The 57,671-nt window shown below is 64.0% G+C and carries 50 protein-coding genes, 1 pseudogene and 1 riboswitch (1 of these 52 running past the window's edge); of the genes and pseudogenes, 42 read left to right on the forward strand and 9 right to left on the reverse strand.

The genetic code is table 11. The features are described 5' to 3' along the window. Positions 1-113: 113 nt before the first annotated feature. Positions 114-368, forward strand: a complete 255-nt coding sequence (locus AC1AYR_RS03845; RefSeq protein ID WP_476511604.1) for a hypothetical protein — start codon at positions 114-116, stop codon at positions 366-368. 136 nt (positions 369-504) lie between these two features. Here AC1AYR_RS03845 and glnA read toward each other — a convergent pair whose 3' ends face one another. The 4 genes from glnA to AC1AYR_RS03865 all read right to left on the reverse strand — a co-directional run bounded on the left by glnA (position 505) and on the right by AC1AYR_RS03865 (position 5,450). Continuing rightward, positions 505-1,953, reverse strand: a complete 1,449-nt coding sequence (glnA, locus tag AC1AYR_RS03850; RefSeq protein ID WP_051922743.1) for a type I glutamate--ammonia ligase — start codon at positions 1,951-1,953, stop codon at positions 505-507. A gap of 303 nt (positions 1,954-2,256) precedes the next feature. Beyond that, positions 2,257-3,045, reverse strand: a complete 789-nt coding sequence (locus AC1AYR_RS03855) for a DUF4191 domain-containing protein (RefSeq protein ID WP_034526249.1) — start codon at positions 3,043-3,045, stop codon at positions 2,257-2,259. A 126-nt stretch (positions 3,046-3,171) separates the two neighbouring features. Further along, a complete protein-coding gene (locus AC1AYR_RS03860) occupies positions 3,172-4,674 on the reverse strand; it encodes a dihydrolipoyl dehydrogenase family protein (protein ID WP_476511603.1) in 1,503 nt (500 codons plus the stop codon). A 146-nt stretch (positions 4,675-4,820) separates the two neighbouring features. After that, a complete protein-coding gene (locus tag AC1AYR_RS03865; RefSeq protein ID WP_476511602.1) occupies positions 4,821-5,450 on the reverse strand; it encodes a DUF3043 domain-containing protein in 630 nt (209 codons plus the stop codon). Positions 5,451-5,518: 68 nt separating this feature from the next. Between AC1AYR_RS03865 and AC1AYR_RS03870 the strand changes: the two genes are divergently transcribed. The 5 genes and pseudogenes from AC1AYR_RS03870 to rhuM form a co-directional block, all read left to right on the forward strand. Further along, a complete protein-coding gene (locus AC1AYR_RS03870) occupies positions 5,519-6,886 on the forward strand; it encodes a M20/M25/M40 family metallo-hydrolase (protein ID WP_476555137.1) in 1,368 nt (455 codons plus the stop codon). Between the two features lie 247 nt (positions 6,887-7,133). Beyond that, positions 7,134-7,733: an ECF transporter S component gene (locus AC1AYR_RS03875; RefSeq protein WP_476511600.1), complete on the forward strand. Its 600-nt coding sequence runs from the start codon at positions 7,134-7,136 to the stop codon at positions 7,731-7,733. After that, positions 7,733-9,283, forward strand: coding sequence for an ABC transporter ATP-binding protein (locus AC1AYR_RS03880; RefSeq protein WP_476511599.1), 1,551 nt, complete (start codon positions 7,733-7,735; stop codon positions 9,281-9,283). Before AC1AYR_RS03875 ends, AC1AYR_RS03880 begins: the two co-directional genes overlap by 1 nt. 7 nt (positions 9,284-9,290) lie before the next feature. Continuing rightward, on the forward strand, positions 9,291-10,118 hold the full coding sequence (locus AC1AYR_RS03885) for an energy-coupling factor transporter transmembrane component T family protein (protein ID WP_476511598.1): 828 nt from the start codon (positions 9,291-9,293) through the stop codon (positions 10,116-10,118). Positions 10,119-10,406: 288 nt separating this feature from the next. Beyond that, positions 10,407-10,688 (forward strand): annotated as a pseudogene (gene rhuM / locus AC1AYR_RS03890) (RhuM family protein); the annotation flags it as partial. A 248-nt stretch (positions 10,689-10,936) separates the two neighbouring features. Here rhuM and AC1AYR_RS03895 read toward each other — a convergent pair. Together AC1AYR_RS03895 and AC1AYR_RS03900 are read right to left on the reverse strand one after the other, a co-directional pair. Next, a complete protein-coding gene (locus tag AC1AYR_RS03895; protein ID WP_476511597.1) occupies positions 10,937-11,737 on the reverse strand; it encodes a DUF4417 domain-containing protein in 801 nt (266 codons plus the stop codon). Continuing rightward, positions 11,734-12,279 carry a hypothetical protein gene (locus AC1AYR_RS03900; RefSeq protein ID WP_476511596.1) on the reverse strand — a complete coding sequence of 182 codons (546 nt, stop codon included), beginning with the start codon at positions 12,277-12,279 and terminating at the stop codon, positions 11,734-11,736. Before AC1AYR_RS03900 ends, AC1AYR_RS03895 begins: the two co-directional genes overlap by 4 nt. A gap of 141 nt (positions 12,280-12,420) precedes the next feature. Between AC1AYR_RS03900 and AC1AYR_RS03905 the strand changes: the two genes are divergently transcribed. The 12 genes from AC1AYR_RS03905 to AC1AYR_RS03960 all read left to right on the forward strand — a co-directional run bounded on the left by AC1AYR_RS03905 (position 12,421) and on the right by AC1AYR_RS03960 (position 26,269). Then, positions 12,421-12,834, forward strand: a complete 414-nt coding sequence (locus AC1AYR_RS03905) for a DUF2326 domain-containing protein (RefSeq protein ID WP_476511595.1) — start codon at positions 12,421-12,423, stop codon at positions 12,832-12,834. 54 nt (positions 12,835-12,888) lie between these two features. Continuing rightward, positions 12,889-13,776: a TrmH family RNA methyltransferase gene (locus AC1AYR_RS03910; protein ID WP_476511594.1), complete on the forward strand. Its 888-nt coding sequence runs from the start codon at positions 12,889-12,891 to the stop codon at positions 13,774-13,776. A gap of 194 nt (positions 13,777-13,970) precedes the next feature. Continuing rightward, on the forward strand, positions 13,971-15,074 hold the full coding sequence (pheS, locus tag AC1AYR_RS03915) for a phenylalanine--tRNA ligase subunit alpha (protein ID WP_101621642.1): 1,104 nt from the start codon (positions 13,971-13,973) through the stop codon (positions 15,072-15,074). 6 nt (positions 15,075-15,080) lie between these two features. Beyond that, a complete protein-coding gene (gene pheT / locus AC1AYR_RS03920) occupies positions 15,081-17,690 on the forward strand; it encodes a phenylalanine--tRNA ligase subunit beta (RefSeq protein ID WP_476511593.1) in 2,610 nt (869 codons plus the stop codon). A 105-nt stretch (positions 17,691-17,795) separates the two neighbouring features. Beyond that, entirely contained in the window at positions 17,796-18,590 is a 795-nt protein-coding gene (locus tag AC1AYR_RS03925) for a hypothetical protein (RefSeq protein ID WP_476511592.1), read from the forward strand. A gap of 140 nt (positions 18,591-18,730) precedes the next feature. Beyond that, entirely contained in the window at positions 18,731-19,825 is a 1,095-nt protein-coding gene (gene argC / locus AC1AYR_RS03930; protein ID WP_034526269.1) for an N-acetyl-gamma-glutamyl-phosphate reductase, read from the forward strand. Then, the gene (gene argJ, locus AC1AYR_RS03935; protein WP_034526271.1) at positions 19,822-20,994 is read left to right on the forward strand and encodes a bifunctional glutamate N-acetyltransferase/amino-acid acetyltransferase ArgJ; all 1,173 of its coding nucleotides are present in this window, start codon (positions 19,822-19,824) and stop codon (positions 20,992-20,994) included. The genes argC and argJ overlap by 4 nt, the downstream gene beginning before the upstream one ends. A 145-nt stretch (positions 20,995-21,139) precedes the next feature. Then, positions 21,140-22,096, forward strand: coding sequence for an acetylglutamate kinase (gene argB, locus AC1AYR_RS03940; protein ID WP_034526273.1), 957 nt, complete (start codon positions 21,140-21,142; stop codon positions 22,094-22,096). After that, entirely contained in the window at positions 22,086-23,405 is a 1,320-nt protein-coding gene (locus tag AC1AYR_RS03945) for an acetylornithine transaminase (protein ID WP_476511591.1), read from the forward strand. The genes argB and AC1AYR_RS03945 overlap by 11 nt, the downstream gene beginning before the upstream one ends. A 67-nt stretch (positions 23,406-23,472) precedes the next feature. After that, positions 23,473-24,438 (forward strand): ornithine carbamoyltransferase, encoded by a 966-nt coding sequence (gene argF, locus AC1AYR_RS03950; protein WP_034526277.1) that lies wholly within the window; start codon positions 23,473-23,475, stop codon positions 24,436-24,438. Further along, positions 24,435-24,944, forward strand: coding sequence for an arginine repressor (locus AC1AYR_RS03955; protein WP_476511590.1), 510 nt, complete (start codon positions 24,435-24,437; stop codon positions 24,942-24,944). The genes argF and AC1AYR_RS03955 overlap by 4 nt, the downstream gene beginning before the upstream one ends. An 86-nt stretch (positions 24,945-25,030) precedes the next feature. Continuing rightward, on the forward strand, positions 25,031-26,269 hold the full coding sequence (locus AC1AYR_RS03960) for an argininosuccinate synthase (protein ID WP_476511589.1): 1,239 nt from the start codon (positions 25,031-25,033) through the stop codon (positions 26,267-26,269). A 410-nt stretch (positions 26,270-26,679) separates the two neighbouring features. Here AC1AYR_RS03960 and AC1AYR_RS03965 read toward each other — a convergent pair whose 3' ends face one another. Then, positions 26,680-27,405: a response regulator gene (locus tag AC1AYR_RS03965; protein ID WP_476511588.1), complete on the reverse strand. Its 726-nt coding sequence runs from the start codon at positions 27,403-27,405 to the stop codon at positions 26,680-26,682. Then, positions 27,405-28,745, reverse strand: a complete 1,341-nt coding sequence (locus AC1AYR_RS03970) for a sensor histidine kinase (RefSeq protein ID WP_476511587.1) — start codon at positions 28,743-28,745, stop codon at positions 27,405-27,407. Before AC1AYR_RS03970 ends, AC1AYR_RS03965 begins: the two co-directional genes overlap by 1 nt. Before the next feature lie 341 nt (positions 28,746-29,086). Here AC1AYR_RS03970 and AC1AYR_RS03975 point away from each other — a divergent pair, with 341 nt between their 5' ends. Genes AC1AYR_RS03975 through AC1AYR_RS03985 form a run of 3 tightly spaced genes read left to right on the forward strand, consistent with a single transcriptional unit; the run spans position 29,087 to position 32,790 of the window. Then, complete coding sequence (locus AC1AYR_RS03975; protein WP_476511616.1) at positions 29,087-30,058, forward strand: ABC transporter ATP-binding protein; 972 nt, start codon at positions 29,087-29,089, stop codon at positions 30,056-30,058. A gap of 58 nt (positions 30,059-30,116) precedes the next feature. Then, the gene (locus AC1AYR_RS03980) at positions 30,117-31,418 is read left to right on the forward strand and encodes an ABC transporter permease (protein ID WP_476511586.1); all 1,302 of its coding nucleotides are present in this window, start codon (positions 30,117-30,119) and stop codon (positions 31,416-31,418) included. Further along, positions 31,405-32,790, forward strand: coding sequence for an ABC transporter permease (locus AC1AYR_RS03985; protein WP_476511585.1), 1,386 nt, complete (start codon positions 31,405-31,407; stop codon positions 32,788-32,790). Before AC1AYR_RS03980 ends, AC1AYR_RS03985 begins: the two co-directional genes overlap by 14 nt. A 44-nt stretch (positions 32,791-32,834) precedes the next feature. Here the strand turns inward: AC1AYR_RS03985 and AC1AYR_RS03990 are convergent, their stop codons facing one another. Next, the gene (locus tag AC1AYR_RS03990) at positions 32,835-34,208 is read right to left on the reverse strand and encodes an RNA-binding domain-containing protein (RefSeq protein WP_476511584.1); all 1,374 of its coding nucleotides are present in this window, start codon (positions 34,206-34,208) and stop codon (positions 32,835-32,837) included. Between the two features lie 242 nt (positions 34,209-34,450). Between AC1AYR_RS03990 and AC1AYR_RS03995 the strand changes: the two genes are divergently transcribed. The 21 genes from AC1AYR_RS03995 to AC1AYR_RS04095 form a co-directional block, all read left to right on the forward strand. Then, positions 34,451-35,302 (forward strand): HAD family hydrolase, encoded by an 852-nt coding sequence (locus tag AC1AYR_RS03995; RefSeq protein WP_476511583.1) that lies wholly within the window; start codon positions 34,451-34,453, stop codon positions 35,300-35,302. Between the two features lie 233 nt (positions 35,303-35,535). Further along, the gene (locus tag AC1AYR_RS04000; RefSeq protein ID WP_476511582.1) at positions 35,536-36,465 is read left to right on the forward strand and encodes a site-specific integrase; all 930 of its coding nucleotides are present in this window, start codon (positions 35,536-35,538) and stop codon (positions 36,463-36,465) included. Positions 36,466-36,650: 185 nt separating this feature from the next. Next, complete coding sequence (locus AC1AYR_RS04005) at positions 36,651-36,974, forward strand: hypothetical protein (protein ID WP_476555138.1); 324 nt, start codon at positions 36,651-36,653, stop codon at positions 36,972-36,974. Between the two features lie 134 nt (positions 36,975-37,108). Further along, positions 37,109-38,047 carry a restriction endonuclease gene (locus AC1AYR_RS04010; protein ID WP_476511615.1) on the forward strand — a complete coding sequence of 313 codons (939 nt, stop codon included), beginning with the start codon at positions 37,109-37,111 and terminating at the stop codon, positions 38,045-38,047. Positions 38,048-38,081: 34 nt separating this feature from the next. Continuing rightward, complete coding sequence (locus AC1AYR_RS04015; protein WP_476511581.1) at positions 38,082-40,643, forward strand: type I restriction-modification system subunit M; 2,562 nt, start codon at positions 38,082-38,084, stop codon at positions 40,641-40,643. Beyond that, a complete protein-coding gene (locus tag AC1AYR_RS04020; protein ID WP_476555139.1) occupies positions 40,643-41,890 on the forward strand; it encodes a restriction endonuclease subunit S in 1,248 nt (415 codons plus the stop codon). Before AC1AYR_RS04015 ends, AC1AYR_RS04020 begins: the two co-directional genes overlap by 1 nt. 14 nt (positions 41,891-41,904) lie before the next feature. Next, positions 41,905-42,093, forward strand: a complete 189-nt coding sequence (locus AC1AYR_RS04025; protein WP_476511579.1) for an antitoxin VbhA family protein — start codon at positions 41,905-41,907, stop codon at positions 42,091-42,093. Next, on the forward strand, positions 42,086-42,748 hold the full coding sequence (locus AC1AYR_RS04030) for a Fic/DOC family protein (protein ID WP_476511578.1): 663 nt from the start codon (positions 42,086-42,088) through the stop codon (positions 42,746-42,748). The genes AC1AYR_RS04025 and AC1AYR_RS04030 overlap by 8 nt, the downstream gene beginning before the upstream one ends. A gap of 23 nt (positions 42,749-42,771) precedes the next feature. After that, positions 42,772-45,996, forward strand: coding sequence for a type I restriction endonuclease subunit R (locus tag AC1AYR_RS04035; RefSeq protein WP_476511577.1), 3,225 nt, complete (start codon positions 42,772-42,774; stop codon positions 45,994-45,996). 118 nt (positions 45,997-46,114) lie between these two features. After that, entirely contained in the window at positions 46,115-47,587 is a 1,473-nt protein-coding gene (gene argH / locus AC1AYR_RS04040; RefSeq protein WP_476511576.1) for an argininosuccinate lyase, read from the forward strand. A 181-nt stretch (positions 47,588-47,768) separates the two neighbouring features. Continuing rightward, positions 47,769-47,871, forward strand: a riboswitch (TPP riboswitch). Positions 47,872-48,059: 188 nt separating this feature from the next. After that, positions 48,060-48,254, forward strand: a complete 195-nt coding sequence (gene thiS / locus AC1AYR_RS04045) for a sulfur carrier protein ThiS (protein WP_476511575.1) — start codon at positions 48,060-48,062, stop codon at positions 48,252-48,254. A 162-nt stretch (positions 48,255-48,416) separates the two neighbouring features. Further along, positions 48,417-49,286, forward strand: coding sequence for a thiazole synthase (locus tag AC1AYR_RS04050; RefSeq protein WP_101621613.1), 870 nt, complete (start codon positions 48,417-48,419; stop codon positions 49,284-49,286). A 78-nt stretch (positions 49,287-49,364) separates the two neighbouring features. Then, entirely contained in the window at positions 49,365-50,174 is an 810-nt protein-coding gene (gene thiF / locus AC1AYR_RS04055) for a thiazole biosynthesis adenylyltransferase ThiF (RefSeq protein WP_476511574.1), read from the forward strand. A 98-nt stretch (positions 50,175-50,272) separates the two neighbouring features. After that, positions 50,273-50,716, forward strand: a complete 444-nt coding sequence (locus AC1AYR_RS04060; RefSeq protein ID WP_476511573.1) for a rhodanese-like domain-containing protein — start codon at positions 50,273-50,275, stop codon at positions 50,714-50,716. 119 nt (positions 50,717-50,835) lie between these two features. Further along, entirely contained in the window at positions 50,836-51,396 is a 561-nt protein-coding gene (locus AC1AYR_RS04065; RefSeq protein WP_476511572.1) for an HD domain-containing protein, read from the forward strand. A 2-nt stretch (positions 51,397-51,398) separates the two neighbouring features. Further along, on the forward strand, positions 51,399-52,283 hold the full coding sequence (locus AC1AYR_RS04070; protein WP_476511614.1) for a putative ABC transporter permease: 885 nt from the start codon (positions 51,399-51,401) through the stop codon (positions 52,281-52,283). A gap of 123 nt (positions 52,284-52,406) precedes the next feature. After that, on the forward strand, positions 52,407-53,729 hold the full coding sequence (gene tyrS / locus AC1AYR_RS04075) for a tyrosine--tRNA ligase (RefSeq protein WP_476511571.1): 1,323 nt from the start codon (positions 52,407-52,409) through the stop codon (positions 53,727-53,729). 151 nt (positions 53,730-53,880) lie between these two features. After that, positions 53,881-55,917: a tetratricopeptide repeat protein gene (locus tag AC1AYR_RS04080; protein WP_476511570.1), complete on the forward strand. Its 2,037-nt coding sequence runs from the start codon at positions 53,881-53,883 to the stop codon at positions 55,915-55,917. Positions 55,918-55,925: 8 nt separating this feature from the next. Beyond that, complete coding sequence (locus AC1AYR_RS04085) at positions 55,926-56,966, forward strand: HAD-IIA family hydrolase (protein ID WP_034526312.1); 1,041 nt, start codon at positions 55,926-55,928, stop codon at positions 56,964-56,966. Next, positions 56,963-57,151 carry a hypothetical protein gene (locus AC1AYR_RS04090; RefSeq protein ID WP_034526313.1) on the forward strand — a complete coding sequence of 63 codons (189 nt, stop codon included), beginning with the start codon at positions 56,963-56,965 and terminating at the stop codon, positions 57,149-57,151. Before AC1AYR_RS04085 ends, AC1AYR_RS04090 begins: the two co-directional genes overlap by 4 nt. A 43-nt stretch (positions 57,152-57,194) precedes the next feature. Then, positions 57,195-57,671, forward strand: the 5' portion of a protein-coding gene (locus AC1AYR_RS04095; protein WP_476511569.1) for a TlyA family RNA methyltransferase. Its footprint extends 321 nt past the window's final position; only the first 477 of its 798 coding nucleotides appear in the window; its start codon is at positions 57,195-57,197; its stop codon lies off the right edge, out of view.

The following is a 57,671-nucleotide window of genomic DNA, read 5'->3' on the forward strand; positions in this document are numbered from 1 at the left end:
TTTTGGGTGTGTTTTTCTTGGTCGTTAAACATCCTACCCAAAAAGCGCTCTTCACTTACCCCCACAACGGCTCAACAACGAACTGCCACCCACGAAAACAGCAATAGAGCCGAATGAGAAGAATCGATGTTGTCTGGCTGATTGATGTGCCGGACAACCGGGGAATGGAATCATTTGGGATTAGCCGGCAGATTATCGTGCCGGACAACCGCACAATGGAATCATTTGGGATTAGCCGGCAGATTATCGTGCCGGACAACCGGGAAATGAGAAGTATCGGTGTTGTCTGGCAGGTTATCGTGCCGGACAACCCGAAACGGCCGGTTTCCCATGTTGTCCGGCGTTGCTCGGGGCGAGGAGCTCCATGAGCCTACGGGAATCCTCCTATGGCATCTAATACGAGGAAACCCCTTCCGGATAATCCGGAAGGGGTTTCATTTATCTCAGCTTGGCTACCCTTATAGACAGAATCGCTGGAATTTCAATGATTCTGAGGGCCGCCGATCAGATGTGGTAGTAGAGCTCGTACTCGAGCGGGGTCGGGGCCAGACGGGCCTGGTCGATCTCGTCACGCTTCAGCTCGATCCAGGTCTCGATGAGATCCGGGGTGAACACATCGCCGGCGGTGAGGAAGTCGTTGTCCTCCTCAAGGGCGTTCAGCGCCTCGCCGAGGGAGCTCGGCACCTGCTTGATGTTCGCGTGCTCTTCCGGCGGCAGCTCGTAGAGGTCCTTGTCGACCGGAGCCGGCGGCTCGATGTGGTTCAGGATGCCGTCGAGGCCGGCCATCATCTGGGCGGAGAAGGCGAGGAACGGGTTGCAGGACGGATCCGGGGCGCGGAACTCGATGCGCTTGGAGGCGGGGGAGGTGCCGGCCAGCGGGATGCGGATGGCGGCGGAACGGTTGCGGGCCGAGTAGACCAGCGAGACCGGGGCCTCGAAGCCCGGGACCAGACGGTGGAAGGAGTTCAGCGACGGGTTCGTGAACGCGACGACCGCGGAGGAGTGCTTGATGAGACCGCCGATGTACCAGCGGGCGATGTCGGACAGGCCGCCGTAGCCCTGCTCATCGTAGAACAGCGGCTTGCCGTCCTTCCACAGGGACTGGTGGCAGTGCATGCCGGTGCCGTTGTCGCCGGCGATCGGCTTCGGCATGAAGGTCACGGACTTGCCGGCGAGGGCGGCGGTCTCGTGGACGACGTACTTGTACTTCATCAGGTCGTCGCCGGCGTGCTGCAGCGTGTTGAAGCGGTAGTTGATCTCCTGCTGGCCGGCGCCCGCCACCTCGTGGTGGGAACGCTCGAGCTGCAGGCCGACCTTCTGCAGGTTGGCGACCATGTCGTCGCGCAGATCCTGGTTGTGGTCGATCGGCGGAACCGGGAAGTAGCCGCGCTTGACGCGGTTCTTGAAGCCGATGTTCGGGGTGCCGTCCTCTTCGGTGTCGACGCCGGTGTTCCACGGGGCCTCGATGGAGTCCACCTCGTAGAAGGAGCGCTGCGCGGAGTTCTCGTAACGGACCTTGTCGAAGATGAAGAACTCGGCCTCCGGGGCGAAGGACGCGGTGTCGGCGATGCCGGTGGACTTCAGGTAGGCCTCGGCCTTGCCGGCGACCTGACGCGGGTCGCGGGAGTACGGCTCATCGGTCAGCGGGTCGACGATGGAGAAGGAAACGTCCAGGGTCTTGTGCTTGCGGAACGGGTCGATGAAGGCGGTGGTCACGTCCGGGACCAGCTTCATGTCGGACTCGTTGATGGCCTGGAAGCCCTGCACGGACGAGCCGTCGAACGGCATGCCGTCGGTGAATGCGTTGTCCAGGAACTCGCTGACCGGAACGGTGAAGTGCTGCTGCACGCCGATCAGATCGGTGAAACGGACGGAGACGTACTCGACGCCTTCCTTGTTGATGAGGGCTTCGGCCTCTTCCGGCGTATGGGCGAAGATCTTGTTCTCAGCCACGATCGCTCCTTTTATCGAAATGATTTACAGGACTAAAGCATAGGAACGTGCGTTTCGCGCGCTCGAAACTTCGGTTACGAGAATGTTTCGGGACAGGTAACGGAAGCCGTTAATCGTTGCGTTGGCGCGGTTCGCCGGGCGTGCGGGGGAGCGGCGGCCGGCGTCGTCCTGTCCGGAACGCGGACGGTGGAAACGCGGACGGCCGGCGTCGTGCGGCGGACCCGCGGTCGTCCGGATACGCGAGGACCCCGATCGCCGGTGACGATCGGGGTCCTCATACGGCTCGGGAAGCGCCGCGAGGCGTCAGCGTCCGCGCATCGCGCGACGGCTGACCTTCTGCATGCGGTTCGGGTCGACGCCCTTCGGGATGCCGTAGCCGCGTTTCGCCTGCAGGGTGCGCAGACGGTCGTTGAGGATGGCCAGCTCCTCCTTGGTGAGGATGAAACGGCGGCGCGGATGGATCGACGCCATGAGCTTGTTGGAGTGGTTGGTCGGCACGTAGCTCTTCTTGCGGGTGATGGTCTTGCGCAGGTCACGCAGGCGCGTGGTGCCGTTGGAACCGTCGCCCATGATGATGCGGTAGACGGGGATGGAGGAGCCGGCGGTCACGCCCTTGATCTCATGCTCCTGACGGTCCATCTGACGCTTGATGCGGTCGTGGCCGCCCTCGCCGAGCAGATAGATGCCGTTGTAGCCGGTGCCGCGCCAGATGGCGTCCTTGGTGCGGGCGTCCACCCACACGGGCTGCTCCGGGAAGGTGAAGCCGGCCTTGGTCATGTTGCTCAGCACGCTGACCGCCGCGCCCGGACGGCCTTCCAGCTGCTTGTAGCCGACCTTGTCCGCGCGGTTGGTGAGCACCATCGTGCCGAGCAGGATGCCGAGCATGACGGCGGCGATGATGGTGAGAATCCAGGTGAGCCACATCCACTTCATCACGAGGCCGAGGATCACAGCCAGCACGATCGGGGCGACGAACGCGCCGCCGCACAGCCACGGCAGCTGCTTGTCGTCCTTGTAGGTGAACTTGAAGATCTGGATGATCTGCTTGATCGTGCTGTTCTTCTTGGGCTTCTTCTCGTCCTTGTCAGCCATTCTTCCCTCGCTTGGAGTCGGATTTGCGCATACTGGCCGTTGATTCTACCAGCATGCGTGCCCCGGGGCGTGGCGTGTTTCCGGGACACGTGGTCAGTGCGTGGTCGGTGTGTGGTCGGCGCGCGGTCAGCGCGTGTGCAGCGGACGCCCGTCCGCCTTGAGCAGCGCCTCGCCGAGCGTCTCGCTGAACGTGGGATGCGGGTGGATGAGCCGCGCCGCCTCGGCGAGCGGCACCCGGTTGCCGACGAGCTGCTCCGCCTCGGCGATCAGGTCCGAGGCGACCGGCGCGACGATGTGCACGCCGAGCACGACCGGCACGTCCGGCCGGTCCGCGCGTTCGCCGCTGACGACCGTCATCGCCCCGCCGACGCCGCTCATCAGCATGCGCGCGTTGCCGAGCATCGGATACGCGGTTTCCTTGACGTTGTTGAGATTCGGGTCGGCGGTCGCCTCCTGGCCGGTCAGTCCCACGCACGCCGCTTCCGGGTGGGAGAACACGATCTGCGGCACGGTGGTCTCGTCCACCGGCTTCGGGTCGAGTCCGGCGATCGCCTCGGCGACCGTCACGCCCTGTTCGAACGCGCGATGCGCGAGCGCGTGTCCGGCGACGATGTCGCCCACCGCCCACACGTGCGGCGCGTGCGTGCGCCCGAGCGCGTCGCACGCGACATAGCCGTGGTCGTCGAGCGTGACGCCGGCGCGCGCGAGCCAGTCGAACCGCGTGTTCGGGTCGCGTCCGATCGCGGCGAGCACGATCTCGCCGTACGCCTCGTGATCGGCGTCGCCGCTGTCGCACGTGTAGTGGACGGTCGCGCCGAGGTTCGCGCCGGTCTCGACGCGCGTGACGGCAGTGCCTTTGACGACCTTCACGCCCTGACGCGCCAGTTCGCGCGTCAGGGTCGTGGCGGTGCGCCGGTTCCAGCCGGACAGCACGCGGTCCTTGCGGATGAGGAGCGTCACGTCCACGCCGGCCGCGTTCCACATGGACGCGAATTCGACGGCGACCGCGCCCGCGCCGACGATGACCGCGGAGGCGGGGAACTCGTCGAGTTCCAGCGCCTGCGTGGAGTCGATGAGCGCGCCGGCGAACGGGATGCCGGGCAGCGGGCGCGGTTCGGCGCCGGTAGCGAGGATCACGTCGCCCGCCTCGATGACGACGGTCGGGGCCAACGGCTCGGCGGCCTGGGCCTTGCGGAATCGTTCGACCGGGTCTCCGGCGACGGTCACGGCGAGGTTCGCGCCGGCCGCGGCGTCGGCGGTTCCGGCGACCTCGCGCAGATCCGTGGCCGCGCCGTGGAACACGGTGACGCCGCGATGCGCGAGCAGGGCCGCAAGTCCGCCCGTCATCGTCTCGACCACATGCCTGCGGTAGTCTCGCAGCGTGCCGTAGTCGATGCCGTCCACGTGCGCCTGCACGCCGAGCTCGGCCGCACGGTGCACGGTGTCGATGGTGTGCGTGGCGGTGATGAGCGCCTTCGACGGGATGCACCCGCGGTTGAGGCATGTGCCGCCGAGCGTCGCGTCCCGTTCGATGAGGGCGACGGACTTGCCGAGTTCCGCCGCGCGCAACGCCGCCGAATAGCCGCCGGGTCCCGCGCCGATGATCGCGATGTCATACGTTTCAGTCATGGTGCCCATGATAACCGGCGATTTTCCCGATGCCGGGGCTTCCCTCGCAGAGAACACATGCGGGGAAGAGGAATCCGCCGTAGAAAACGATTGAGGGGCAGACGGTTCATCAAGAACACGTCTGCCCCTCAATCAACGGCTGCCTGTCACTCCGGGAAGTGGCCGCGCTTCTTCTCGCGCGGCTTCGGAAGCCTCCAGCGGCGCATCTGGATGGCGCGGCTCCACGCGTAGGACGCGGAACGTGAACCCTTCGCCACGGCGCGTTCGCCGTACTTGGCGACAAGCTTCTTCTTGAGTTTGCGCCACATGAGCCACACGTCGAGCACCACGGCCGCCAGATACACGTACATGACCAGCATCATGACCATCGAGGCGGTCTGGCTCTGCGCCACGGATGAGACGATCATCGAGGCGATGAGGATCGCGAACGCGACCGGGATGAAGAATTCGCCGATGTTGAAGCGGGCGTCCACGTAGTCGCGGATGTAGATGCGCCACGGCAGGCGCTCCGCCCTCGGCATGTGGTTGATGTCGCCCTTCTGCATCGCCTCGTATTCGGCGTTCTCACGTTCGCGCAACTTCGCCTTCGCGGCCTTCGCGCTCGCCTTGCGGTCGGTCGGCACCAGCGGGCGCACGCCGGCCGCCTGCGCCTGCTTCATCTTCGGGGTGGGCGCGTTCTTCGTGCGGTCCTTCTTCACCGGCTTGACAGGCTGTTCGGTCGCTTCCTCGACCGGCTCCTGCGCGGATTCCTTCTTCTTCAACGGGTTCCATGTCATGCTTGCAGGTTACGGTGACGTCTAGACTCGCGAGAAGCGCAGGAACGCACTATATATAAGGAGAACGCATGGCCAAGCTCACCGCGGACGAGGTCCGCGCCCGCGTGGAATCCGACTGGACTCGCATCGTCGACGTCCTCAACCGCAAGATCGCCCTGAGGTCGGTGTCGGCCGAGGGCATCACCGGCGAGCACATGAGGCGGTCCGCCGAATTCGTCGCCGAGCAGCTGCGTGAGGTCGGCGTCGACGCGAAGGTCGTCCAGTCCGTGAACCCGGACGGCACGCCCGGCGCGTGGGAGGTCATCGGCTCGCGCATCGTCGACGAATCCGCGCCCACCGTGCTCCTGTACGCGCATCACGACGTGCAGCCCGTGCCGGATCCGGCCGAATGGGACACCGACCCGTTCGTCGGCACCGAGATCGACGGCCGCCTCTACGGCCGCGGCTCGGCGGACGACGGTGGCGGCATCGCCATCCACTCCGGTGCGTTGAAGGCCCTCGGACAGGATCTCAAGGTCAACGTCAAGGTGTTCATCGAAGGCGAGGAGGAGATGGGCTCGCCCAGCTTCATCCCGTTCATCGAGGCGCACAAGGCGGAGTTCGAATCCGACGTGATTATCGTCGCCGACTCCGGCAACTGGTCGGCGGACATCCCGTCCCTGACCACCTCCCTCAGAGGCAACACCTGCGTCGACGTGACCGTGCGCGGCCTCAATCACCCGGTCCACTCCGGCCAGTACGGCGGCCCGATCCTCGACTCGAACACGCTTGCCGCGATGCTCATCGTCTCCCTGTACGACGCCGACGGCGATCTCGCCGTGCCCGGCGTCGCCGCCGAGGAGCCGATCGGCGGCCTCCAGCGCGACCTCGACGAGGCGAGCGTGCGCGCCGACGCGGGCGTCGTCGACTCGTACACGCTTGCCGGCACCGGCTCGCTCGCCTCCCGCCTGTGGACCAAGCCGAGCCTGACGGTGATCGGCTTCGACGCGCACCCGGTCGATGGCTCGTTCAACGTGATCAGCCCCGAGACCCGCTTCCGCCTCTCCTTGCGCACCGCGCCGAACCAGCGCCCCGAACAGGCGCAGGACGCGCTCGCCGCGTACCTCGAAACCCATGCGCCGTTCGGCGCCGAGGTGGAGGTGACCAAGCTGGAGAACGGCATGGGCTGGGGCATGGACCCGGACGCGGTCGCCACCAAGGACGCGCTCGAGGCGATGGAGGAGGCGTTCGGCGTCGCCCCGATCAACAAGGGCGAGGGCGGCTCCATCCCGTTCATCCCCGAACTGCAGCGCATCTTCCCCGCCGCGCAGGTGCTCGTCACAGGCCCGGAGGACCCGAAGGCCAACGCGCACAGCCCCAATGAGTCTATTTCGCTTTCCGGCCTCAAGAACAACGTCATCACCGAGGCCCTGCTGCTCGACAAGCTTGGCAGGTGAGCTCTCCCTCCGTTCCCCATTCCCGGCGGGGCGATCCGACATGGGCGCTCGCCGGGTGGGGAATGACGGACCCTTGATTTCGTCGGTTCGGTCGTTTATGGTGGAGGGCTGACACGGGAGCCGCCCCGCGGCGGCTGAGAGGAGACCGAACGGGTCTCGACCGATGGAACGTGGACGGGTAATGCCGACCACGGAACTGTCCTCCACCCGTGCCTTTGCAGGAAGCAAGAGAGAAAGGCACCATCACATGGCTGAAACCGTCGCCAAGACCAACTACAAGTGGCGCGTCGTCGATATCGTCGTCGCCGCCATCATCGCCGTCGCATCCGGCGTCATCTTCTGGGGCTGGGACGTCGTCTGCGCCGCCCCGCTCGCCCTGTTCGAGGCCGTCACCCCCGGCTTCGAAGGCCTGCTCAACGGATTCTGGCTGTTCGCCGGCCCGCTCGCCGCGATCATCGTGCGCAAGCCGGGCGCCGCGCTCTTCGCCGAGACCCTCGCCGCGTTCCTCGAGCTCACGCTCGGCAACCAGTGGGGCGTCGGCGGCTCGCTGATCGTCGGCATCATGCAGGGCCTCGCCGCCGAGATCGGCTTCGCCGTGTTCGCTTGGAAGAAGTGGAACATCGGCACCACCATCCTGTCCGGCGCGCTCGCCGGCGTCGCCTGCTGGGCCTATTACTGGATGACCAACCCCGGCTGGAACGCGATGCGCGTCAGCTGGTACCTCGTCGGCTCCATCATCTCCGGCGTCATCATCGCCGGTGCTCTCATGTGGGCGCTGCACAAGGCGATCGCCGCCACCGGCGTGCTCGACCGCTTCGCCTCCGGCCGCGCCGAGGCGCGCGTCTGATGCGCATCACGCCCGCCCGCGTCGAGGCGAAGGATTGGGGATGGCGTCACGCCACGCGCAAGGACTTCGCCCTGCGCGGGCTCGACTTCGACATCCGGCCCGGTGAGCACATGCTGCTCCTCGGTGCCTCCGGGGCGGGCAAAAGCACGCTCATGGCCGGACTGGCCGGCGTGCTCGGCGGATCCGACGAAGGCGAGCAGGAAGGCTCGCTCACCATCGACGGCGTCGAGGCCGGCGTCGCCCGGGGCAAGGCCGGCCTCGTCCTGCAGGACCCGGATTCGCAGATCATCCTCGAACGCGTGGGCGACGACGCGGCCTTCGGCTGCGAGAACCTCGCCGTGCCGCGCGACGAGACGTGGCGGCGCGTGCGCGAATCGCTCGACCTGGTCGGATTGAAGGACATCGACCTCGAGCGTTCCACGCGCCACCTGTCCGGCGGGCAGCGCCAGCGGCTCGCGCTCGCCGGCGTGCTCGCCATGCAGCCGGGACTTCTGCTGCTCGACGAGCCGACCGCCAACCTCGATCCGGAAGGCGTGCGCGAAGTGCATGACGCGGTGCGCGACGTGCTCGCGCGCACCGGGCAGACCATGGTCGTCGTCGAACACCACATCGACGTGTGGATGGACCTCATCGACCGCGTCATCGTCATCGGACACCCCGATCCGGATTCGCACGTGGGAGGCGTCATCGCCGACGGAACACCGGACGAGGTGTTCGGACGGTTCGGCGACCTGCTCGCGCAGGGCGGCGCATGGGTGCCGGGGCGCGAGATCCCGGACCGCGCGCCGGCGCACGTGCACGCGGACGGCGTCGCGGCCGCAACCGTCGTCGCGACCGATGGCGAGGCCGGCGTCGCGGCGGGTGCGACGGCTTCGGATCGCCTCGAGCCCGCGCTCGTCACCGAGGACCTGAGCTTCGGCCGCGGATTCCCGCTCGGCGAGCACATCGATCTCGAATTCCTCCCCGGCGAGGTGACGGCCCTCATGGGGCCGAACGGCGCCGGCAAATCCACGCTCGCCCTGACGCTCGCGGGGCTCCTGAAGCCGCTCGCCGGTCATGTGCGCGTGCGTGCCGACATCGCCGCAGGCGCGCGCGGCGACGAGCCGGACAAGTGGAGGAGCCGCGAACTGCTCGGCCGCATCGGCATGGTCTTCCAGGAGCCGGAACACCAGTTCGCCGCCCCGCTCGTGCGCGACGAGGTCGCCATCGGACCGAAGTCGATGGGCGCGAGCGAATCGCAAGCGTATGCGACCGCCGACGAGATGCTGGAGCGTATGAACCTCTCCCGGTTCGCCCAGGCCAACCCGTACACGCTGTCCGGTGGCGAGAAGCGACGCCTGTCCGTCGCCTCCATGCTGGCCAGCGCGCCGAAAATCCTCGTCATGGACGAGCCGACCTTCGGTCAGGACTTCACCACGTGGACCGAGATGGTCGACCTCATCGCCAAGGTGCGCGACCAGGGTTCCGCGGTCATCATCGTCACGCACGACGAGGCACTCGTCAAAGCGCTTGACGCGCGCCGCATCATGTTCGGATTTGCAGGGGAGTGAGAAGCATATGAACGACACGGTTCTGGTCACGCCGCCGGCCGCGCGCAGGGAGCCGGCGCGGCCCGCGTCCCCCTCGTGGTTCATCGCGAAGGTGAACCCGGTGACACGCATCATCGGCGCGCTGCTGCTGTGCATCCCCATGTTCGTGAGCCTCGACGTGGTCTCCGCCTCCGTGGCGCTCGGTCTCGAGGTCGTCCTGCTGTGGATCGGCGGCGTCGATCCGATCCGCATCTGCCGCAGCACGTGGCCCGTGTGGATCGCCGCGGTGGGCGGCTTCATCTCCGTGCTGCTCTATGGCCGCACGTCCGGCGAGATTCTGTGGACCGCCGGCTGGATCGTCGTCTCGGAAGGCTCCGTGTATCTCGCGTGCGCCACGTTCCTGCGCGTGCTCGCCATCGCCGTGCCCGGCGTGGTGCTCGCGCTCGGCCTCGATCCGACCGACCTGGCCGACGGTCTCGTGCAGATCCTGCACCTCTCGCCCCGGTTCGTGTACGGCGGTCTCGCCGGTATGCGCATGTTCACGCTATTGCAGGACGACTGGCGTGCGTTGGGACTGTCGCGCCGTTCACGTGGATTGGGCGACGGCAACGCCGTGCAGCGCGCGTTCTCGCAGGCGTTCGGCCTGCTGGTCCTGTCGATCCGACGTGCCACGAAGCTCGCCACCGCGATGGAGGCGCGCGGCTTCGGCGGCACCGGCCCGCGTTCGGCCGCGCGCGTCTCGCGCCTGCATCCGATCGACGCGGTGTTCTGCGCGATCTGCTTCGTGATCCCGTTCATCGCACTCGGCGTCGCCATCGCCACCGGCAACTGGCACTTCTCCTTCCAGGGCGCGTGATTCGGCTTCGGGCATGAAGCGGCGGCCTTGGTCATGCAGCGGTATGGCATCTCATGACATGCCGGCATCCGATTCCGAACGGTATATTTTCGGACCGGCATGCATGTTCCGTTTCCGGAGCGGTTCGTAAACTGGTACATGAGTGAGACCCGGCGCTCGTCAACGGGCGTGAAATAATGGGGGTGAGTGGTGTCGGCCAAGGATATCGAACTCTACCGATCCGACGATGGTTCGGTGCAGCTGGAAGTCAATGTACAGGGTGACACTGTGTGGTTGTCGCGAGACCAGATGGCAGAGTTATTCGAGCGCAATAAATCGACCATATCGAGACACGTCAGAAATGTGTTCGATGAAGGTGAATTGACTTGTGATGATGCAGTTGTTGCAAAAATTGCAACAACTGCCGCCGACGGTAAAAGCTATATGGTCGAGTATTACAATCTTGACGTCATCATATCTGTCGGGTATCGAGTGAAGTCAAAGCGTGGTGTGCAATTTCGTCGTTGGGCCACTGGCGTGCTGCATCGGTATCTTATGGAGGGATACGCCGTCAACGAGCGGCGGTTGAACCAACTGGAGAAGGTCGTCAAAGTACTGGCCCGCAGCGATGACCGACTCGTCTCCGGTATCGCCGATGTGGTTTCGAGTTACTTGCCCGGGCTCAATATGCTCCGCGATTATGATGCGCACACCCTTGATCCGAAGCCCCTGACAACACCGGTCGACGACTTCATTTTCGAGATGGAGCTTGTGAGACGAGCGAAGAATCGCCGTCGACTACATTCTCATGCTCGTCGAGCAGTATCACGGCGACAACGTCAAGGACAAGGAGACCGCGGGGAAATCCGCTTTTTCATACGGCTGGTCCAGTCGTCGTACCGACGGAACGCGGTGGCATGCTCGAACGGTTGGAAGACTTGGTCGGGCATGGGGCCGTAGACGAGCACGATCTCGGGTTCCAAGGCTTCCATCATGGCGTCGAGCCCGGCTTGGAATTCCCGTTTGTCGTCCGCGGTGCGAATACACCCGTAGGTGCCGATGGCGATGATGCTGTGCTTTTTCACGCCGAGGAACGCGAGTCTTTCCGGTAATGCTTCGGTGGTGTAGGTCAGGCTGTTGCCCCAACGAATCTGTGGAATCACATACACGCCACGGGATTGGTAATAGCAGCCGATGGCGCGGCTCTTATAGGTGTTCGCGATCTGTACGGCAAGTGGTGCGTCACGGTAGAGCGAACAATCCGGGGCGATGAGCGGACGCCGCCGGAATTCGTCGATGAACCTGTCCGGGGTGATGAGCACGTCGGCGAATTCGGTGTCCATCTCGTAGAATCCCACAGCGGCGGCGGGGTCGTCGTCTCGGCCACGCTTACTGAACGGGATGATGCTCGATGGAATGACGAGTTCGTCGGGACGTTTGATGATGGGGATGCCGAGGATTCCGTCGAAGTCGGCGCCGGCGACGAGCTCCGGGTTCATGCCGTCGTTGATGACCGCTTTGCGGTGTGACGGACGTTGCGCCAGCGGTTGTGCGGTCGATGGCTGGTCGCCGTCATCCGCAGGGGCTTCGCGTAGTCCGGGGATGTCGAACGCGTCCTGGTGCAGTTCGTATGCGGTCATTGGTTCTCCTGCCGCTTGGAATCCTCGGGGGGCTCATGGGGCTCGTTTGCCGTGCTGTCGTCCTTGTCGTCTTCGCCGGTTTCGCTGCTTTCGCGTTGACGCCAGCGTTCGACTGCGGCGATCATCTTGGGGTCGGCTTCCGCCGCGTAATAGGGGTGGTAGTAGATGTTCGCCTCCGGATAGCCGGATGCGGGCAGGACGGTGATGCACAGGTCGTCGAGGGCATGTGCTGCCTCGGGAGAGGCCTTTCTGAATCCGGCTTTGTAATAGAGATACCCGAGGAACTCATACGGGTCGGGAATCGCTTTATTGTTCCAGCCGAGGAACTCATAGCGGAATCCTACCCGGGCGATGTCGTCTGCGGTCCGACACTCGGTCTTCACGTAGCGGAAAAACGCTTGCCTGACGGCATCCCAACCATATTCGTCCACCAAACATGCGGTATGTTCCTCCAGCGTTTGATATTCCTTACGGGATACGGAATCCCGGTCGAAACCGAAGAAGAGCCTGATTTGGTTGTCGAGTTCGGGGTTGTGCTTCATTTCTTACTCCAGATGAATTTGGTGCTGAAGAGATTGTGATTCTTATTGTAAAGTTTGCGCAATGCGGTCTCCGTCTTGCCCATGGATTTGGAGCTCGGCCTGAAGTGACCGCTCTGATCATTGAATGACACGATTTGTCCATTGAAACAGCTGAATAGTGCCGTCGATGCCGGGAACAATCCGCCCGGGCTGCACATATCGGAGACTCGGAACGGCAAGCAGTCGTATACGTTCGGCACCGAGCGGGACACCGGCGCCGGCACCCGTGCGAAGGACGTTATTCTCCTCGATCTGACGGTTCTGAACCATACGGCTCTTCCGGTGCTCATCCATGATTCGACGCTGTTGAAAAACATCGGAGACGAGCCGATCGAATCCATCATGGCGTTGTATGCGAAGACGGACGCGACGGGCAAGCAGGTGTTCATCGCCTTCGACAAGCGTGGGTCGTACTCCCAGAAGACGCAGCGGATCGTCGACGATCATACCGTCGTCTCCCTGAATGCCGACGGGCGATCGCTCTACGGCAGAAGATGGAACAGGATTGAAGGATAGACGGAATCGTGAAGGTGGATATGGCGCGGTAGACGTGACGGTAGGGTGGAAGATATGCCCATCAACCATGCAGTGATCGACAATCCGAAATCCGACCGCATCAAGCGCGTCGCCGGACTCGCGCGGCCGGCCGGCCGCGAACGTTCCGGCCGTTTCCTCATCGAAGGCCCGCAGTCCGTGCGCGAGGCCGTCACATGGCGGCCCGACGTGGTGCAGGACCTGTACATCGCGGTCGACATCGACCCCGACGGGGATCCGTACGTCTCCGAAACGCTCGCCGCGATCGTCGACAAGTCCCAGGAATCCCGTGAAACGCCGATCTACGTGCACCACGTCACACGCGAGGTGATGAACAAAATCAGCAAGGACGCGCAGGGCATCGTCGCCGTGGGCGACATCGAGACGCTTCATACGGAGATCTCCGCCGTCCGCCTCGCCGAACGCCCGCTCGTCGCCGCGTTCTGGCAGGTGCGCGACCCGGGCAACGCGGGCACCGTGATCCGCGCGGCCGACGCCGCCGGATGCGACGCGGTCGCGTTCGTGGACGAGTGCGTGGACCCGCTGAACCCGAAGGTCATCCGCTCGACCGCGGGCTCCCTGTTCCACATTCCCGTGCTGCGTATGGACACCGGCACCTTCCTCAAGTGGATGGAACGCACCGAACTTGCCACCATCGCCGCCGACGTGTACGGCACGCCGGAACGCAGACCTGAAGCGCTGCCCGATGTGCTCGCCGCGCGTGCGGCGGACGCGGCGGAGCCCACGAAGGGTGTGCGCGGCGATGCCGTGCTGTTCGGCAACGAGGCGAGGGGACTGCCCGCGGCCATCCTCGAACGCATGGATCGCATCGTCTCCATCCCGCTGTACGGCAAGGCCGAATCGCTGAACCTCGGCACGTCCGCCGCGGTCATGCTCATGAGCCTTGCCATGAGCGGACGGTGAACGCGCGGCACGTGCGCCATGCACGACGCCGGTCCGTCGACAGGTCGGCGGCCTGGGCGGCATGTCCGTCGCCCCGACGCCGGGCCCGATGACCACGTGCCGGAACCGGGCGGCCATGTCGAGTCATACCGTGACAATGTGATGTTGGACAACGCTTGGGAAATGTGTGTTTTTCGCGCATTTCCCCACGTGTTATGCACGTCAGTGAAGCAGATATCAAGGAAAGGGTGCTCGTGGCAGAAGCGCTATTCGATGCGCAAGCGGTGACCGATGCGGTCGCCGAAGGCATCGCGAAAATCCAGAACGCCTCCACGCTGGAGGAATTGAAGGCCATCAAGAGCGAATACGCCGGCGCCGATTCGGCGATGACACAGGCCAGCAAGGCCATCGGGGCACTGCCCAAGGACCAGAAGAAGGACGCCGGCAAGCTCATGGGCAAGCTGCGCGCCGACTTCGGCCGCGCCTACGGCCCCAAGGAGAAGGAGCTCAAGGAGGCCGCCGAGGCCGCCGCGCTCGCCGCCGAGACCGTCGACATGACGCTGCCGGTCGCGCGCAAGCCGCTCGGCGCGCGCCACCCGCTCGCCAAGCTCATGGAGGACGTTGAGGACTTCTTCATCTCCATGGGATGGCAGATCTCGGCCGGCCCCGAGGTGGAGGCCGAATGGTACAACTTCGACGCCCTCAACTTCGGCCCGGACCATCCGGCCCGCCAGATGCAGGACACTTTCTACGTCAAGGGCAACCAGGCGAAGGACGCCGCAGGCTTCGTCGGCTCCAACATGGTCGTGCGCACGCAGACCTCGTCCGACCAGGTGCGTGCCCTGCTGTCGCGCGGCGTGCCGCTGTACATCGCCTCCCCGGGCCGCGTGTTCCGCACCGACGAGCTCGACGCCACCCACACCCCGGTGTTCCACCAGTGCGAGGCGCTCGCCGTCGACAAGCACCTGACCATGGCCGACTTGAAGGGCGTGCTCGACAAGCTCGCCGTCGCCATGTTCGGTCCGGAGGCCAAGACGCGCCTGCGTCCGAGCTACTTCCCGTTCACCGAGCCGAGCGCCGAGCTTGACCTGTGGTTCCCTGACAAGAAGGGCGGCCCGGGCTGGCTCGAATGGGGTGGCTGCGGCATGGTCAACCCGAACGTGCTCAAGTCCGCGGGCATCGATCCGAACGAGTACACCGGCTTCGCATTCGGCGTGGGCATGGAGCGCACGCTGCTGCTGCGCAGCGACATCAACGACATGCACGACCTCGTCGAGGGCGACGTGCGTTTCGCCGAACAGTTTGTGATGGGGGAGTGATTACCCATGCCTATGGTTGATATCGATTGGCTCAAGGAGCACGTCGAGGTTCCGTCCGACCTCACCTACGAGCAGCTGGCCAAGGACCTGGTCAAGGTCGGTCTCGAGGAGGAGGAGATCCACGCCTCCCAGGTGACCGGTCCGATCGTCGTCGGCTACGTGGTCGACGCGACGCCGGAACCGCAGAAGAACGGCAAGATCATCAACTGGTGCCATGTCGACGTCGGCGACGAATACAACGAGACCGACGAGAACGGCAACAAGGTGCCGCGCGGCATCATCTGCGGCGCGCCGAACATGGCCGCCGGCGAGAAGGTCGTCGTCACGCTTCCGGGCGCCGTGCTGCCCGGTGACTTCCGCATCGAGCCGCGCAAGACGTATGGCCACATCTCCAACGGCATGTGCGCCTCCGAGCGCGAGCTCGGCCTCGGCGACGACCACAACGGCATCATCCTGCTGCGCCACTACGGGTTCACCGAGGAGGAGTACGAGGCCCTCAAGCCCGGCGACGACGCGATGCACCTGCTGCACCTCGACCAGCCGCTGCTGGAGATCAACATCACCCCGGACCGCGGCTACACGCTGTCCTACCGCGGCGTGGCCCGCGAATACCACCACTCCACCGGCGCCGCGTACACGGACCCGGTCAAGGAGCTCAACGCGAAGGTGCCTGTCGCCGCCGGCGAGGCCTCCGGCACCGTGCCGGACGTCCAGGTCGAGATCGAGGACGACAACCCGATCCACGGCGTGCCCGGCTGCGACCGCTACTACGCGCGCGCCATCCGCGGCTTCGACCCGTCCGCGCGCACGCCGAACTGGATGCGTCGTCGTCTCATCCGCGCCGGCATGCGCTCCATCTCGCTCGCCGTGGACGTCACCAACTACGTGATGCTCGACCTCGGCCAGCCGATGCACGCCTACGACATGGACAAGCTCGAAGGCCCGATTGTCGTGCGCCGCGCGAACGAGGGCGAGAAGCTCGTCACCCTCGACGGTAAGGAGCATGAGCTCAGCCCCGAGGATCTGCTTATCACCGATTCGCCGAACGGCCTGCGCGCCTCCCGCATCATCGGTCTCGCCGGCGTCATGGGAGGATTGTACGGCGAGGTGACCGCGGAGACGAAGAACATCCTGCTCGAGGCCGCGCACTTCGACACGGTGTCCATCGCCCGTTCCGCCCGCCGTCACAAGATCCCGTCCGAGGCATCCCGTCGTTTCGAGCGTGGCGTCGACTACCAGCTGCAGCCGGCCGCCGCACAGATGGCCGCCGACCTGCTCATCAAGTACGGCGACGGCGAGGCCAGCGACAAGCCGACCGACGTGAACCACACGCACCGCCGCAAGGCCATCCACTTCAAGGCCTCCGAGGTCAAGCGCGTCGCCGGCCTCGCCACCGGCGTGAACGAGATCTCCGACATCCTCACCGACATCGGCTGCACCGTGGCCGGCGGCGGCAACGGCGAGTTCTCCGTCACCCCGCCCACTTGGCGTCCGGACCTGAACGAGCCGTGCGACCTGGTCGAGGAGGTCGCGCGTCTCGTCGGCTACGACGAGATCCCGGTCGTCGTGCCGCCCGCGCCGGTCAAGGGTACGGTCGGCCTGACCGCCGACCAGCTGCGCCGCCGCCGCGTCGCCGACGAGCTCGCCGAGTACGGCATGGTGGAGGCCCTGAGCTACCCGTTCGTGGGCGACAACGACTACAAGCAGTTCGGCTACGATGCGGAGGACACCAAGAAGGTCAGCGTTGAGATCGCGAACCCGCTGTATGGCGACCGTCCGTTCCTGCGCCGCCACATCCTGCCCACGCTCGCCACGACCGTGCAGCGCAACATCCGCCGCGGCATCGAGAACGTGTCGCTCTATGAGCTCGGCCACGTGTACCTGTGGAACCCGGACGCGCCCGCCATCCCGGCCCTGCCCGGCGGCGTGAAGCCCACGCCGGAGCAGCTCGCCGCGCTCGACGCCGGCCTGCCCGACCAGCCCGACCATGTGGCCGGCATCCTGACCGGTCTCGCCGAGAACACCGGCTGGCTGGGCGGCAAGCGCCCGGTCGACTGGTCCGACGCGGTCGAGGCCGTGCATCGCATCGCCGACCGTCTCGGCGCCGCCATCGAGCTGGAGCAGCCGGCCGCCGCCGACGTGCCCGCCCAGTGGCATCCGGGCCGCTTCGCCCGCGTGAACGCCGCCGGCACGTTCGTCGGCTTCGTCGGCGAGCTTCACCCGCACGTCAACGAGGCGCTCGGCTTCCCCGAGCACTCCGCCGCGTTCGAGCTGAACCTCACCGCGCTGTTCGCCACGCTCGACGGCAAGCCGGTGCAGGCCAAGCCGATCTCCACGTTCCCACCCGTCAAGCAGGATCTCGCCTTCACCGTGGACGACACGGTGACCGCCGCCCAGCTCGAAGACGTGGTGCGTGAGGCCGCCGGCGCGAACCTCGAATCCATCGAACTGTTCGACGTGTTCACCGGCGAGCAGGTCGGTGAGGGCAAGAAGTCCCTCGCCTTCGCGGTGGTGTTCCGTTCGCCCGACAAGACCCTGTCCGCCGAAGACAGCGAGGCGATCCGCAAGGCCATCGTCGACAAGGCCGCGGAGCTCGGCGCGCAGCTGCGCGCCTGAGACGGCCGGCCCGTTCCCGTCCCATTTCGGCCCGTCGGTGATGAGCCGCTGGGCCGAAAGCGAAACGACATAAGTTAACATAAGGTGCAACACGAGGAGGACCCGATGAGCGCACCCGGACAACAGCCGAACGATCCCGCACAACAGACGGGAGGGAACGGCGTCGCTCCGGGCGTGGGCTCATCGGGTCCTTTCGTTTCCGGGGGAGGTCCGTCGGGGGTGCCGGCGGTTCCGTCGTCGGTGCAGCCGCAATCCCAGCAATCCCAGCTTCAGCCGCAGTACGGCCAGTACGCGCAACCCGACTACGGCGCGATGCTGAGCCAGTACGGTCCGAACTACAACCCCTACCTGTATGGCGCCCCCGATCCCGAGCCGAAGAAGGACGATGGCGGGGAGAACGGTCCGCGGATGTCATCGGCGCAGGCGCCCCGCACGCCCGGCGCGGCATATCCCGGCGGCGCCGGGCAGAACGGCCCGTATGCGGCCGACGGGAGCACGAACGGAAACCCGAACGGGAAGCCCAACTGGAATCCGGCCGCTCCCTCGACTCCAGGCGACGGGCATACACCGCGGTACTTCTACGGCATCGACGTGAACGACCCCAACCAGAACCCGCTGTACGGACGGTGGGACTCCTACGCGATCATCGCGTTCGTATTCGCATTGGTCTTCAGCGTGCCCCTGCTGCCGACCATCATGGGCGTCATCTCCGTGTGGCGCACCGGCACCTTCCATATGAAGGGCCGCGGGCTCGCCATCGCCGCGATCGTCATCAACCTCATCACCACCGCGGTGCAGATCTGGATGTGGGTCAACGGCGTCGACGTGACCGACCTCACCAACCAGATGCTCAATATGGTCGGCGGAGGTTCCGGTTCCGGCGACACGATGACCACGTGACCACGCCAATCGCGTGAACGATGACGGTGAGGTGCGCCTCGCCGTCCATGTGCCGTCTCGACACGTGATTACATAATTATGCAATAGTCTGCATAGGTATGTATGCTCGTGGGTATTGCCCATGAAGTGAAGGACGTGATATGGCGAAATACACGGTGGCCGTGGCGGGTGCCACGGGTTATGCGGGAGGCGAGGCGCTGCGCATTCTGGCCGCCCATCCCGCGTTCGAGGTGACCTGCGTGGCGGGCCACTCCTCGGTGGGGGACAAGCTCGGCAAGCACATGCCGCACATCCCGCAGCTGGCGGATCTGACCGTCGAAGACACCACCCCCGAAGTCCTGAACGGCCATGACGTGATCATCCTCGCGCTGCCGCACGGAGCCTCCGGCAAGCTGGCGTCCCAGCTCGACCCGGACGCGGTCGTCGTCGACCTCGGCGCCGACCACCGTCTCGAAGAGCAAAGCGCGTGGGACGAGTTCTACGGCGGCGACTTCTACGAGCATTGGACCTACGGCATGCCCGAGCTCATCACCGGCAAGGCCGCCGACGGCTCGTACACGCGCCAGCGCGCCGCATTGCCTGGAACCAAGCGCATCGCCGGCCCCGGCTGCAACGTGACCGCCACCACGCTGGCCCTGCAGCCCGGCGTCGCCGAAGGCCTCGTCGAGCACACGGACATCGTCGCCGATCTCGTCGTCGGCTACTCCGGCGCCGGCAAGAACCTCAAGCGCACCAACTTGCTCGCCGCCGAGGCGTTCGGCTCCGCCCTGCCGTACGGCGTGGGCGGCACGCACCGCCACATCCCCGAGATCCTGCAGAACCTCGCGCACGCCGCCGGCCTCGACGCCGCTGCCGCCAGCGGGTTCACGCTCGGCTTCACGCCGGTGCTCGCGCCCATGTCGCGCGGCATCCTCGCCTGCGTGAGCGCGAAGATGACCGACAAGGCGAAGCACCTGAGCGACGCGGCGATCCGCGACGTGTGGGCCCACGCCTACGAAGACCAGGACTTCATGGTGCTGCTGCCGGAAGGCACCCTGCCCGCCACGGCGAACATCATCGGCTCGAACGCCGCCCACATCCAGGTCGTCACCGACCGCAAGGCCGGCCGCATCATCGCCTTCGCCGCCATCGACAACCTCAACCGCGGCACCGCCGGCCAGGCGGTGCAGTCCCTGAACATCGCCCTCGGCCTTCCCGAAGACCAGGGCCTGACCAAGATCGGAGTCGCCCCGTGAGCGTCACATTCGCACAAGGATTCGCCGCATCCGGTGTCGAGGCGGGCATCTCCGCCGTCGCCGGCAAGAAGGATCTCGCACTCGTCGTCAACAACGGCCCGCTCGACGCGGCCGCCGGCGTGTTCACCTCCAACCGTTTCTGCGCCGCGCCCGTCCAGTGGTCGCGCAAGGTCGTCGCCGACGGCCACGTCAAGGCCGTGATCCTCAACTCCGGCGGCGCCAACGCGTGCACCGGAGCGGAAGGCTACGCGCAGTCCAAGGCCACCGCCGAGACCGTCGCCGCGCTCGTCGGCACGGAACCGGACGACGTGGCCGTGTGCTCCACCGGCCTCATCGGCGAACTGCTGCCGCTCGACCACGTGCTCGACGGCGCGAAGGCCGCCCACGCGGCGCTCGCCGCCACGCCGGAAGCCGGCGCGGACGCCTCCCACGCCATCATGACCACCGACACCAAGCCCAAGACCGTCGAACTCGAAGGTTCCAATGGCTGGAGGATCGGCGGCATGGTCAAGGGCTCCGGCATGATCGCCCCGCAGCTGGCCACCATGCTGTGCGTCATCACCACCGACGCCGTCGTCTCCGCCGGGCAGCTCCAGGCCGCGCTCGCCGTCGCCACCGAACACTCGTTCAACCGCATCGACGTGGACGGCTGCATGTCCACCAACGACACGGTGCTCCTGCTCGCCTCCGGCGCCTCGGGCGTCGAACCCGACAAGGACGAGTTCAACAAGCTCGTCAAAGACGCCTGCGCCTCCCTCGCCCGCCAGATCATCGGCGACGGCGAAGGCGCCAGCCACGACATCCGCATCACCGTCACCGGCGCCACCACCGAGGACGCGGCGCTCGCCTGCGGCCGCGCCGTCGCCGCCTCCAACCTGCTCAAGTGCGCGATCAGCGGCAACGACCCGAACTGGGGGCGCATCGTCTCCTCGCTCGGCACCGTGCCGCCGGAAGTCGCGCCCTACGAGTCCGACAAGGTGACCGTCGACGTCAACGGCGTGCGCATCTGCGAGAACGGCGGCGCCGGACGCGACCGCTCCGAAGTCGACATGACCCCGCGCGAGGTCCACATCGACATCGACCTGAACGCCGGGGACGCCGAGGCGACCGTCTGGACCGACGACCTCACCCACGAATACGTCCACATCAACGCGGACTACGAAAGCTAGTTCCGGCGGTGCCCGGGGCGGCTGCCGATATTCATCATCCGACACGCTCCGGGCCGCTCAGGCCAAGTCTTTACGGTCTGACGACGAATATCGGCAGCCGCCCCTCGTTTTCCGTTGAAGAGGCGGCGATAAACGAAAGAAGAACATGTCTACTGAACTGAAGGGACCCGGATTCCATTTCGACGTGCACACCGACCTGCGCGCCGACCAGAAGGCCGAAGTGCTCATCGAGGCGCTGCCGTGGCTCGAGGAGTTCGCCGGCCAGCGCATCGTCGTCAAGTACGGCGGCAACGCGATGATCGACGAACACCTGAAGCAGTGCTTCGCCGAGGACATGGTGTTCCTGCGCCAGGTGGGCCTGCACCCGATCGTCGTGCACGGCGGCGGGCCGCAGATTTCCCAGATGCTCAAGGCGCTCGGCATCAAGTCCGAGTTCAAGGGCGGTCTGAGGGTCACCACGCCCGAGGCGATGGACGTGGTGCGCATGGTGCTCACCGGCAAGGTGTCGCGTGAGCTCGTCGGCCTCATCAACGCGCACGGCCCGCTCGCCGTCGGGCTTTCCGGTGAGGACGGTGGCCTGTTCTCCGCCATGCAGCGCCGGCCCGTCATCGACGGCAAACCCACCGACATCGGCCTCGTCGGCGACGTCGTCTCCGTCGACGCCTCCGCCGTCGAGGACCTCGTCAACGCGGGCCGCATCCCCGTCGTCTCCTCGGTCGCGCCGAACGAGGACGACGCCACCGAAGTGCTCAACGTGAACGCCGACTCCGCGGCCGCCGCGCTCGCCTCCGCCGTCGGCGCGCACAAGCTCGTCATCCTCACCGACGTGGACGGCCTGTACGCCGACTGGCCGGACCGCAACTCGCTGATCGGCCGCATCGGCGTGGAGAACCTGCGTGACATGCTGCCCGATCTCGAATCCGGCATGCGCCCGAAGATGGAGGCGTGCGTGCGCGCCATCGACGGCGGCGTGCCCCAGGCGCACATCATCGACGGCCGCAAGCCGCACTCCATCCTGAACGAGATTTTCACCTCCGCCGGCATCGGCACCATGGTCGTGCCCGAGGACGGCATCGAAATGAGGAGCTCCTATGTCTTCTGACGTGAACAACACCACTTCCGCCGCGGTCCCGGAACCGCTCGGCCCCAAGGATTCCCAGTGGCTGGGGGAGTACTCCCAGGTCCACATGAACGTGTTCGGTACGCCGCTGCGCGTCATGGACCACGGTCAGGGCGCCCGCGTGTGGGACGTCGACGGCAACGAATACCTCGACTTCCTCGGCGGCATCGCCGTCAACTCGATCGGCTACGCGCACCCCAAGTGGGTGAAGGCCGTCGCCGAACAGGCCGCGAAGGTCGCGCACGTGAGCAACTACTTCGCCACCGAGCCGCAGATCGAACTCGCCGCGCGCCTCGTCAAACTGGCCGGCGCGCCCGAAGGCTCCCACGTGTACTTCGGCAACTCCGGCGCGGAAGGCAACGAGGCTGCACTGAAGCTCGCCAAACTGTACGGCCGCACGCTGCCTGGTGCCGCGCCCGCGATGGGCGGCAAGCCGGCGCGCATCATCGCCCTGACCAACGGCTTCCACGGCCGCACGCTCGGCGCGCTGTCCGCCACATGGAAGCCCGCCATCCGCAAGCCGTTCGGCCCGCTCGTGCCCAACATCGAATTCGTGCGCGCCGGCGACCCGCTCTCCCTCTACGAGGCGTTCAGCGAGACCGGCGTCGGCCACTACGGCAAGGGCCCGGTCGCCGCCGTCATCATGGAGCTCATCCAGGGCGAAGCCGGCGTCAAACCTCTTGGCGCCGACTACGTCAAGAAGGTGCGCGAGATGTGCGACATCAACCACGCGCTGCTCATCATCGACGAGGTACAGACCGGCATCGGCCGCACCGGCGCATGGTTCGCGTTCCAGCGCGAGGACCTGTCCGGCGGCATCACGCCCGACATGGTCACGTTCGCCAAGGGCGTGGCCGGAGGCTTCCCGATGGGCGGCATGATCGCCTTCGGCGAGAAGCTCTCCGCCCTGTTCACGCCTGGCTCCCACGGCTCCACCTTCGCCGGCAACCCGCTCGGCGCTGCCGCGGCGCTCGCCACGCTCGACGTGATCGAGGAGGACGGCCTCGTCGCCAACGCCGAAGCGCGCGGCAGGCAGCTGCGCGACGGCATCATGGCCGGCGGCAACCCGCTGTACGTCTCCACGCGCGGTCGCGGACTCCTCGACGCGGTCGAACTCGCCCATCCGTGCGCCCACGCCGTGATGAACTGGTGCCTCGAACGCGGTCTCATCGTCAACGCCGTGCGCGCCGACGCGCTACGATTCGCCCCGCCGCTGATCGTCTCCGAACAGGACGTCGACGAGGCGCTTGCCATCCTCAAGGACGTTCCCGGCGACCTTCCCGACGACTGATCCGACCGGATTCCGACCGATCCGGCCACCCGCCCGATATATCGCATCGACGAAAGGACAACCAACCATGACCCCCGAACTGCGCCACATGCTGCGCGACGACGATCTGAACCACGAGGAGCAGAAGCAGGTCCTCGAACTCGGCATGAAGTTCCGTGAGAACCGCTTCTACCGTCAGCCGTTCGCCGGCCCGCAGGCCGTCGCCGTGCTGTTCGACAAGCCCTCCACCCGCACCCGTTCCAGCTTCTCCATCGGTGTGGCCGAGCTGGGCGGCTACCCGCTCGTCATCGACAAGTCCGGTTCCCAGCTGGGCCGCGGCGAGCCGGTCGGCGACACCACCGAAGTGCTCACGCGCATGGCCTACGGCCTCGTGTGGCGCACCTTCGGCCAGGACCGCGTCGAGGAGATGGCCGCGCATGCCACCTGCCCCGTCGTCAACGCCCTGACCGATGATTTCCACCCCTGCCAGATCCTCGCCGACTTCCTCACCATCGCGCAGTTCCGCGGCGGCGTGGACGCGCTCAAGGGCAAGACCATCGCCTATGTGGGCGACGCGGCCAACAACATGTCCAACTCGTACCTGCTCGGCGGTGCCGTCGCCGGCATGCACGTGCGCGTCGCCGGCCCGCAGGGCTACCTGCCCCGTCCGGACATCGTGGCCGACGCCGAGCGCATCGCCGCTCAGAACGGCGGTTCCATCCTCGTGACCACCGACGCGAAGGAGGCCGTCAAGGATGCCGACTGCGTGTTCACCGACACGTGGGTCTCCATGGGCGAGGAGGCCGAATACGCAATCCGTTCCAAGCCGTTCTGGAACTACCAGGTGAACGACGAGCTGATGGCGCTGGCCAAGCCGGACGCCTTGTTCCAGCACTGCCTGCCCGCCTACCGTGGCAAGGAGGTCACCGCCTCGGTGATCGACGGTCCGCAGTCCGTGGTGTGGGACGAGGCCGAGAACCGTCTGCACGCGCAGAAGGCGCTGCTCACCTGGCTGGTCGGCAAGCAGCGTGGCGACGAAAGCCTGCTCGCATGAGTCAAACGCGTCCGTCCCTCCACCGTCCGGCCACGCGCGCCGCGCGTCTGAGCGCCATCGAAGAGGTGCTGCTCACGCACATCATCACCTCGCAATCCCAGTTGTCGTCGATTCTCGCCGACGAGGGTATCGCGGTGACGCAGGCGACGCTGAGCCGCGACCTCGACGAGATGAACGCGTTCAAGAAGCGCCTGCCCGACGGCACGATGGCCTACGCCGTCGGGCATGATCCGGCGGGGGAGGAGCAGACGGACTCCGCCAAGGCGGAGGCGCAGATGTCGCGCGTGCTGAGCGGGCTCGTCACGTCGGTCGCGGCAGCCCGCAACCTCATCGTCATCCACACGCCGTCCGGCGCCGCCCAGTACGTCGCCTCGGTGATCGACAAGCAGCCGATCGCCGGACTGCTCGGCACCATCGCCGGCGACGACACGGTGATGGCAATCTGCAAGGACGACGAGACGGCCGTCGCCCGCGCCGACTGGCTGCTCGCCCTCGCCTCCAAGTGATATGTTGCGCATGCTGGACACGCCGTGCATAAATATACAGACTTCTGTATATACTTGCATCAGTTTGTTTTGAAGAAAGGCATTCCATGGCAGATAACAATCGACTCGTGCTCGCCTACTCCGGCGGCCTCGACACCTCCGTCGCCATCTCCTACCTCAAGGAGCGCACCGGCAAGGACGTCGTCGCCGTGTCCCTCGACGTCGGCCAGGGCGGCGAGAGCCTCGAAACCATCAAGCAGCGCGCCCTCGCCTGCGGCGCCGTCGAGGCCTACGTGGTCGACGCCCGCGACGAATTCGCCAACGAATACTGCATGAAGGCCCTCAAGGCCAACGCCATGTACGAGGGCGTGTACCCGCTGGTCTCCGCCATCTCCCGTCCGCTCATCTCCAAGCACCTCGTGCGCGCTGCCCACCAGTTCGGCGCCGACACCATCTCCCACGGCTGCACCGGCAAGGGCAATGACCAGGTCCGCTTCGAGGTGTCCATCGCCTCCATCGACCCGACCCTGAAGGCCATCAGCCCGATTCGCGACCTCGCGCTCACCCGCGACGTGGAGATCGCGTTCGCCAAGGAGCACAAGCTGCCGATCGTGCAGACCGAGAAGAGCCCGTACTCCATCGACCAGAACGTGTGGGGCCGCGCCATCGAGACCGGCTTCCTCGAGGATCCGTGGAACGGCCCGACCAAGGACTGCTACTCCTACACCGATGATCCGGCGTTCCCGCCGGTCGAGGACGAGGTCGTCATCGAGTTCAAGCAGGGCGTGCCGGTCAAGATTGACGGCCGCGACGTCACCCCGCTGCAGGCCATCGAGGAGATGAACCGCCGCGCCGGCGCCCAGGGCATCGGCCGCATCGACCTCATCGAGGACCGTCTCGTCGGCATCAAGTCCCGTGAGCTGTACGAGGCCCCGGGCGCCGTGGCCCTCATCACCGCGCACCAGGAGCTTGAGAACTGCTGCCTCGAGCGCGAGCAGCACCGCATCAAGCGCGACATCGACAAGCGCTGGGGCGAACTGGTCTACGATGCGCAGTGGTTCAGCCCGGCCACCCAGTCCCTGAACGCGTTCATCGAGGACACCCAGAAGTACGTGTCCGGCGAGATTCGCATGGTCCTGCATGGCGGCCGCGCCGTCGTCACCGGCCGTCGCTCCGACACCTCGCTGTACGACTACAACCTCGCCACCTACGATTCCGGCGACAGCTTCGATTCGAAGTCCTCCAACGGCTTCATCGACATCTACGGTCTGCCGAGCCGTGTCGCCGCCGCCCGCGACGTCAAGTTCGGCAACGGCATCGAAGTGCCAGACAACACCGTCGAGTAAGCGAATAAGCCAAGCGAGACGCATCATCTGATACGGGTTTTCCTTCGGGACTCGTGTCCGGACCCAGGGGGTCGGCCCATCGCGGCCGGCCCTTTTCATGTGTATCAGCCGTGTATGGGTTCAGCCGTGTATGGGTATCAGCCGTGTATGAGCCCAGCCGTGTATGAGCCCAATCAATATGGGCCCAATCATGTGTCTACTGGGCGAAACACCCGTTATTCCGGATCTACAGCGTCAAACACCCGTTTCAGGGCCTCCTGAACGGGTATTTGACGCTGTAAAGAGCGGATAACGGGTGTTTGAGCGGGTGTCTAGTCCGAGCGTGTTAGGGCGGGTGTTTGGGTGGATGCTCGGGCGGTACATGTGCGCGTCGAAATGCTTCGGAGCGTGCACGGCATCGGAGATCCGCGTCAGCGGTGCGCGTTGATCCACAGAATCGCGAGCTGGGTGCGGTTGGTGAGTCCGAGTTTGTCGAGCGCGCTGCTGACCCGGTTGCGCACCGTGCCTTCGCTGAAACACAGTCTGCGCGCGATGTCGCGGTTGTCGAGTCCCTCGGCCACGAGCGCAGCGACCTCGCGTTCGCGTTCGTTGAGCATCGACTCCAATGCCGCCGCGTCGGAAGAAACCCCCATCGCATCGTCCGAACCGTCCGATGTCCCACATCGGCGCGACGGGGGAGCGGAGGCGGCCTCGTCGGCATCGTCGTTTCCGCCACCGTCGTCTCCGTCTCCGGTGAGCTTGCCGAGCACGTCGGAGCCCAATACCACCTGTCCGGCCATGACCGCCTGGATCGCCGGCCCCACAGCCTTGACGTCCTGCTTGATGAGATAGCCCTTCGCTCCCAGCGCCATCGCCTGCGTGATGTAGTCGCGGTCCGCGAACGTGGTGAGGAACAGGATGCGAGCATCCGGGTCGCGGGCCAGAATCTCCTTCGCCGCGTCGAGGCCGTCACGTCCGGGCATCTGAATGTCGATGAGCAGCACGTCCGGTCGCGAGCCCGGCCCGTCGAAAAACCGACGTACCGCATCGTCGCCGTCGTTTGCCGTCCACAGCACGTCGGCCGTGCCCGTGGCAGTCAGTATCGTTTCCAACGACTGGCAGACGATCGGATCGTCGTCCACGATCGCGATGGTCATCACGCACCCGCCTTTCCGGGGATCTCACGCCCCTTGTCGTCACGGGCATCGTCACCGGTGCCGTTCATGTTCCAACGCGCCTTCGGCAGGGAGACGAACACCCTCCACCCGCTATCGTAGGGGCCATACATCGCATTGCCACCCAGGGCGCGCACCCGCGATTCGATGTCCGCGAGCCCCATGCCGTGCGGCGGAAGATCCCCGTCGCTGCCGGCCGTGGCACGGGATGCGGCCGAGGTCGATGGCGAGATCGTCGATGTGGAATTCGACGACGTATTGCCGGTTGCGGTGGCGGGACCCGGATCGGTCACGGCCAACTGCCAGAACGCGGGGAAGTCACGCAGCGTCACCCGCGCCTCGTGCGCCTCGCTGTGGTGCGCGACATTGGCCAACGATTCGCGGATCACCGTGGCCAGACACCGCGAGACCGGCGCGGGAGCCGACGTGACGTCGTTCTCCAAACGCACCACGAGCCCCGCCTTACTCCCGGTGGGGGAGTCGAAGGAATGCGCCGCATCCTCGATCTGCGCGACGAAATCGGTGCCGTCATCCTCCAGATCATGCACGGACCGGCGCACCATCGTCATCGCGCCGTCCAACGTCTCGCCCAACGCAGCGAAACCGCGGGCTGCGGCGTCGTCCCCGACAGCCTCGGACACCGCATTGCCGGCCTGCGCCTGCATAATCGCACGTGTCAGCAGATGACCGACGTTGTCGTGGATGTCACGGGCGATGCGCGTGCGTTCGCCGAGCGTGGCCATGCGCACCGACTGCGCGCGTTCCTCGTCCACGTCCGCCATCCGCAGCCGCGCCGAACGCGACGACTCGCGAAGCCGGTCCTCGGTGCCGCGCAGCAATCCGCGCAGCACGGTGACGTCCCGCGAATCCGCGCCCATCAGGAAACCGGCGCACGTCATCGACACCGTCAGCACGGCCGACGCGATGCCGCCTCCCGAACGAGCCTCGACCGCCACTGGAATCAGCGGCGCCAACCACAGCCAACGCGCCATCGCGAGAAACAGCCGGTCGAGGCGCGTCGCATGCATGACGGCACCGCGCCATACCGCATCGGTCCCGTCATCCGGCAACGGCGCCCGCGCCATGTCGAACGCGACGAGCGGCAGGAACAGGCGACAATCGTGAGAGAATACGGCAAGCAGGACGAACATGGTCGTCGGCAGGAACGCGAGACGGCTCGCGGACAGCCATCCGGCGAGACCGGAGACGATCACCGCCATCAGCATCGCCGCGACCAGCATCGCATCCGCCGGAGCGTGCGAGAGCGAGGCGAGCGCGAGGCATGAGACGAGCAACACGCCCTTTCCGATCATCGTCCGCATGGCACCCCCGCAATCCTTCGTCCGCGATTCTTCGCGACTGTTCGGCATCCCGACGTCACTCACCCCGGACGCCCGCTTCCAGACTACCCGCCGTGAAGGCGCATGTCGCGAACGTCGGCGCCTGTCGCGTTCGTGTCGTTCGTGACGTTCGTGGTCCCTAGGGCTCGCGGCGTTCGTGTCGCTCGTGGCATCGGTGACGAATGTCATCGTCACATCCGCGACCGGTGACATTCGCCGGTGGCGCGCCGCACGGACGGATGGGACGATGGAGATACGCAAAGCCAAGGAAGGGAGCGGACATGGCGCACGACCACACGACACCCACGACGGCGGCACCCACGATGGCGGCACCCACGATGGCGGCCCAGAATCCAGGCGCACCCGCCATCGGCGTCTCCAAGCTCGTCAAACGCTACGGCGACATGGTGGCGCTCGACCACTTCGACCTCGACATCCGCCGCGGCGAGATCTTCGGTCTGCTCGGCCCCAACGGCTCCGGCAAGACCACGGCCATCAACTGCATCCTCGCGTTGCTCGCCTACGATTCGGGCACGATCCGCGTGTTCGGAGAGCCGATGACCCCGACCAGCTACGCGCTCAAACGGCGCATCGGCCTCGTGCCGCAGAACGCCGCCGTGTTCAACGAGCTGACCGTCGAGGAGAACATCGACTACTTCTGTTCGCTGTATGTGCCGAAGAAAACCGACCGCGCCCCGCTCGTCGAGGAGGCGATCGAATTCGCGGGGCTCGGCGAATTCCGCCGGTTCCGCCCGGGCAAACTCTCCGGTGGCCTGCTGCGACGCCTCAACATCGCCTGCGGCGTCGCGCACAAGCCCGATCTGATCTTCTTCGACGAGCCGACCGTGGCCGTCGACCCGCAGAGCCGCAACGCGATCCTCGAAGGCATCGAACGGCTCAACGCGGCGGGCGCGACCGTCGTGTACACCAGCCATTACATGGAGGAGGTCGAGATGATCTGCGACCGCATCCTCATCATGGACCACGGCAGACACCTGGCGCTCGGCACCGCCGACGAACTCAAATCGATGATCGACACGGGCGAACGCATCACCGTCGAGACGCTCGACCTGACCGACGGGACGCTCGCGGACATACGGGCGCTCGCCTTCGTCATCGAAGCGGAGTACGACGGCCGGGAGCTCGACGTGCGATGCCGCCGTGGCGAGCACAACCTCATCGACCTGCTCGGCGTGCTGCGCGCCGCCGGCGTGAACGTCGGCCATCTCGCCAGCCGTCCGCCCACCCTGAACGACGTGTTCCTCGAACTGACCGGCAAGGCGCTGCGCGACTGACGCCCGCGCGTTCCGCGTGCGCCGCGGAACGCCGTGAGCCCCATGAAAGGAGGCAACCATGTGGACCACATTCGTGATGACGCTCAAGACGAACCTGCGCGATCGGCAGGCGCTGTTCTGGCTCATCGTCTTCCCCATCGCGCTCGCCACGTTGTTCAACGGCATGCTCGGCGATCTGGCGAAAGGTTATGAGCTTCAGGCCATGCCGATGGCGGTGGTCGAGGATGAGAACTGGACGAAGGCGCCCGGCGCGACGATGTTCGTCGACGGACTGTCCGGGAAAACCGTCACGTCACAGAAGAGCGGCGGCACCGGTGACGAGACGGTCTCCGATGCCGCGACGATTCCCGGTGACGTCGCCATCTCCGGCGGCGACGTCACCGTCACGAAACTGGTGGACGCGCTCGCCGTCGAATCGGTCGGCGAGGCGCGCGACAAGCTCGCCGACGGTTCCGCGAAAGGGTATCTGCGCGTCGACGACGACGGGTTCATCCGCATGACGCTCGCATCGAAGGCCGTCGAGGCGATGAGCGGCACCATGGCGTCCGACTCGAACGGCGCGATCACGGCCGCCGCGCTCGACAGTGCGATCGACCTGTACAACCGGACCGACGCCTCCGCGCGCGACCTGCTCGCACGGCATCCGGAGGCGATGCAGAGCCGCGCGTTCTGGGAGGCCATCGGCAACGTGACGGACACGACGCGCGAGACCAGACTCACGAACTTCACGCCGGACGTGACGGCGCGATACTTCTACGCGCTGCTCGGCATGACCTGCCTCATGGCGATGGGCTACTCGATCTCCGCGGTCACGACCGCGCAGGCGAACCTGTCCGCGTTGGGCATCCGCCGCACGGTGGCGCCGCTCGGTCGCGTCCGCCAGCTCATGGGCGGATTCCTCGCCAGCTGGCTGTGCTCCGGCGTAAGCCTGACCATCGCGCTCGCCTACATTCGCTACGTGTGCGACGTGCCGTTGGGCGGGCGTGAGCCGGCGGCCGTGGCGGCCGTCGCCGTGGCCTCGTTCATGGCGTGCGCGTTCGGCACGATGATCGGCGCGATTCCGGGGTTGAGCCACGGCGTGAAGATCGGCCTGACGAGCGCGATCCCATGCTCCCTGTCCCTGTTCTCCGGCCTGTACGGCCAGTTCGCGATGGAACTGAGCGACTGGATCACGCGGCATGCGCCCGTCCTCGCGCTCATCAATCCGGCGCAGCAGGTGACGAACCTGTTCTACGACATCCTCTACTACGACGACTACCGTCCGTTCCTTGGAACCTGCGGCGTGCTCATCGCGATGAGCGCCGTGTTCCTCGCCGTCGGCGTCGTCATGCTCAAGGAGCAACGCTATGAACACCTGTAAGGCCACGCTGCGCGTGCTCGCCGCACACAAGCTGTACATCATCATCTACCTGGTGCTGATCGGCGTCATGATGCTCGCCATCAACGGGTCGTCGTTGCTTGGCGGCGACGGCGGCGGCACCGTCGACGTCTACGATCCGGGCAGTGCGAAGGTCGCCGTCGTCGACCGGGACTCCGACCGTGGAGGCGTCGCCTCCTCGCTGCGCGCGTATCTCGCCGCCGACAACGAGATGGTCGATCTCGCCGACGACTCCCAGAGGCTGCAGCAGGCGGTCGCCTCGAACTGGGTCGATCTCATCGTGATCGTGCCGGACGGGTACGCGGACGAGCTGCTCGACTCCGCCGCTTCGGGAGGTGAGGTGCCTGCCGTCGACACCGTCACCAGCTACACGTCCGGCGCGGGGTCGATGGCGTCGATGGCCGTCGGCGGATTCCTGTCCATGACGCGCACGGAATTGATCGGCGCGAACGTCACGGGCGTCGCGGGTGTTGTCGCGGGCGTCTCGTCCGAGGCCGGCGGCACGAGCGCGACGGCCCGTCCCTCGCTCGACGATCTGACCGCCGCGACGCGACGGGTGAAGACGGTCGCGCGCGACAAGGACGCGAACCATGCGATCGCCGTCGATCGCGCCGATGCCGAGGCGGGGTCGGCCCACGCCGACGCAGCCGCATCCGCCGCGGACCGGACCGTGGCGGGATTCGGCTCCACGATCAAGTCGGCGCTCTACCCGCTGTTCCTCGCCATGACCGTGTGCACGGCGCTCGTGTCCGGCGTGTTCAACGCGGGGGAGACGCGGCGTCGCCTGTTCGCCTCCCCGCAGCGTTCCTCGACGATGGGCCTGCAGCGTATGGCCACGCTGTGCGCGTTCGCGTTGGCCGTGGTCGCCGTATACCTGCTCGCGTCCGTCGCCCTCATGCTCGCGGGCGGCCATGATCCGACGGACCTTCCCGCGTCCGGCGTGGCGATGACCGTCGCCTCGGCCTGCGTATACGCATTGATGACCGTGGCCTGCGGCTTCCTGCTCGGCGAAGCCGGCGTCGGCGACACGATGGCCAACGGCTTCGCCAACGTGGTCGGCCTGCTGCTCCTGTTCACCTCCGGCATCGCCCTGCCGCTCGACATGATGCCCGAGCCGATGCTCGCGGTCGGGCGGATGCTGCCCGGCTGGTGGTACTGCACGGCGATCGACGACGCGCTCGGCGCCGGCACGGCGGCGTCCGGTGGCGTGGACGTGGCGGGCTGGGCGGTCGCCACCGGCATCGTCGCGCTGTACGCCGTGGCGCTCGTCTCGCTCGGGCTGGCGGTCGGCCGCATCCGGCGCGCCCGTCCCGCGCCGGTCGCCGCCGCCACGACGCGGCTCGCCGAGGCGTGAGGCGGAACGCGTGCCGTGACGCTTTCGCGTGCGTCGGCGACTGCCTAGTGTGCGTCCGTGATGGGGGATCGATATCGCGTGGCGGGGCCGCTCCCGATGCGGATGAGTTGATTCTGTCGGACGAGATCTCTGATGTCGTTGAAGACCGATGCCTGTGACGCTCCTGTGAGGGCTTGTGCCTCCTTGCGGCTGATTGAGCCATGTTGGGAGACATGGTCGAGGATGGTTTGCCGTCGCCGTTCGGCCGGCGACAGGTCCGTCTGACGAATGCGTGATGCGGCGGTATCCAATGCCGGTCCAGCATTGTCGGGGGAATTCGTCATCTTCACTTCATGTTTCGGCAGGTTGAGTCGGAACGCATGGTCGGTGATGTCGAATCGTGGCTGTCGTTGTTCTTCTCGATAGTCTCCGAGGATTCGGCGAATACCTGTTCCGTATGCTTCCACGAGGCGCAACCGGTAGAACACGTTGGCGAGTTTCGGATTGCGTTGGGAGGATATTCCGTTGAACATGTCCTCGCGGGTGAAAGTGGCGGGCAGTCCACCGAGGTTAAGGAACTCCATGTGATCGTCGAAGATGCTGATGAGTGCCGGACCGGACAATCCGTAGTCACGGTGAACGATGAGGTTGAGCAGGGCTTCACGCAGGACGAGTGGCGAGTATCCATAATCGTCAATGCGTCGCAGATTAGTGCCGGTCGAGGAGCGGACGGGATTGTGCCGGGCGATGAATTCGTTGACCTGATTGAATTGGGTGAGCAATGATCCGTTGAATTCCTGTCGGTTGAGGAATGTCTCCTTATCGTCGTCCGCGAACACGGCGGCTTTGATCGATGCCGTGCATTGATCGGATAGCAGCCATGCGAGATTGGTATAGACGCCGTCCGGGCTGATGAGACCAAGGGTGCGGCGGGATGCTTGGGTGAACGTCATTCCGGCTTCGGCGAATGTGGCTTCCGCGGCGGTGAAGGTCAGTCGTTGATCGAGGCAGACGGCGTCTTCGAACGAGTCTCCGGCGGTCTGTCTGATCATGTCCACTATCGCCGCTTCGGAGGCGGGGATCGACGCCGCGCCGGATCGGATGTACACGCCTGCCGGTCGGATTCCTTTGTCGGCCAGATAGTATGGTCTGTTCGTTCCTCGCTGGATGTGCACGGCGACGACCGTCATGCCTTGCATGGTTTCAGGTTCCACGGATGCGAAACTCATCAGATCCGGTCGAATGCCGTCCGATATCGCCTGGGTGGCTCTTCGTTGCGTTTCGTCGATGTCGGCCAATCCTCTTACCGTGCCGTCGTCCTCGACTCCAAGGTATATGATGCCGCCGCTGGTGTTGGCGAAGGCCACGGCGGATCGTTTGGCTCCATCCGTCCAATCTCGTTTGAATTCGATTTGCGGTCCCTCGATGAGCTGCGTCATGATGCTCTTCTCTCCGGTTCCTTCCGATGGCTATTGCGTATATCGTATATCGCATATCTTACATTATCGTATATCTCATATAAGAGATGTTGTACAATATACGGAGAATGCTAAGAAGCTATGCGTTGTGCTGCTGTGGGGCATCGGCGGATTTCGGGGGCGTCGGCACCCCCGCCACGTATGATGGTGGCGGTTCGGCGCAACCGGTGGAACCGGCGCAACGGCGTGGAAGGAGAGATGGTATGGGGGCGAAGGGCGTGAGGAAGCTGGTGTTCCTCGACATCGACGGCACGTTGGCGGACGAGAGGCATGTCGTGCCCGAATCGGCGAAGGAGGCGTGCCGCAAGGCTCAGGAGAACGGGCATCTGCTGTTCATCTGCACCGGACGCTCCCTGCCGAAGATCGAGAGGAGCATCCTCGATCTGGGCTTCGACGGCGTGGTCTCCGTGGCCGGCGCGCAGGCGAATCTGGGTGACGAGATCCTGTTCCAGCGGTTCGTGAGTCCCGAGGCGGTCGACGCCGCCGACGCGTACTTCAAGGCGCACGGCATCGAGGCGTACCAGTGGCAGGGTGCGGACGGCATGTACATCTCGGAGGGCTACGCGCGTCATCTCAAGTCGAAGGGCAAGGCGTTCGACCGCGGCGAGTTCGCGCGTTTCTGGCATCGCATCGACGAGGTGGAGGTGCCGGAGGGCTCTACGCTCGGGTCCGTGATTCGCGTGTCCAAGGGTTCGTACTTCACCGGCCCGGACCCGGATGTCACGTTCGAGGAGACGCGGCGCGACCTTTCGCCGTGGTTCACGCTCGTGCACGGCTCGTATGACAAGATCTCGCCGAACAACGGCGAACTGCTCATCAACGGAGTCGACAAGGGCACCGCGGTGCGCGAGGTGGCGGAACGGCTCGGCGCGGACATCGCCGACACGATCGCGGTCGGCGACTCCGACAATGACACGGCCATGCTCAAGGCCGCGGGCACGTCCGTCGCCATGGGCAACGCCGTGCACGGCATCGAACGATGGTGCGACATGCAGACCACCGACATCCACGACGACGGCATCGCCAACGCCTTCCGCGAACTCGGCCTGATCTGAGCGGCGACGTGACGCTTGACGTCCACTCCCATCCCCCCGGAGGGTCGGTGCTCGTGTCTTATCGAAAATCGATCATAATCGATTTTCGAGGAGATTCTCTTGAAGAATAAGGTATAGCCGATTGTTTGCCGGTTCATGATCGGTGGCTTCCGTGTCGGCGTCTCTTCCGCTTGGTTGGCTGTTGCATGACATCCGGAATCGGCGTAAGCGCATTCAACCCGAAAGAGAACCATATGACCGGAAGCATCACGAACGGCGATACGCTGTTCCTCGACTATTACTCACAATGGGTCAGCGTCTACAAGGAAGGCGCAATCCGTGAGGTGACGATGAAGAAGTACAAGCTCACGCAAGCGTGGCTCGGCAAGCTTGTTCCTGATCTTAGACTCGCCGACATGAATCGTGTGAGCTATCAGAAACTGATCAACAGGTATGCGGAGCACCATGAGAGACAGACGACGATGGACTTCCATCACCAGCTCAAGGGGGCCATTCTCGACGCGGTGGACGAGGGTCTTATTCCGCGTGACCCGACACGCAAAGCCATCATCAAAGGCCGGCAACCACGGGACAAGAAGACGAAGTATCTTAACCAGTTCGAGCTTCATGCGATGCTTGCTGATCTTGAATTAGGGCCATCGCCGAGCTGGGACTGGCTGATACTGCTCATTGCCAAGACGGGACTGCGGTTTTCCGAGGCATTGGGGCTCACACCTGCCGACTTCGATTTCGTCCATCAGACGCTTTCGGTCAGCAAGACGTGGGATTACAAGAACGGTGGCGGATTCGTGCCGACGAAGAATGCCTCCTCTGTCCGCAAGGTGCAACTTGACTGGCAGCTCATCATGCAATTATCGGCATTGCTGAAGGATCTGCCTGAGAATGATCCCATCTTCGTGAACGGAAAGGTGTACAACTCAACCGCAAACAACGTTTTGGCGAGGCATTGCGCTCGAGTCGAAGTGCCTGTGATCTCGATTCATGGACTACGACACACACACGCGTCGTTGCTTCTTTTCGCCGGTGTATCCATCGCCAGCGTTTCCAAGAGACTTGGGCACGCAAGCATGAATACCACGCAGGACACGTATCTGCATGTCATTCGCGAACTGGAGAACAAGGACGTCGACATCGTGATGCGCGCCTTATCCACCCTCATCTGAATCCGAACGAAGACGAATCGCATGTGCTTACGCTGATGAAGGGTGATGAGGGAATCAAGACGGGAGAAGAAGGTGCCGATGCGCTGCTGCTCGGCGAACGAAGGTACTACTAATTTTGCGCCGCTTATCACTGCCTTCGACAGTGAGATAACCTTTATGCCCTGCATCAGAGGAATAAGCTGATCATGAAAAGCCGGAGCATTGAAATACTGACCCAGAAAACCGAAAGCGTAATAATCCACAGGCCGGCACGGCATCGTGTGCAGACCCGCGAAAACCTGACTATTGTCCACATTCCGCAGTTCCACACATTTACCTGCCGTAAAGTCTTCGGCTGTGTCGGCAATGACGATATCACCGTCTTGGAGTCTGTCACACGTCAGTTTTTCAACTACGGAGTCATCGGCGATTCGAGGCAAGTCCCTATCTTCAAGGTCGAGCATTGGTCCGTACTTGACCAGCACGTCACCGTAATGCACATCATAAACGGAACCTTCCTCATCACTTAGTTCCGCGCGTGACAACGTGTTATTTCTCAAGAAAACAAACTCATCAGAGAACTTACGCTGTTCCCAAGCGGGTGGGCGTTTCCCCGCGTTTGCCGTATCATGGCTAGACAGCTATGACGGAAACGGAAGTGATGATGACCATTCCCAGATACGACGAGTTCTTTGGCCCAGTGCTTCGCTTCCTTGACGATGGCGGGATTCATACGTCCAAAGAGATGCTTGGCACGCTTGCCGACGAATTTGGCGTGACCGAGGAGGAGCGTCGTCAGCTGCTTCCCAGCGGTAGGGCCCGTGTGCTCGATAACCGCATCGGATGGGCGAGGACATATCTCAAGAAGGCGGGGCTTATGGAAAGTCCCAAACGCGGAGCCTATCGTATAACGCCCGAAGGCGAGAAGGCTCTTGCGTCCGGCGAACACATCGACAACGGGTTTTTGGAACGGTATGGATCCTTCTTGGAATTCAAAAGAAACGACTCAGACGGATCGGCTTACTCGCAGAGTCCAGAACTGACGGCGGTGTCGGGTGATGAGACCATCGAGGAGACCCCTGATGAGGCGCTTGACCGGGCGTTCGTCTCAATCAACAAGCGTCTTGCTGATGATCTGCTTGTCGAAGTGCTCAAGTTGTCTCCGTTGGCTTTCGAAAGGTTCGTGCTCGACCTGATGGCGAAGATGGGATATGGCGCATTCGAATCCGCGAGTCAAATGACGCCTATCACCGGTGACGAGGGCATCGACGGCATCATCAAGGAGGACAAGCTTGGATTCGATCTAATCTATGTACAGGCCAAGCGTTATTCCGAAGACCATGCCGTAAGTCGTCCGGATATCCAGGCGTTTGTCGGGGCCATAGCCGGCCAAGGTCAAGGAGGCAAGGGCCTATTCGTCACCACGGGACGGTTTACCTCGCAGGCGGTTGAGTATGCCAAACAGCAGCACATCATCCTTGTTGACGGCCACAAGCTCGCTCAGCTGATGATTGAACATGGCTTTGGTGTCAGCACTCGTCGAATCTACGAGGTCAAGTCCGTTGATAGCGACGTTTTCAACGAATACACCGATGAAGAGTAGCACGGCTTCATCAAACGATTTCACAAGGAGTGGCATGAATAAGCAGCAGCTCGCCTCGAAGATCTGGGAGTCCGCGAACCGGATGCGCTCGAAGATCGAAGCGAACGAATACAAGGACTACATTCTCGGCTTCATCTTCTACAAGTTCCTTTCCGAGACGCTGGTGAACCGTCTGTATGCGGATGATTGGACCGAAGAGGATCTGCCGTCGCTCGTCGAAGAAGACGCCGAGACGGTGCAGGACGTGCGCGACATGTGCGGTTATTTCATCGCCTACGACAACCTCTTCTCCACTTGGATTGCCAAGGGTTCGGACTTCGAGATTGCCGACGTGCGTACCGCGCTTTCCGCGTTTGAGCGCAACATCAATCCGCCGCACAAGCGTGTATTCGCCGGCATCTTCGACACGCTCCAGACTGGACTATCCAAGCTCGGCACCGATGAGCGTAGCCGTTCCAAGGCTGCACGTGACCTGATCTACCTCATCAAGGACATTCCGATGAACAGCCGTCAGGATTACGATACGCTCGGCTTCATCTACGAATACCTGATTAGCAATTTCGCATCCAACGCGGGCAAGAAGGCTGGTGAGTTCTACACGCCGGGCGAGGTCTCGCAGCTGATGAGCGAGATCGTGGCATGGCATCTGCGGAATCGCAAGGAGATCACCATCTATGATCCCACATCGGGTTCCGGTTCGCTGCTCATTCACATCGGCCAGGCGGTTGCCCGGCGCAACGGCGATCCGAACGATATCAAGTACTATGCGCAGGAGCTCAAGGAAAACACCTACAATCTCACGCGTATGAACCTTGTAATGCGTGGGATTCTGCCGGACAACATCGTGGCCCGCAACGGCGATACGCTCAAAGACGACTGGCCGTGGTTCGACACCGACGAGAACAAGGATGAGACCTACGACCCGCTGTTCGTGGATTCCGTGGTCTCGAATCCGCCGTATTCGCAGAATTGGGAGCCGCCGGAGCAGGGGAGCGACCTGCGTTTCGAGTACGGCATCGCGCCCAAATCCAAGGCCGATTATGCCTTCCTGCTGCACGACTTGTACCATCTGCGTGACGACGGCATCATGACCATCGTCCTGCCTCACGGCGTGCTGTTCCGCGGCGGTGAGGAAGGTGCAATCCGCAGGAATCTCGTGGAGCACCACCATATTCAGGCCATCATCGGACTGCCGGCGAACATCTTCTTCGGCACCGGCATTCCCACTATTGTGATGGTGCTGCGCAAGCATCGTGACGATGACCATGTGCTCATCGTGGATGCATCGAAGCATTTCACCAAGGACGGCAAGAACAACAAGCTGCGCGCATGTGATATACGCCGCATCGTCGACGCGGTGACCGGAGTCAAGAACGTTGACAAGTTCAGCCGATTGGTGAGCATCGATGAGATTCGTGCCAACGATTACAACCTCAACATCCCACGGTATGTGGATTCATCCGAACCGGCCGAAAACTGGGATATCTACGCCACCATGTTCGGTGGTGTGCCGATGCATGAAATCGACGCATTGCAGCGCTTCTGGAATGTGTTCCCCAGTCTGAAGACGCAGCTGTTCGCCATGCAGAACGATCATAATGCCCGGGTCGTCGACGGTTCCGTGAAGGATATCGTATTCAATAACGCCGAGGTCCGGGAGTACTTGGCGCGCTATCGTCAGACATTCGCCGATTATCGGCAATTCCTGAGTGCTGGTCTGGTAGAGGAGTGCGAACACGTCAACGCTGATACCAAGGCCGAGGACCTCGCCGATGATTTGTTCCGCCGTCTGCATGACGTGCCGTTGGTGGATGCCTACGCCGCCTACCAGGTGCTCGATGACAGTTGGAAGACCATCTCCGGCGACTTGGAAATCCTTCAGAGCGAGGGTACCGAGGCCGCGCGTAAGGTTGACGCCAATATGGTGGCCAAGAAGAAGGGCGGCAAGGATGTCGAAGTGCAGGAAGGACGGAAGGGCCATATTCTGCCGTTTGACTTGGTACAGGAACGGCTGTTGTCCGCCGATCTGTCGGATATTGCCGCGCAGGAGCATCGTCTGGGAGAGACCGACCAGGCGCTGACTGAGTTGCTCGAAGGCATTGACGAGGATGATAAGAGTTCCGATGCGATTAATGAAGACGGCGACGCCTTCGTCGCGACGGAACTCAAGAAGGCGGTGAAGGCAATCGGCAAGCATGCTGAAACCGACTTTGACCGTACGCTGGTGGCTGCGAATCGTCTGCTTGACGAGGAAAAGAAGGTCAAGAAAGCCATCAAGGAGATGCGCGCTGCGTTGGAAGACAAGACGGCGACGGTGATTGAAGGCCTGAGTGATGAGGAGGTCTCCGATTTGCTGGCCGCCAAGTGGATCGACCCGTTGCAGAGCAAGCTTGAGGAGCTGTCGACTGCCGTTCTGGACGACTTGGTGGCCATGGTTACGGCCTTGGACAAGAAGTACGCGACCACCTATGCCGATGTGTGCGGGCAGATCAAAGCCACCGAGGATGAGCTGAGTTCGATGCTCGACCAATTGGTTGGAGATGAGTTCGATATGGCCGGCATCGCCGAGCTCAAGACCCTGCTGGGAGGTGAATGATGAGCGAAAAATCGAACATTCCTTCGATTCGTTTTGCCGGTTTTACTGACCCTTGGGAACAGCGTAAGTTGGGGGATTGCGGCACGACTTATTCCGGTTTATCAGGAAAAGGTAAATCGGATTTTGGTCATGGTGAAGCTCGGTTTGTGCCATATACGAATGTTTTTGACAATCCGATTGCTGATGCGCGTCGTTTGGAAGCGGTGGAAATTGATTCCCGTCAAAATGAAGTCAGGCAGGGAGATGTCCTGTTTACGGTATCATCGGAAACTCCTGAGGAAGTTGGGATGTCCTCTGTTTGGCCTGTTGACAGGCCAAATGTGTATCTGAATAGTTTCTGTTTTGGATATCGCCAAGATGGGGTGTTTGATTCGGATTATCTGGCGTATATGCTCAGATCGTCAGTAGTCAGAAGCAAGATAACGTTGTTGGCTCAGGGAATATCTCGATTTAACATTTCCAAGAACCGGGTAATGGAACTATCTGTTCCAAGTCCAGATTTCTCTGAGCAGCAGCGCATCGGCACCTTCTTCTCCCGGCTCGATTCCCTCATCACCCTTCATCAGCGTAAGTATGACAAGCTCGTCGTGCTCAAGAAGTCAATGCTCGAACAGATGTTCCCACAGGAAGGCGAGTCCGTTCCGAAGATTCGTTTTGCTGGTTTTACTGACCCTTGGGAACAGCGTAAGTTGGGGGATTGCGGCACGACTTATTCCGGTTTATCAGGAAAAGGTAAATCGGATTTTGGTCATGGTGAAGCTCGGTTTGTGCCATATACGAATGTTTTTGACAATCCGATTGCTGATGCGCGTCGTTTGGAAGCGGTGGAAATTGATTCCCGTCAAAATGAAGTCAGGCAGGGAGATGTCCTGTTTACGGTATCATCGGAAACTCCTGAGGAAGTTGGGATGTCCTCTGTTTGGCCTGTTGACAGGCCAAATGTGTATCTGAATAGTTTCTGTTTTGGATATCGCCAAGATGGGGTGTTTGATTCGGATTATCTGGCGTATATGCTCAGATCGTCAGTAGTCAGAAGCAAGATAACGTTGTTGGCTCAGGGAATATCTCGATTTAACATTTCCAAGAACCGGGTAATGGAACTATCTGTTCCAAGTCCAGATTTCTCTGAGCAGCAGCGCATCGGCACCTTCTTCTCCCGGCTCGATTCCCTCATCACCCTTCATCAGCGTAAGTTGGAATTACTGCACAACATCAAGAAATCACTGCTGGAACAGATGTTCGTCTGAGGATCGGAGGAATCATGGATCGCAAACGCATCATGGAAGAGGCCATTCATTCTGGCGAAATGGAAGGCGCATATGTTTCCGCCGAGTTCCGCAGTGATGCCGAACAGTACGTGAAGGGCGACCTCACCATCGAGGAACTCATGACCAGAACCAAACGCCGCTGGAAGACCGATAAACCTGAATCCAAGGCCGCTCATGCCTGACCGATTCGTTGACCCGTATCTCGATCCTGCAAGCGGTGTGCTGCGTAACCTCATCGGCGCAGCGACCTATGACGAGCTGCAGAACGCGGAAGGCGAGTTCGTCGCATTGCGGATGAACGAGTTCTTCACCCGGCCTATTCCCCGCATGAGCGGATCGCTGGACGATTTCCGCATGCTGCATCGCACGCTCTTCCAGGACATCTATGCGTGGGCCGGTGAAATCCGCACAGTGGAGATTCGCAAGAACGTCGAGGGAGCCGAGTTCTTCCTGCCGTCCACGAATATCGTCATGGGCATCGGCTGGGCGCAGGGCGAACTGAGGAAAGACGGTATGCTGACGGGACTTGCCCCGGAGCGATTCGCGCAACGGTTGGCCTACCACTATGACAATTACAATTTCGTGCATCCGTTCCGTGAAGGCAACGGGCGGGTGCAGCGATTGTTCTGGACGCTGCTGTGCCATGACGCCGGATACGATCTCGACTGGCGTCTCGTCAGCGGCGAGGAAAACGACGAAGCGAGTCGGCTTGCGGCGGAGCATCAGGACTATGCGGCGCTTGAGGCGATGTTTCGACGAATCGCTGTGCCGTGTGATCCGGCAACGCCCATCAATGGCGAATCGCTGAGCGTCGGTCATCTGCGCACTGATGCGTAGAAGGTGAACAACAGGAGACGACCATGATATTTGACAAGGAATCGGACTTCGAGGAGAGCGTCATCTCGGTGCTTCAGCAGCATGGCTGGACGGATGGTGTGCTCACATACCCCACCGAGAAGGAACTCATCGAGAACTGGAAGGGCATCCTCAACCGGCGCAATGCGGGCAAGGACTGTCTCAACGACCAGCCATTGACTGACGGCGAGATGACGCAGATTATCGAACAAATCGAAACGTTGCGCACCCCCTTGGCACTGAACTCGTTCATCAACGGCAAAACCGTGTCCGTCACACGAGACAACAGAGAAGACAAAGCCCACTTCGGCAAGGAAATCAGTCTGAAGATCTACGACCGCAACGAGATCGCCAGCGGTCACAGCGTCTATCAGATCGCCCGACAACCGGTCTACCCAGCCAAGAACAAGATGGCCAACTCCCGCCGTGGCGACCTATGCCTGCTCATCAACGGCATGCCGGTTATCCATATCGAACTGAAACGCAGCGGCATACCGGTGAGTCAGGCGACCAATCAAATCGAGAAATATGCGCACGAAGGAGTCTTCACCGGACTGTTCCGCCTCGTACAGATCTTCGTGGCCATGAATCCGGACGATGCCGTGTATTTCGCCAATCCCGGCGTGGACAAATTCAACCCGAGCTACTACTTCCACTGGGCGGACTTCAACAACGAACCCATCTGCGGAGGGCAAAAGCCCGGCAAGGATGAATGGAAACTGTTCATCGGTGGAACGTCAGGCACTGCCGGACTTCTGTCCATCCCCATGGCACATCAGCTCATCGGCTTCTACACCATCGCCGACTCCGCGGACGGGTGCCTCAAAGTGTTGCGCAGCTACCAGTACATTGCGGCGAACGCCATCTCCGACGTCGTGCGAAAAACCGACTGGGAGCAACGTCCCGCCATGCCTGGCCGTCCCGGCGGTTACGTATGGCACACCACCGGTTCAGGCAAGACCATGACAAGCTTCAAATCCGCGCAGCTCATCGCCGACTCCCAGCGTGCGGACAAAGTGGTGTTCCTCATGGACCGCATCGAACTCGGCACGCAATCCCTGAAGGAATACCGCAGCTTCGCCGACAACGAGGACGACGTGCAAGGCACCGAGAACACCGGCGTATTGCGTACCCGACTTGAAAGCACCGACCCATCGGATACCCTCATTGTCACCTCCATCCAGAAGATGAGCAACATCAAACTCGGCGAAACCGGCGTCACCCAAGCTGAACTGGACAGGATGGCGGCCAAACGCATCGTCTTCATCGTGGACGAATGCCACCGATCCACCTTCGGTGACATGCTGCAAGACATCCGCCGAGCTTTCCCCAACGCACTGTTCTTCGGATTCACCGGTACGCCGATTCTGAATGAGAATCAGAAGAAGAACTCCACCACGGCAATGATCTTCGGCGATGAACTGCATCGCTACCTCATCGCAGACGGTATTCGCGACCACAATGTGCTCGGCTTCGACCCGACCATGGTCACCACCTATCGGGATGATGATGTGCGACTTCGTGTGGCTCTGGACAAGGCGAAAGCCGTCGACGTGGCCTCCGCGCTCGCAGACCCGGCCAAAGCCAAAGTGTATGAGCATTACATGGACAAGGCCGAAGTGCCGATGGGCTCCACTGTTTCCGAGACCGGCGAGCGCATCGCCGCTATCGAGGACTTCCTCGGTCGGGACCAGTACGGCATCGGTAGCGAACACGAGGACATGGTCGTTGCGGACATTCTCAGGCAGTTCCCCGTGCTCAGCCACGCCAACAAGTTCCACGCCATGCTCGCCACCAGCTCCATTCCGGAAGCGATCAGCTATTATCGCCTGTTCAAAGAGAGGGCGCCGGAATTGCGTGTGACCGCATTGTTCGATCCGAACGTGGACAACAGCGATGGTGCCACTGTGAAAGGTGATGCACTCGCTGAAATCATGAACGACTACAACGCGGCGTACGGCAAGGACTTCGGCATCGTTGACTGGCCTGCCATGAAGAAGGATATTTCGGCGCGTCTTTCGCACAAGGTGCCTTATGGTGCCATCGATGCGAACCGTGAACAGCGGCTCGACCTGCTCATCGTGGTCGACCAGATGCTCACCGGATTCGACTCGAAATGGGTGAACACGTTGTATCTGGACAAGGTGATCGAATACGAGAGCATCATCCAGGCGTTCAGCCGCACCAACCGACTGTTCGGCCCGGACAAGCCGTTCGGCGTCATCCGGTACTACCGCAAGCCGCACACCATGCGAAACAATATCGAACGTGCTCTGAAGTTGTATTCCGGTGACCGACCGCTCGAGCTGTTCGTGCAGAAGCTGCCGCAGAACGTGGCGTCCATGGATTCGAGGTACAAGGAAATCCTGAACGTGTTCTCGTCGGCGGGGCAGGGTGATCTGCGGCGACTGCCCGAGTTGGTGGAGGACAGACGCAAGTTCGCCAAGGAGTTCGTGGAGCTTAATCGTTTCCTTGAAGCGGCGAAGGTGCAGGGATTCACATGGGAACGCGAATCGTTCATGTTTACCGACGAGAACGGTGCGCAGGTGGATGTGCGGCCGGAACTGGACGAACGCACCTACCTGATTCTGGCGCAACGGTACAAGGAGTTGTTCAAGGGAGACGAACCGGGCGGCAGTCAGGGAGAGGATGACACGCCGGAGGCGCCGTATGAGTTGGACGGATATCTGACAGCAATCGATACCGGGCTCATCGACACGGACTACATGAACGCCAACTTCACCAAGTGGCTCAAGGCGCTACGCGAGAACAGTCCCGAGTTGCAGGCCGCGTCCGCTCAACTACATCGTTCGTTCGCCACATTGTCCGCCGACGAACAACGGCTGGCGGAACTGTTCCTGCACGATGTGGAGCGAGGGGACATGGACGTGGAGGACGACATGACCCTGCGTGACTACATCACCAAGTATGCGCGGCGCGAGAAGGATGAGCAGACCGACAAACTCGTGGAATACTTCGGTGTGGAGCGATCCCTGCTGGAGGAATTCACGGGAAAGCTCATCAATGAGGCGAATATCGGTGAATTCGGCCGACTCGATGCCCTGTATGCGTCCATTGACAAAAAGCGTGCGAAGTCCGTGCTTGAGCAACTATGGCACAAGCCCATACCCCAGCCCAAGGTGAACCGTAAAGTACGAGCTTTGCTGAGACGATTCGTGCTGGAAGACGGATTCGATGTCGATGCGGCGCTCAGACACGGCGATGACTGAATGCCTGCCGTGTGATGTAGCCCAACGCTGATAATCTGGCGGACAGCCGCGGAACGCGCGCCCGTGCGCGTCCGCAATCATCCGGACAGATTCCCACGAACCCATGAAGGAGACCTGCATGGCCGAAAACACCGAACACCTCGCCCTGTGGGGCGGCCGCTTCACCTCCGGGCCGTCCGCCGAACTGGCGCGCCTGTCCAAGTCCACCCAGTTCGACTGGCGTCTCGCCGACGACGACATCGCCGGCTCCCGCGCCCACGCGCGCGCCCTCGGCCGCGCCGGACTCCTCACCGACGACGAGCTCAAGCGCATGGAGGACGCGCTCGACACGCTCCAGCGCCACGTGGACGACGGCACCTTCGCGCCCATCGAGGACGACGAGGACGAGGCCACCGCACTGGAACGCGGCCTCATCGACATCGCCGGCGACGAGCTCGGCGGCAAACTGCGCGCCGGACGCTCCCGCAACGACCAGATCGCCTGCCTCATCCGCATGTGGCTGCGCCGCCACGCGCGCGTCATCGCCAAGCTCCTCATCGAACTCGTGAATGCGCTCATCGCCCAGTCCGAGAAGGCCGGCCGCACCGTCATGCCCGGCCGCACCCACATGCAGCACGCCCAGCCCGTGCTGCTCGCCCACCAGCTCATGGCCCACGCGTGGCCGCTGCTGCGCGACATCGAACGCCTCATCGACTGGGACAAGCGCATCAACGCCTCCCCGTACGGCTCCGGTGCACTCGCCGGCAACACGCTCGGCCTCGACCCGGAGGCCGTCGCCCGCGAACTTGGCTTCTCCCGCGTGACCGACAACTCCATCGACGGCACCGCCGCGCGCGACCTCGTCGCCGAATTCGCGTTCGTCGCCGCCATGACCGGCGTCGACATCTCCCGCCTGAGCGAGGAGATCATCATCTGGAACACGCAGGAGTTCGCGTTCGTCAAGCTCGACGACGCCTACTCCACCGGCTCCTCGATCATGCCGCAGAAGAAGAACCCGGACATCGCCGAACTGGCGCGCGGCAAGTCCGGCCGTCTCATCGGCGACCTGACCGGCCTGCTCGCCACCCTGAAGGGCCTGCCCACCGCCTACGCGCGCGACCTGCAGGAGGACAAGGAAGCCGTGTTCGACCAGGTCGACACGCTCGAAGTGCTGCTGCCCGCGTTCACCGGCATGGTCCGCACCATGCGCTTCGACGCCGACCGTCTCGAAGCCGAGGCCCCCACCGGCTTCGCGCTCGCCACCGACATCGCCGAATGGCTCGTCAAGAACGGCGTGCCGTTCCGCCACGCGCACGAGCTTTCCGGCGCATGCGTCAAGCTCGCCGAAGGCCGCGGCCATGAGCTGTGGGACCTGACGGACGAGGACTTCGTCTCCACGTTCGCCGCGTTCCTGCCGGCCGACAAGGCCCCGGGTGTGCGCGAGGTGCTCTCCAGCCACGGCTCCGTCGACTCCCGCAACGGCAAGGGCGGCACAGCCTACGGCCGCGTGCGCGAGCAGATCGCCGACGCTAAGCGCGAGGTCGAGGAGCTCAAGGTCTTCGCCGACTCCACGTCCGACGGCCCCTCCTACAGGGCTCCTGGCACGTTCTGATCGTGTCGTCGCTCCCGCAGACGGGAGGCGGACCGCGTAGGCGGGACTGAGGGTGGTTCTGGGCCGGGCCCTGGCCACCCTCAGTCGTCTCCGACGACAGCTCCCGCCGGCGGGAGCGAAACGGAATCGGCCGCGATCCGATTCACGCATTCGGATGTCACCGTCGACATCTACACTGGGCTTCAGCACGAACGGGAGCCCGAAGGGCTGAGAGGAAGCGCGAGCTTCGACCGGGGAACTTGACGCGGGTCATGCCGCCGTAAGGAATCGTCTTCTTTCGCCAAGGCTTCTCGGGAACCCTGAAGCCGAAAGCACTCGTTCGCACCAGATAACCAAGCCGTGTGGCCGGGCATCCGCGCCGCATGGTCGCATGACCGGGTTCATGGATGGGCGCACCACTTAGGGTACGGTTCGTTCCGTGCGCCCTTTTTTAGTATCCGGACCGAACATCCGGAAGGGAGAACGAGGACTTATGCAGGTCAACGGAGAGCAGGTCACGCTCGACGCGCCCGTCAGCGTCGCCGACTACCTCGAGGCACACGGCTTCAGGGCCGGACGCGTCGCCATCGAACTCAACGGCGAGATCATCCCGCGCGACAAGCGCGGCGAGGCGATGCTCGACGACCAGAGCGTCATGGAGATCGTCCAGTTCGTCCAGGGCGGCTGAGCGGGCCGGACCACCCTCAGTCAGCTTCGCTGACAGCTCCCGCCAGCGGGAGCGGGGAAACGATGCCGCGGCTGAGCGGGCGGACCACCCTCAGTCTCACTTCGTTCGACAGCTCTCGCCAGCGGGAGCGGAAAGACTACCAACCCAAGGAAGGGAAAGAATATGAGCAACATCAATCCGGTCACCGAGGCGTCCGTCGAGGCGACGCCGCTGCCGCCGCAGCCGTCGGTCGTCAACCCGGTCGGCACCGCTGCGCCGATTCTGCCCGTCGAAGACAAGCCGTTGAACCTCGGCGGCCACGAGTTCCACTCGCGCTTCATCCTCGGCTCCGGCCGCTACGACCTGAACCTCATCAAGGCGACCGTCGAACATGCGGGCACCGAGATCGTCACGATGGCGCTGCGCCGCGCCACCACCACCGAGAACAGCGTGCTCGACTACATTCCCGAGGGCATCACGCTGCTGCCGAACACGTCCGGCGCGCGCAATGCCGAGGAGGCGGTGCGCATCGCCCGACTCGCACGCGAAGTGTGCCACACCGACTTCGTCAAGGTGGAGATCGAGCACGAGACCAAGTACCTTCTGCCGGACAATGCCGAGACCATCCGCGCCACCGAGATGCTGGCCAAGGAGGGCTTCGTCGTCATGCCGTACATGTTCCCCGACCCGATCGCCGCGCGCCAGCTCGAGGAGGCCGGCGCGGCCGCGGTCATGCCGCTCGGCTCGCTCATCGGCTCCAACATGGGCCTGAGGATGCGCGACTTCATCAAGATCATCATCGCCAACGCGAACGTGCCGGTCATCATCGACGCGGGCATCGGACGGCCCAGCCAGGCCGCCGACGCGATGGAGATGGGCGCCGACGCCGTCATGGCGTACACGGCCGTCGCCTCCGCCGGCAACATCCCGCTCATGGCCGAGGCGTTCAAGCACGCCATCGATGCGGGCCGCGCCGCCTACCTCGCCGGCCTCGGCAAGGTGACGGAAGGCCAGGCCGTGCCGTCCAGCCCGACCACGGGATATCTGCACTGAGACACCTGCTATTCGCCCCCCTCTGACGAGGGGGCCGTCGGCGGAGCCGACTGAGGGAGAGATCGGAGAAGAAGACATATGGCGTTCTCGGATGAACAGCTCGAACGGTATTCACGGCACCTGATCCTCAAGGGATTGGGCGTCAAGGGGCAGAAGCGGCTGCTGGAATCCAGCGTGCTCATCATCGGCGCGGGCGGGCTCGGCTCGCCGGCCGCGCTCTACCTAGCCGCCGCCGGCGTGGGACGTATCGGCCTCGTCGACGGCGACGTGGTCGACCTGAGCAACCTGCAGCGCCAGATCATCCACACCACCGCATCCGTCGGCGAGCCGAAGGTCGAATCCGCGGCGGCCGCGATCCGCGCGCTCAACCCGGACGTCGACGTCGTCACGCACCGCACGCTCCTCGACGCGCGAAACGTCGAGGACCTCATCGCCCCGTACGATCTCGTCATCGACGCGACCGACAACTTCTCCGCGAAGTTCCTCATCAACGACGCCTGCGTGCTCGCCGGTAAGCCGTTCATCCACGCCGGCGTCGTCGGATTCGCCGGACAGGTCATGGACGTCGTGCCGGGCGCGGGCCCCTGCTACCGCTGCATCTTCCGCGACATGCCCGCGGCCGGCGAGATTCCCACCTGCCGCGAGGCGGGCGTGCTCGGCGCGGTCGTCGGCGTGATCGGCAGCCTCGAGGCGACGGAGGCGGTCAAGCTGATCGCCGGCGTGGGTGAACCGCTTGTCGCGCGCATGCTCACCGTCGACGCGCTCACGATGAACATCCGCCGTGTGCCGTTGCCGAAGCGCGTGCCCGACTGCCCGGTGTGCGGCGATCACCCGACCATCACCGCGCTCGACCCGACGCGCTACATCCAGCCCGCCTGCGCCATCTGACGCCGCACGGCCAGACGGGGTACCAATCTCGGCTCTCTCGTCGAGGGGCTCCCGGCAAGGCCGGGTGGGGGAGAGACACCGACAAGAAGGGAACACCAATGCCCATCGCATGGCATGCCAACACCGTCGCCGCTGATACGACGGCCGAAACCGCTACGACCGGAACCGCTACGAACGCGACCGGAACCGCTACGAACGCGACCGAATCCGCTGAATCCGCCGAATCCGCGATTCGCCGCATCACACCGGCGGAATTCGCCGCGCTCGACAAGACGGACGTCACCCTGCTTGACCTGCGCGAGCCCGCCGACGTGGCTGCGCACCCGATCGAAGGCGCGATCAACGCGCCGCTCGACCCGCTCGCCAAGGTCCTCAAGACCGTGCCGAAGAACCGCACCGTCGTCGTCTTCTGCGCGGAAGGCTGGTGGAGCGAGGAGGTCGCCGAGATCCTCGCCGACCGCGGCTACGACGTGGCGAGTCTCGAAGGCGGGTTCCACGCCTACCGCGAGTATCTGAACGACCGACGGACGCCGACGGAATGACCGAATCGGCCGTCCGTCTGCAATCGCCTTGTGAAGCATCCCCAAGCGAGAACGCTTCCGACACATCCCCTTCGTACAATCGGCACCGAACGCAAACCGACCGATAGGGGATCATCATCGTGGGACGTCTGCTCACCCGAACGCAGATACGGAGGATCGTCGCCGAAAACGGGCGCGAGGTACTCGAACATCCGAACATGCGGCGCGAACGCGGGAACTACCAGCACGGCAACGTATCGACGTTCGCCCATTCCATCCGCGTCGCGTGCCTCGCCGTCTGGCTCGCCGACCGCGCGCACCTGTGGAACCGCGTCGACCTGAAGTCGCTCGTGCGCGCCGCGCTGCTGCACGACTATTTCCTCTACGACTGGCATGACTGGGACGGCGGCGCGCACCGGCTGCACGGGTTCACGCACGGCAACGCCGCATTGCTCAACGCGATGCGCGACTTCCGTCTCAACGCGATCGAACGCGATTCGATCTCCTGCCACATGTTCCCGATGACGCCCACCGCGCCCAGCTACGTGGAGGGCTGGCTCGTCACCGCCGCCGACAAGCTGTCCGCCACACGAGAGACGTTCTCGCTCGACCGGTTCAACAAGGGCCGCTCCGGCATGGTCTCCGACCCGGACCGCATTGACGGGAATCCAGCCGATACACAGGAGGAGGTCTCCCGATGACCATGCTCGCCTTCGAATACCTGTTCCTGTGGTATCTGTTCTACAGCTTCTGCGGCTGGGTGTACGAGTCGATCCTCGTCTCCGTGCAGCAGCGCAGGCCCGTCAACCGCGGCTTCCTCAACGGCCCGTTGTGCCCGATCTACGGCACGGGCGCGGTGCTCGCCATCGTCGTGTTCGGCGGGGATCGCAACCCGGTGGTCGTGTTCCTCGTCTCCTCGATCGGTGCATGCGCGCTCGAATATTTCACCTCGTGGGCGATGGAGGAGCTGTTCCATGCGCGATGGTGGGATTATTCGCATTTTCGCTTCAATCTCAACGGCCGTATCTGCCTGCTTGGCGCGGTCGTGTTCGGCGTGCTCGGCGTGGCGATCGTCGATGTCTTCCAGCCGTGGGTCGAGCGCGTCACGGCGATGATTCCACCGGCCGCGGTCCATGTGATGTGCGCCGTGTTCCTCGTCGCCATCACCGTCGACGCGGTGGTCACCGTGGTCGGCATCGTCGACTTCGAGAAGAGCCTCGAACAGTTCCAGGCCGCCGTCGCCAAGTACGGCGACGCGTTCGACGAGGTGCGCGAGAAGGTCGGCGACGCGGTGGGCGAGGCGACCGGACGCGCCGCCGAGCTCGCCGCGGACGTCGCGGCCGGTGCGAACGAGCGTCTCGGCGGCGTGCCCGGCAAGGTGGGGGAGAAGGTCGGCGGATCGTGGCATTCCGGCATGGAGATGTCCACCGAGCTGATGATGCGCATCCGCGAGGCCGCCGGCAAGGCGTTCAACCGCCAGCAGCGCCGTATGATCGCCTCCTTCCCGCGTCTGAAAGCGACGCGCAACGACGAATCCCTCCAGCAGCTGCGCGAGGCGTTCGACAAGCTCCGCCGCGGCGGCCGCTGACCCGGCAGGAACGCCGCGGCGGCACCGCGTGCCACTGTCGCCGCGCCATGCGAGACTTGGATACGCTTGAAATCAGAGTAGGGCATGTCACTATTCACAATTCGATAGGGAGAGCGACCAGTTATGGCTCACGTCATCGACTTCACGCAAGCGGGGTTCGACACCCTGCTCGATGAACTGGAATGGCGCGGGTTGATCTCGCAGTCCACGGACCGCGATCGACTCGCAGAAGCGCTGAACGGAGAGCCGATCACCTATTATTGCGGCTTCGACCCGACGGCCGCCTCCCTGCACATCGGCAACCTCGTCCAGCTCATCAACATGCGTCACCTCCAGGCGGCGGGCCACCACCCGATCGCGCTGGTCGGCGGTGCCACCGGACTCATCGGCGATCCGCGCCAGTCGGGCGAGCGCACGCTCAACCCGAAGGACGTGGTGGCCGGCTGGGCCGAGCGTCTGAAGAAGCAGATCGGCGGCATCCTGGAGACGGAAGGCGACAACCCGGTGCGGTTCGTCTCCAACTACGACTGGACCGCGTCCATGAGCGTCATCGACTTCCTGCGCGACGTCGGCAAGAACTTCCGTCTCGGTACGATGCTCGCCAAGGACACGGTCGCCCGCCGCCTCAACTCGGAGGAGGGCATCTCCTTCACCGAGTTCAGCTACCAGGTGCTGCAGGGCAACGACTTCCTCCACCTGTTCGACGAGTACCACTGCACGCTCGAACTCGGCGGTTCCGATCAGTGGGGCAACCTCACGTCGGGCCTCGACCTTATCCATAAGGTGCGCGGTGCGGACGTCAACGTGTTCACCAGCCCAATCATCACCGACGCGCAGGGCAAGAAGTTCGGCAAGTCCGAGGGCAACGCCGTCTGGATCGACCCGACGATGCTCTCGCCGTACAAGTTCTACCAGTTCTGGATCAACCGTCCGGACGTGGAGATGGAGAGCCTGCTCAAGGCGTTCACCTTCCTGCCGAAGGCGGAGATCGAACGCCTCGTCGAGGAGTCGAAGACCAATCCGGGCCGTCGCGAGGCGCAGAAGGCGCTCGCCTGGGAGGTCACCAGCTTCGTGCACGGCGAGGCCGCCACGCAGGCCGCGATCGACGCCTCCGCAGCCCTGTTCGGCCGCGGCGGCGATCTGGCCGACATCGACGCGGAGACGCTCGAATCGGTGCTCGACGGCTTCAAGGTCGTCGACGAGAACGGCGAGCACGTGTTCCCGTCCGTCGAGGCGGGCGTGCGCGTGATCGACGCCGCGCAGGCCGCCGGCCTGTTCAAGACCGTCTCCGAGGCGCGTCGCGCCATCAAGTCCGGCGGCGTGTACCTCAACAACGCGCGCGTGGAGAGCGACGAGGCGACGCTCGGCGAGGGTGATTTCCTCCAGGGCCGTTTCGCGCTGATCCGCCGCGGCAAGAAGGCGCTCGGCGCCGTCGAGAAGCGCTGAGCGTTCTTCGAATCCCATGATTTCCGTGCGAGGGCGGTTCGTCGTCACGGCGGCCGCCTTCGCCCATGACCACCGTCGACCATCCGATTCCGTCGACGGATCCGGCAACACACACGTATCCATCGCATCCATCAAGAAAGGCGATACACATATGACAGAAGGCAACGAGCGTTCCGGCAAGTCGGGCGGCTTCCGCAAGGGCGGCTACGGCCACGGCTCCGGCCGTCCCGGCTCCCGTGGCGGCAACGGTTTCAAGCCGCGCGGCAAGGGCGGCAAGTTCGGCGGCTCCCGCGGCGGCTACGGCAAGTCGGGCGGCTTCCGTCGCGACGGCGAGGGCCGTGACGGCGAGCGTCGCGGCGGCTTCCGCAAGGACTTCCACAAGGATGGTTTCCGTAAGGACTTCCATCGTGACGGCGATCGTGATTTCCGTCGTGACAGCGAGTCCGGCGAGCGTCGCGATTTCCATAAGGGTCCGCGTCAGGGCGGTGACCGTGGTTTCCGTCGTGACGGCGAGCGTCGCGGTTACGGCAAGTCGGGTGGTTTCCGTCGTGATGACGACCGTCGCGGCGGTTTCCGCAAGGATGGCGAGCGTGGTGGTTTCCGTCGTGATGACGAGCGTCGCGGCGGCAAGGGCGGTTTCCGTAAGGACTTCCATCGTGACGGCGATCGTGATTTCCGTCGCGACGGCGAGTCCGGCGAGCGTCGTGACTTCCATAAGGGTCCGCGTCAGGGCGGTGACCGTGGTTTCCGTCGTGACGGCGAGCGTCGCGGTTACGGCAAGTCGGGTGGTTTCCGTCGTGATGACGACCGTCGCGGCGGTTTCCGCAAGGATGGCGAGCGTGGTGGTTTCCGTCGTGATGACGAGCGTCGCGGCGGCAAGGGCGGTTTCCGTAAGGACTTCCATCGTGACGGCGACCGTGATTTCCGTCGCGATGATCGTCGTGACGGCGAACGCCAGGACTTCCGCAAGGATTTCCATAAGGACGAGCGCCGCGACTTCCATCGTGACGGCGACCGTGACTTCCGCCGTGACGAGCATCGTGACGAGCGCGGCGGCAATCCGCGCTACCAGCGCGACGACTCCCGTCGTTTCGACGACCGTCGCGAGGGCCAGCGCCGCGGCTTCGACGGCGCGCCGAGCTACCCCTCGCAGAACCCGTACACCGATCGTCGTCCGAACGAGCCCCGCATGCCGAAGGGCATGGTGTGGGGCATGCTCTCCAAGGACGAGAAGGAGCGTCTGCGCGGCCTGTCCAAGGAGCACGCCGAGAACATCGGCCTGCACATCCTCGCCGCGTACACGCTGCTCGACGACGATCCGCAGGCCGCGCTCGAGCACGCCCAGTGGGTCGCCAAGCAGGCCTCCCGCATCGACTTCGCGCGTGAGACGCTCGCGTTCGTCGCCTACCGCAAGGGCGACTACAAGCTCGCGCTCAAGGAGTTCCGCACCGCGTACCGCATGAACGGCTACCTCGACTACCTGCCGTTCATGGCCGACTGCGAGCGTGGTCTCGGCAACCCGAAGAAGGCCATCGAGATGGCCGTCTCCGACGACGCCAAGTACCTGAAGGGCGAGTCCAAGGCCGAGATGTTCCTCGTGTACGCCGGCGCGCTCGGTGATTTGGAGCATTGGGACAAGGCCATCGAGATCGTGCACACGCTCGGCCGTTCCAAGGGTCTGGCCGGCAGCTACCGCATGCGCGCCCTGCAGGCCGAGCAGCTGTTCCTCGAGGAGGCCGGCCGTTCCGACGAAGCCATCGCGCTCGACCAGGTCATCGAGAAGCTGGAGAACCAGTACGCCGACTTCGACGAGGACGAGGAGAGCGATGACGTGATCATCGACCACGATCTCGAGCACCTCGACGATCCGGACGTGCTCGCCGAGCTCGGCATCTCCGAGGACGACGCCCAGTACGCGCCCGAGGACGAGACCGAGGAGAGCGACGAGGAGTCCGAAGCCGAATCCGAGGACGGGGCCGAGACCGCCGAAGGCGAGTCCGAGTCCGAAGCCCACGCCGAGGAGGAGACCCAGGAGGATTCCGAGGAGTCCGTCGACGGCGAAACCGCCGACACCGACGAGACGCAGGCCCCGGCCGAAGAGGCCGTCGAAGGCGCCGAATCCGACGACGAGCCGGAACAGGTTTCCGATGAATCCGCCTCCGACGAATCCGAGACGACCGAGGCGTGAGCGGACGCATGACGCGATTCCTCAAAGGCACCACGGCCCCGATCGCCGAAGCCTACAAGCTCGCGCTGCTCGACCTCGACGGCGTGGTCTACCGGGGCAAGAACCCGGTGGAGCACGCCGCGGCGTCCATCCGCGCCGCCGAGGCCGCCGGCATGACCATCGAATACACGACGAACAACTCGTCGCGTTTCCAGCACGTCGTCGCCGACCAGCTGAAGGGCTTCGACCTCGACGTCGAACCCTGGCAGGTCATCACCTCCTCGGTGGTGGCCGCCCGCATGGTCGCCAAGGCCGTGCCCGCCGGTTCCACCGTGCTCGTCGTCGGCGCGGAGCATCTGCGCGAGGAGGTCACGCGCGCCGGACTCGTCGTCACCGACGATCCGACCGTCAAACCCGCGGCCGTCATCCAGGGCTGGTTCCCGGAGATGACCTGGCAGATGATGGCGAACGCCGCGTTCGCCGTCGAGGCCGGCGCCACGTACTTCGTGACCAACCGCGACCTGACCATCCCGCGCGAACTCGGCATCGCGCCCGGCTGCGGCTCGATGATCCGCGCGGTCATCGCCGCCACCGGCGTCGAACCGGTCGCCTCCGCGGGCAAGCCCGAATCGTACATGTACGACGAGGCGCGCGAACTCAACGCGTCCGGCGGCCAGTCGCTCGTCCCGAAGGACGAGTCCATCGCCATCGGCGACCGACTCGACACTGACATCGAGGCGGGCAACCGGGGCGGCTACGACTCACTCGCCGTACTGACCGGCGTCACGAACCCGCATGAGCTGATGCTCGCGCCCGCGCACCTGCGTCCCACCTATGTGGCGCCGGACCTGCGCGCGCTCGGCGAGACCATGCCCGAACCGCGCGACCACGGCGACGGACGCTGGACGTGCGGCGGCGCCGAGGCCGTGCTGGACGCGGCCGCCGGCACGTTCGTCGTCTCCGACGCGACGAGCGTGGACGCGCTGCGCGCCGCGATCTGCGCCGCATGGCAGGCCGCCGATGCCGGCGTCGACATGACCGCGATCACGCTGCCGGAGTTCACGCTGTGAGCGACGACCGCACCGTGAACGGCACTATGAACGGCATCACGCACGACGCCACGGCCACGCCGCCCACCGGCGACATCGCCGACGTGCTGCCCGGCTTCGACCAGATGGACGACGACGGGCGCATCGCCGCGCTGCGCGGCCTGCTCGACGAGCTGAAGCGCGAACTCGACGCGATCGGCGACTGATCCACGATACCGGCGCACCAGTCATGAGAAGGAGGGAACGAGAATGACGAACGACGGCATCGCCTCATACGAGGCCGATGACGAGCCGATCGACATGCCCGACCGTCTCGACCTGTGGCTCGTCGCCGGGGGAGGGGTCGACTCGCGTTCCAAGGCGCAGCGGCTCATCAAAGGCGGGCATGTCACCGTCAACGGGAAGGTCGTGACCAAACCCGCGTATGCGATCGGCGATGCCGCGCACACGCGCATCGTCGTCGACAAGGGCGACGACTACGTCTCGCGCGGCGCCTACAAGCTCGTCGGTGCGTTCGACGCGTTCGCCGCGCACGGACTGCCCGAACCGGTGGGCTTCGACTGCCTCGACATCGGCGCGTCCACCGGCGGGTTCACGCAGGTGCTGCTGCGCCGCGGCGCACGCCGGGTCATCGCGCTCGACGTCGGCCACGGCCAGCTCGACCCGCGCGTCGCCGACGACCCGCATGTCATCGAGATGAGCGGCGTCAACATCCGCGACGTCACG

The organism is Bifidobacterium sp. LH_417 (assembly GCF_056357035.1).

Excerpts from the sequence above, each read along its gene's own strand:
- AC1AYR_RS03845 (WP_476511604.1), top strand. The coding sequence starts at position 114 with ATGAGAAGAATCGATGTTGTCTGGCTGATTGATGTGCCGGACAACCGG.
- AC1AYR_RS03855 (WP_034526249.1), bottom strand. The coding sequence starts at position 3,045 with ATGGCTGACAAGGACGAGAAGAAGCCCAAGAAGAACAGCACGATCAAG.
- AC1AYR_RS03860 (WP_476511603.1), bottom strand. The coding sequence starts at position 4,674 with ATGACTGAAACGTATGACATCGCGATCATCGGCGCGGGACCCGGCGGC.
- AC1AYR_RS03865 (WP_476511602.1), bottom strand. The coding sequence starts at position 5,450 with ATGACATGGAACCCGTTGAAGAAGAAGGAATCCGCGCAGGAGCCGGTC.
- AC1AYR_RS03870 (WP_476555137.1), top strand. The coding sequence starts at position 5,519 with ATGGCCAAGCTCACCGCGGACGAGGTCCGCGCCCGCGTGGAATCCGAC.
- AC1AYR_RS03875 (WP_476511600.1), top strand. The coding sequence starts at position 7,134 with ATGGCTGAAACCGTCGCCAAGACCAACTACAAGTGGCGCGTCGTCGAT.
- AC1AYR_RS03880 (WP_476511599.1), top strand. The coding sequence starts at position 7,733 with ATGCGCATCACGCCCGCCCGCGTCGAGGCGAAGGATTGGGGATGGCGT.
- AC1AYR_RS03885 (WP_476511598.1), top strand. The coding sequence starts at position 9,291 with ATGAACGACACGGTTCTGGTCACGCCGCCGGCCGCGCGCAGGGAGCCG.
- AC1AYR_RS03895 (WP_476511597.1), bottom strand. The coding sequence starts at position 11,737 with ATGACCGCATACGAACTGCACCAGGACGCGTTCGACATCCCCGGACTA.
- AC1AYR_RS03900 (WP_476511596.1), bottom strand. The coding sequence starts at position 12,279 with ATGAAGCACAACCCCGAACTCGACAACCAAATCAGGCTCTTCTTCGGT.
- AC1AYR_RS03910 (WP_476511594.1), top strand. The coding sequence starts at position 12,889 with ATGCCCATCAACCATGCAGTGATCGACAATCCGAAATCCGACCGCATC.
- pheS (WP_101621642.1), top strand. The coding sequence starts at position 13,971 with ATGCACGTCAGTGAAGCAGATATCAAGGAAAGGGTGCTCGTGGCAGAA.
- pheT (WP_476511593.1), top strand. The coding sequence starts at position 15,081 with ATGCCTATGGTTGATATCGATTGGCTCAAGGAGCACGTCGAGGTTCCG.
- AC1AYR_RS03925 (WP_476511592.1), top strand. The coding sequence starts at position 17,796 with ATGAGCGCACCCGGACAACAGCCGAACGATCCCGCACAACAGACGGGA.
- argC (WP_034526269.1), top strand. The coding sequence starts at position 18,731 with ATGGCGAAATACACGGTGGCCGTGGCGGGTGCCACGGGTTATGCGGGA.
- argB (WP_034526273.1), top strand. The coding sequence starts at position 21,140 with ATGTCTACTGAACTGAAGGGACCCGGATTCCATTTCGACGTGCACACC.
- AC1AYR_RS03945 (WP_476511591.1), top strand. The coding sequence starts at position 22,086 with ATGTCTTCTGACGTGAACAACACCACTTCCGCCGCGGTCCCGGAACCG.
- argF (WP_034526277.1), top strand. The coding sequence starts at position 23,473 with ATGACCCCCGAACTGCGCCACATGCTGCGCGACGACGATCTGAACCAC.
- AC1AYR_RS03955 (WP_476511590.1), top strand. The coding sequence starts at position 24,435 with ATGAGTCAAACGCGTCCGTCCCTCCACCGTCCGGCCACGCGCGCCGCG.
- AC1AYR_RS03960 (WP_476511589.1), top strand. The coding sequence starts at position 25,031 with ATGGCAGATAACAATCGACTCGTGCTCGCCTACTCCGGCGGCCTCGAC.
- AC1AYR_RS03965 (WP_476511588.1), bottom strand. The coding sequence starts at position 27,405 with ATGACCATCGCGATCGTGGACGACGATCCGATCGTCTGCCAGTCGTTG.
- AC1AYR_RS03970 (WP_476511587.1), bottom strand. The coding sequence starts at position 28,745 with ATGCGGACGATGATCGGAAAGGGCGTGTTGCTCGTCTCATGCCTCGCG.
- AC1AYR_RS03975 (WP_476511616.1), top strand. The coding sequence starts at position 29,087 with ATGGCGGCACCCACGATGGCGGCCCAGAATCCAGGCGCACCCGCCATC.
- AC1AYR_RS03980 (WP_476511586.1), top strand. The coding sequence starts at position 30,117 with ATGTGGACCACATTCGTGATGACGCTCAAGACGAACCTGCGCGATCGG.
- AC1AYR_RS03985 (WP_476511585.1), top strand. The coding sequence starts at position 31,405 with ATGAACACCTGTAAGGCCACGCTGCGCGTGCTCGCCGCACACAAGCTG.
- AC1AYR_RS03990 (WP_476511584.1), bottom strand. The coding sequence starts at position 34,208 with ATGACGCAGCTCATCGAGGGACCGCAAATCGAATTCAAACGAGATTGG.
- AC1AYR_RS03995 (WP_476511583.1), top strand. The coding sequence starts at position 34,451 with ATGGGGGCGAAGGGCGTGAGGAAGCTGGTGTTCCTCGACATCGACGGC.
- AC1AYR_RS04000 (WP_476511582.1), top strand. The coding sequence starts at position 35,536 with ATGACCGGAAGCATCACGAACGGCGATACGCTGTTCCTCGACTATTAC.
- AC1AYR_RS04005 (WP_476555138.1), top strand. The coding sequence starts at position 36,651 with ATGAAAAGCCGGAGCATTGAAATACTGACCCAGAAAACCGAAAGCGTA.
- AC1AYR_RS04010 (WP_476511615.1), top strand. The coding sequence starts at position 37,109 with ATGACCATTCCCAGATACGACGAGTTCTTTGGCCCAGTGCTTCGCTTC.
- AC1AYR_RS04015 (WP_476511581.1), top strand. The coding sequence starts at position 38,082 with ATGAATAAGCAGCAGCTCGCCTCGAAGATCTGGGAGTCCGCGAACCGG.
- AC1AYR_RS04020 (WP_476555139.1), top strand. The coding sequence starts at position 40,643 with ATGAGCGAAAAATCGAACATTCCTTCGATTCGTTTTGCCGGTTTTACT.
- AC1AYR_RS04025 (WP_476511579.1), top strand. The coding sequence starts at position 41,905 with ATGGATCGCAAACGCATCATGGAAGAGGCCATTCATTCTGGCGAAATG.
- AC1AYR_RS04030 (WP_476511578.1), top strand. The coding sequence starts at position 42,086 with ATGCCTGACCGATTCGTTGACCCGTATCTCGATCCTGCAAGCGGTGTG.
- AC1AYR_RS04035 (WP_476511577.1), top strand. The coding sequence starts at position 42,772 with ATGATATTTGACAAGGAATCGGACTTCGAGGAGAGCGTCATCTCGGTG.
- argH (WP_476511576.1), top strand. The coding sequence starts at position 46,115 with ATGGCCGAAAACACCGAACACCTCGCCCTGTGGGGCGGCCGCTTCACC.
- thiS (WP_476511575.1), top strand. The coding sequence starts at position 48,060 with ATGCAGGTCAACGGAGAGCAGGTCACGCTCGACGCGCCCGTCAGCGTC.
- AC1AYR_RS04050 (WP_101621613.1), top strand. The coding sequence starts at position 48,417 with ATGAGCAACATCAATCCGGTCACCGAGGCGTCCGTCGAGGCGACGCCG.
- thiF (WP_476511574.1), top strand. The coding sequence starts at position 49,365 with ATGGCGTTCTCGGATGAACAGCTCGAACGGTATTCACGGCACCTGATC.
- AC1AYR_RS04060 (WP_476511573.1), top strand. The coding sequence starts at position 50,273 with ATGCCCATCGCATGGCATGCCAACACCGTCGCCGCTGATACGACGGCC.
- AC1AYR_RS04070 (WP_476511614.1), top strand. The coding sequence starts at position 51,399 with ATGCTCGCCTTCGAATACCTGTTCCTGTGGTATCTGTTCTACAGCTTC.
- tyrS (WP_476511571.1), top strand. The coding sequence starts at position 52,407 with ATGGCTCACGTCATCGACTTCACGCAAGCGGGGTTCGACACCCTGCTC.
- AC1AYR_RS04080 (WP_476511570.1), top strand. The coding sequence starts at position 53,881 with ATGACAGAAGGCAACGAGCGTTCCGGCAAGTCGGGCGGCTTCCGCAAG.
- AC1AYR_RS04085 (WP_034526312.1), top strand. The coding sequence starts at position 55,926 with ATGACGCGATTCCTCAAAGGCACCACGGCCCCGATCGCCGAAGCCTAC.